Genomic DNA, 56,891 nt, shown 5'->3' on the forward strand with positions numbered 1-56,891 from the left:
TCCGAACGACCTGACGTTTCACCTTTCGCACTCACGGGACTACACTGCGCCGACATGCGAGTATTGGCGGCCATGAGCGGGGGAGTCGACTCCTCTGTCGCTGCTGCGCGCCTGGTGGAGGCGGGCCACGACGTCGTGGGCGTGCACCTTGCGCTGAGCAAGGACGCGCAGCAGACGCGCGAGTCCGCCCGCGGGTGCTGCTCCCTGGAGGACTCCGCCGACGCGCGCCGAGTGTGCGACCACCTGGGCATCCCGTTTTACGTGTGGGACTTCTCTGACCGCTTCAAAGAAGAGGTCATCGACAACTTCGTGTGGTCCTACGAACACGGCGAGACCCCCAACCCGTGCCTGCGCTGCAACGAGAAGATCAAGTTCGCAGCGTTGCTGGACCGCGCGGTGACCTTGGGCTTCGACGCTATCGCCACCGGGCATTACGCAATTATCGACGACCAAGGCAACCTCCGCCGGTCCACCGACCCCAAGAAAGACCAGTCCTACGTCCTCGGCGTGCTTACTCGCGACGAGCTGGACCGCTGCATCTTCCCGGTCGGCGACACCGAGAAACCGCAGATTCGGGAGGAGGCGGCCCGCCACGGCTTCGCCACCGCGTCCAAGCCGGATTCCTACGACATCTGCTTCATCCCGGACGGCAACACGCAGGCGTTTCTGGGCCGCTCCATCGGCATGCGCCCCGGCATGATCAAGGACACCGACGGCCACGAGCTGAAGGAGCACGACGGCGCGTTCCAGTACACCATCGGTCAGCGTAAGGGCTTGAACATCCGTGTGCCGGCAGCCGACGGCAAGCCGCGTTACGTCACGGACGTGGACACCGCCACCGGCACGGTCACCGTCGGCCCGCGGGAGGCACTGAAGGTCCACGCGATCACCGCCGACCGCCTGAAAGTGCTGCACCCGGCGATGGAAGGCGAGTTCGAGGCCAACGTGCAGATCCGCGCCCACGGCGGGGTCGTGCCCTGCACCGCACGCGTTGAGGGCGATCAGATGACGCTTGCCCTCCACGAGCCGCTCGAGGGCGTGGCCCGCGGCCAGGCGGCGGTGCTCTACCTGCCGGATCCGGACGGTTTGGGTGACATCGTGCTCGGCTCCGGCACAATCTGCGCCACTGGGTAACATCAGCGCCGTGACAACACTGCCCCCAACGGCGTTCGGGCTTGGCCCGCTGCCCGGCACCGACCTCGCGCAAGCCGCGGACGTGGTGCTCTCCGAGTCGCCACTGCCGCACATCCCGCAGCTGCCGGACCGCGGCGTCGGCTCGGACCTGATCGGCCGCACCGCCGCCGTGCTGGAAATCCCCGTCGCGCGCGGGCCCCGCGGCTGGCGCGTGGCGGCCCGGAAGCGCGCGGATGCCGACCGCATGGAGCGCGATCTAGACCACCTCGAGGAGCTCTGGCACGGCAAGGTGGACACCGTGAAGGTGCAGCTGGCGGGCCCGTTCACGCTCGCCGCCGAGATCGAGATGGCCAACGGCCACCGCATGATCACCGACACCGGCGCGCTTCGTGACCTCACGGACGCGCTGTTGGAGGTGTGCGTGGGGCACCGGAGGGACGTCGAGAAGCGTTTTGGCAAAAGTGTGCTGCAGCTGGACGAGCCGCGCCTGCCCGAGGTCGTCGCCGGCACGCTGCAAGGTGCCACCGACTTCGAGACCATCCGCGCGATCCCCGAGCCGGAGGAAACGCTCGCGCGTTTTGGCGAGCACCTGTTGCATACGCCCAAGCTTCTTGACGTCCCGTGGTTGACCACCGACCCTCGCCGCGCCGACAAGGACGCGCTGGCCCGGCTGTTGGACGCTGGCTCACGCATCGCGATCCCGGTGATGGCCCCGCGCGAGCTGTACGACCTGTTCGATGAGCTGCAGATCGATCCCGCCGAAACGACCGTGGACGTCTACGCCGAGTCGGCCGCCACGCTGGTGGGAACCGCGGCGAACTACCGGGCGGCCCGGGAGATGGCCGGGGCACTTACAGTGGAGGTATGACTACGCCGCTGCATTGGGACAAAAAGAAGGCTGACTTCTCGATGGGAATCGTCTTTGGCGTGATGTTCTTTGTCGTGTTCGGCCTAATGATGGATGACATGCTGTTAGGCGCCGGGATCGGCATTGCGTTCTTCGTCGCGTTTGGGCTTTTGTCGGGTAAACGCGAGGCCGATTTTGACGGGCAGACGCTGCGCCTGGTGGACAAGAAGGAAACCACAGAGCTCGACGCCGCGAGCATCGCCGATGTGGTCATCAGCGAGTCGGGCGCGATGGTGGTGAAGACCAAGTCGGGGGAGAGGTACTCGGTCGAATCCGAAGGCGACAACCGGGGGTTGCGCAACTTTGCGGAGAAGCTGCGCGCGGAGCTGGCGCTCAACTAGCCGATCACTAGCCCAGCATGGGCCAGCCGGGCAGCACGTTCGAGGCGTCGCGGCCCTGGGACTCGAAGTAACGCTTCCGGTCCTCCTGCAGCGTGAAGTACTGCACCGCCTGGTACTCCATGAGCTCGCCGGTGTCCATCTGGGCAAGATCCGGGTAGAGCTTGCGCACCTGCATCCACGCCACACGGGCTGCGGCGAACGCGTCGGCGGTGGCCTCGTGCGCGTTGTCCAACCGCACGCCGTAGTGCTCGCACATGGAGGTGAGGTTGCGCGGGCCTTTGCGGTAGCGGTCCTTCGCGCGGTCGATCAGCAAGGGGTCAAACACCGGGCCGGTGACCGTGAAGTCTCCGGTGAGCTGGCGCAGCACCGTCAGGTCGTAGGGGGCGTTGAACACCACCAAAGTCAGGCCGTCCTCCCAGCCCTTCTTGATCGCCTCGACGGTCTCGCGCACCACCTCGTCATGGTCGCGCCCCTCCGCGCGGGCCTTCTCCGTGGTGATGCCGTGCACCTTCGCGGCCTCTTCCGGGATCTCAACCCCGGGGTCGGCGAGGGTTTCGTTGGCGTCGACCTCGGAGCCGTCGATACGCACGAGCGCAGAGGTGACCACACGGGCCTCGCGCGGGTTGGCGGAGGTGGTCTCCAGGTCGAAGGAGAGCATGCGGGAGGCGTCGAAAGTGGCCATGAGCGACATTGTAATGAGCGCGCCGACACGGGCAGCGCGGACGCTAGACTCGGGTGCCGTGAGTGAAATTTCCGCTGATCTGCACCGTGAATGGGACGAGCTGGCCGCGAAGGTGCGTAAGCACCGGGACCTGTACTACAACGGCCAGCCGGTGATCACCGACGGCGAATTCGACGAGCTGTTCCGCCGCCTTCAGAAGCTGGAGGAGGAGCACCCAGAGCTGGCCGTGCCGGACTCGCCCACCAAGGAGGTCGGCGCACCCGCCGCCGACACCGCGTTCGCGGACGTCACCCACCCAGAGCGCATGATGAGCCTGGACAACGTCTTCAACGAAGACGAGATGCGAGAGTGGCTCGCCAAAGCCCCTGGCCCGTACCTCACGGAGCTGAAGATCGACGGGCTGTCCATCGACCTCGTCTACGACAACGGCGAGTTGACCCGCGCCGCCACCCGCGGCGACGGCACCACCGGCGAGGACATCACCGCCAATGCGCGAGTGATCGAGGACATCCCGCAGAAACTCACTGGCGACGCCCCGGCGTTCCTCGAGGTCCGCGGCGAGGTGTTCATCCGCCCCGAGGACTTCCCTGAGCTCAACGAGCTGCGCCAGAAGGAAGGTGGCAAGCCGTTTGCCAACCCGCGCAACACGGCGGCCGGGGGGCTGCGACAGAAGAACCCGGAGGACGTGAAGAAGCGAAAGCTCCGCATGATCTGCCACGGCATCGGCGCGCGCGAGGGCTTCACCCCCGAAACGCAGTGGGAGGCCTACGAGAAGCTCGCCGAGTGGGGCCTGCCGGTCAGCGAGTACACGCGCCGGGCGGAGACGGCCGACGAGGTTATCGAGGCCGTCAGTTACTGGGGCGAGCACCGCAACGACGCCATCCACGAGATGGATGGCCTGGTGGTCAAGGTGGATTCTGTAGCCGAGCAGCGCGCCCTGGGGGCGACCTCCCGCGCGCCGCGCTGGGCCATCGCGTACAAGTACCCGCCGCAGGAGGTGACCACGAAGCTCAACGACATCGAGGTCTCCGTGGGCCGCACCGGCCGCGCCACCCCGTTCGCGGTGCTCGAGCCGGTGTTCGTCTCCGGCTCGACGGTGTCCATGGCCACGCTGCATAACCAGCACGAGGTCAAACGCAAGGGTGTGATGATCGGCGACACCGTCGTGGTGCGCAAGGCCGGCGAGATCATCCCGGAGGTGTTGGGCCCTGTCGCAGATCTTCGCGACGGCACCGAGCGCGAGTTCGTTTACCCCGAAAACTGCCCCGTCTGCGGCACGAAGCTCGCGCCCGCCAAGGAGGGCGACGCGGACTGGCGCTGCCCGAACACCCGCTCCTGCCCGGCGCAGCTTGCCACCCGCCTGGAGTACATCGCCTCGCGCGGCGCGTTCGACATTGAGGCACTCGGGGAGAAAGGCGCGCAGGACCTCATCGCCTCCGGTGTGCTGGAGGACGAGGCGAAACTCTTCGACCTCACCGAAGACGACCTGAAAAAGTCCAGCGTGTACACCCGAAAGGACGGCGAGGTCAACGCCTCCGGCAAGAAGCTTCTGGCCAACCTGGAAACCGCGCGGCACGCAGACCTGTGGCGCGTAATCGTCGCACTATCCATCCGCCACGTCGGCCCCACCGCGGCCCGCGCGCTCGCGTCGCGCTTCCACTCGGTACGTTCGCTTATCGACGCCCCCGTGGCCGACCTCGCCGAAACCGACGGCGTGGGCGACGTGATCGCCGAGAGCTTCAAAGAGTGGTTCACCGTGGACTGGCACCAAAACATCGTGGACACCTGGGCCGCGGCCGGGGTGACCATGGAGTCCGACGAGGAAGACCGCGCCCCGCAGACGCTGGAGGGCCTGACCATCGTCGCCACCGGCACGTTGGAGGGCTTCACCCGCGACGAGATCAAAGAGGCCATCCTGTCGCGCGGCGGCAAGGCGGCCGGCTCGGTGTCGAAGAAGACCGATTACGTGGTCGTCGGTGAAAACGCCGGCTCCAAGGCCGCGAAGGCGGAGGAGCTGGGCCGGCCGATCCTTAACGAGGAGCAGTTTGTGCAGCTGCTCGAGGGCGGCCCAGACGCGCTCGCATAAGCCGAGCGGCGCTCAGCCCTACTAGGGCCGCCGCCCACACGGCGATGGCCCACCACAGCCAGATAGGGAACTGGCCGTTCCAGTTCACGCCAAATGAGAGCATCCACACCACAGCTGCGGAGATCACCGCGTTGACGAGGGCGTAAATTGGGCCTTTGGTCTTCCGCGCGGCGCTGAAGGTCGGAGACACGAGCAACAGCAGAATCATGGTGAGGGCAATCATCGGGTCTCCTTCAGCAGATCGATGCCGAGCGCGTCCACCCAAGCTTCGGTATCGCCCGCGACGAACGCTGCGCGGTGGTTATTGTCGGGGTCCCAGACCAGCATGGTCCGGAATCCGCCCGTGCCGCCGTTGTGGAACGTGAACTCCTCGCCGCTATCTTCGAGGCTGGCCCAGCCGTATCCGGGCACACCGTGCGAGGACACCCACTCCACGTACTTCGCCATGTCAGCCGCCGTGGAGCGGATTGCGCCCGCTGGCGCCCAGCCGTTCATGTCCCACGGCCCGGCGTGGTGCCCGTTGGCCGACAACCCGGTAGGGGCACCGTCGATGGTGCCCGGCAGCGCCACATACGTCGAGGTCATGCCAGCGGGCTCGAAGATGCGGGTGCGCAGTAGTTCGTCGTACGGAACGCCAGCGTGTGTGGACAGTAGTTGGCCGAGCAGCGCGTGACCGTAGTTCGAGTACTGCTTCTCGCCGCGGTCCTTCAGTTGGGCGGCGCCGGCGGCGTCAACAATGTCCTGAGGTGTATCGCGGCGGTACGGGTTGCCGCCGTCACGGAGATTGGCCATGAACAATTCTTTAAAGCTGAGGCTTTCGGTGGTGGCCAGACCGGAAGTGTGGTTGAGCAGCTCTTCCAAGGTCACGTCGGAGATGGGGGCGGAGGGGACGTCGATAAGCTCCTGCACCTGGGTGTCCAGGCTGAGCTCTCCTTCTTCAATGAACTGCCGGACAAGCTCCGCGTTGAAGGTTTTGGTGATCGAGCCGATTTCGAACTCGGTGTGCTCGTCCGCGCCGAGGCCGCCGAAGTGTGCCTCGCCGCCGTCGTAGGAGAACGCGGCGAGGTTGTGGTGGCCGTTCTCCGCGAGATGTTCAAGGGCGGAGGAAATTTCAGGATCGCCGGTGCGCTCGGTGGCTACGGAAATGTCGCGGGGGCCGGTTGAGAGTAATGCCGCGGCGGTGACAGCGGCGGCGATGACCCCAACAGCCATGTCTCTGGCGCGCATTAGTGATCCTCCCCGGCAATGACCATAGCCATGAGGGGGATAACGCGGGCGGGGGGAATCTTGAAAACCCCGTCCTGTTTGTGCACCCAGCCGGCGGCTTGCAGCTCCTTCAGGTGGTGGTAGGCCGTGCCAGTGGAAGAAACCAAGTCCGACTCCACAAGCTCCGTCACCGACGCGGGCGCCGCCAGCAGGTGCCGCAAGATCGCGCCGCGTACCGGGTGCGCGAGCGCGGCGATGCGGGCAAGCGCGTCATCCCACGGCTGATCCGTAATCCAGGCTGCCGGGCGAGCCCATGCGTATGTGTACGTGCCAGTCGACAGCGTGATGTCGCCGGTGAAGGACACCGTCCCATCGTGGTTACTGTCGGCGTGAAACTCGGGTGATTGCGGAAGTGATGCTTGTTCGAGCGCGTCAATGCGCGCTTCTATGGCGGTTAAGCGTGCTTCAAGCGGTTGCATAGTTTCTAGTATTTCAAAATTCTAGAAACTATGCAGTGGCGTTCGTGCGCTAGCGCAGCATCGCGCCGGTGATGCAGCCGAGGTCGCCGATCTCGCGCACCTCGGACGCCAGGAACTCCGGACCGCCCACACGGCCGACCACTAGCACCATGTCGGTGCCGTGCAGGGGAGTAATCGTCAGCGAGGTGCCGAGCTGGAACCAAGACTCCGGCACCCACTCGTCGAAGTCGGGCTGCAGGATGCGCGCGGCCTCGATCGGCGGCATCTGCGGGGTCGATCCGTCGTCCTCGGGTGCGGCGGGGGAGGCGGCGGCGCGGGTGAGTCCGTCTTTAGAGGAATGCAGTACCACGGCCCAGGAGGAGGTCACGGCGCTCGGCATGACGCCCACCAGCTCGCTGAGCCGGTCTTCGACGCTGCCGGACTGCGCCGCAATCTGCGCGAGCATCTGGATCTGCCCGCGGCGGTCCACACGGCCGGTGAACGGGCGGATCGAATCCACTTCGGCGCCGTCGACGGATGCCACGGCGGTGATCAGGGTGTCCACCATCACGCCGGTGGGCAGGGTGACCACAATGTCGTCGGTCACCGTGCCGTCGGTGGAGGATTCCACGATGTCCACGGAGTTGATGTCGGCATCCACCATGCCGAAGACCTCGGCAAGCTGGCCGAGGCTGCCCGGGACGTCGGGGAGAGATACGCGGATGAGGTACGACATGGCCTTATTTATAGCAATTCGGCACATCGCGAGCGGGTGTACATTCGAAAACCCAACAATTTCCGAACGAAGGAGAACCAGAATGGATCGCACCGAAATTCTGCAGACCACGCTCGCCGGGGCCGAACCGCGTGCTGTCGGGGACGCATTGCTTCGCGACGGCGCGAGGTTGGCTCGTGACGGCGAGGAGGTCGTCGTCACGGGCAACGCTCTCGCCCGCGAAGTGGCGGAAAACCCGGAACAGTTCTCGTCGGGCGTGTCGCGATTTTTGCAGTTGCCGAATGGCCTCGACGGCGAAAAGCACACTGAGATGCGTGCGTTGATCGACCGCTACCTCACTGCAGAGGAGGTCGGGCAGCTCGATCCGATGTTTCGCAAGATAGCGCGGGAACTGGCTGAAAAGGCGGTGTCGGCCGGTGAGGTCGACGCAGTCGGCGACTTGGGCGCCCAGTACGCGGTTCGGGCGATGACCGCGTGGCTCGGTTGGCCAAGCGAGCTCAACGACACCCTTGTGGAATGGGTGGCGGACAACAACGCGGCCACCCGGTCCGGCGAGCTCGAGCGCACCGCAGCCGTCGCGGAGCGTTTCGACGACATCATCCGCTCTGTGGTCGAACCGCTGCAAGACAACCCGGACGATTCGGTCACCTCGCGGCTCGTCCACGACGACAGCCTCGGACGCCGTCTGGAGTTCGAAGAAATTGTGTCCGTGCTGCGCAACTGGACCGCGGGCGATCTGAGCTCAATGGCGTACTGCATCGGCGTGGTGCTTGACGCTCTCATCCGTCACCCGGAGCTGCAAGACCGCCTCGCTGGCGGCGTGTCGCAGAAGGAGTTCACCGCGATTGCCGACGAGATTCTCCGCGCCGATTCGCCGTTTGTGAGCAACCGGCGCGTGACCACGTGCCCCGTCTCGCTCGGCGGGCACGATCTGCCGGAGGGGCAGCGTGTGCGCATTCACTGGACCGCAGCGAACCGGGATCCGGATGTGTTCGCAGACGCGGATGGATTTGAGCCGGATGCTCACGCGGACGACAACCTGGTCTGGGGCGCAGGCCCTCACGCGTGCCCCGGCAAGGCGCTGTCGATCGTCGAGTTGCAGGCGTTCTTCGAGGAGTTGCTTGCGGCCGCGGAGGTCACCAGCGCTGGCGAGGGGGAGCGTGAGGTTCACCCGGTTGGTGGCTGGGCGTCGTTGCCGGTGCGCCTTACCGCCCGCGGGTAAGCGAATTGCCGTGACGTAAGATAAGGCGCGTTAATCGCAACCCACGTGATGGACGAAGGGATGGGACTGTGGCTGAGATTTCACGCGACGAGGTGTCGCGCATCGCACGCCTGGCGCGAATCGCGCTGAAAGACGAGGAACTGGACGACATCGCCCAGCAGCTGGACACGATCGTGGACGCGGTCTCGAAGGTGCAGAGTGTGGACACTGAGGGTGTCACGCCGATGAGCCACCCGCACTCCATCGACGCGGGTATGCGCGCCGACGTGGAGAAGAAGACGCTGACGCAGGCAGAGGCGCTGGACCAGGCTCCGGCCGTGGAGGACGACCGCTTCGTGGTGCCGCAGATTCTCGGAGAGGGAGACTAGAGACTTATGACGCAGTACACGATTCCGGCCGAAGGTTTCGTCGCAAAGCCAGCGCACGAGCTCGCAGCAATGATCCAGTCCGGCGAGGTCACCTCCCGCGAGGTCACGCAGGCGTTTTTGGACCGCATCGCTGAGGTCGACGGCGAGCTCGGCGCCTTCCTGCACGTCGGCGCCGAGGTAGCGCTTGCGGCGGCGGACAAGGTGGACGAGCAGGTTAAAAACGGCGATGAGCCGGCCTCCGCGCTCGCGGGCGTGCCGCTGGCGCTCAAAGACCTCCTGGTGACCACCGACGCGCCGACCACCGCCGCGTCCAAGATGCTCGAGGGCTACATGAGCCCGTACGACGCCACCGTGGTGGCGAAGCTGCGTGCGGCTGGCATCCCGATTCTGGGCAAGACCAACCTGGACGAGTTCGCCATGGGCTCGTCCACGGAGAACTCCGCCTACAAGCAGACGAAGAACCCGCACGACCTCGAGCGCGTCCCGGGCGGCTCCGGCGGCGGCACCGCGGCGGCGCTCGCGTCCGGTGAGGCCCCGCTGGGCATCGGCACCGACACCGGCGGCTCCATCCGCCAGCCGGCATCCCTGACCGGCACCGTCGGCGTGAAGCCGACCTACGGTGGCGTGTCGCGCTACGGCGTGATCGCCTGTGCGTCGTCGCTCGACCAGGTGGGCCCGTGCGCGAACAACGTGCTGGATACCGCGCTTTTGCATGAGATCATCGGCGGCCACGACGAGTTCGACGCCACCTCCGTGGACCGCGAGGTGCCGGCGTGCGCCGACGCCGCACGCGAGGGTGCGAAGGGCGACCTCAAGGGTGTGAAGATCGGCCGCGTGAAGCAGTTCGAGCGCCCCGGCACGCAGGACGGTGTGAAGGAGTCCATCGATAAGGCCTACGCTCAGCTGGAGGCACAGGGCGCGGAGATCGTCGAGGTGGACTGCCCGAGCTTCGAAGACGTCATGGGCGCGTACTACCTGATCCAGACCTCCGAGGTCAGCTCGAACCTCGCGCGTTTCGACGGCATGCGCTACGGCCAGCGCGTCGGTGACGACGGCACCCGTTCCGCCGAGGAAGTCATGGCCGCCACCCGCGGCGAGGGCTTCGGTGCCGAGGTCAAGCGCCGAATCATTCTGGGAACCTACGCGCTGTCCGTGGGCTACTACGACGCGTACTACCTGCAGGCGCAGCGCGTGCGCACCCTGGTGGCGCAGGACTTTGCGAAAGCATTCGAGCGTTGCGACGTCATCGCCGCCCCGGCCGCTCCCACTACCGCGTTCAAGCTCGGCGACAAGGTGGACGACCCGCTGGCGATGTACAACTTCGACCTGTTCACCTTGCCGCTGAACCTGGCCGGCCTGCCCGGCATGTCGGTGCCGGCGGGCCAGGCCTCTGACACCAACCTGCCGGTGGGCCTGCAGCTGATCGCCCCGGCCTTCGAGGACGCGCGCTTGTACCGCGTGGGTGCCGCTTTTGAAGCCGGCCGTTAACCCCTGGAATACCCTCGCAGCCCTGGCTGCGGGGTATTTTCTTGTCCTGATCGATCAGGGCTTCATGCCCGTGATCACGCCGCTTTTGCCTTTCGACGTCGGCTCCGCCGTGTGGCTGACCAGCATCTACCTGCTGTGTACAGTGGCCCCGATGCCGGCCACGGGCAAACTCGGCGATGCTTTCGGGCAACGCCGCGTCTTCCTCATCGGTCTGGCCATCTATGTGGCCGCCCTGGTGTTTGCGGGCGTGTCCTGGTCGTTCGGTGCCCTGGTTGTGGCCCGTGGTCTGCAGGGCGTGGGTGCCGCGGTGTTCTTACCGCAGGCGTTTGGGCTGATCCCGCGCGTGTTTGCAGAAGACAAGCAGGGACGCGCGTTTGCCGCGTGGGGCGTGATCGGCTCGGTGGCGTCGCTGATCGGCCCGGTGGTCGGTGGGGCGGTGGCAGACGGCTTCGGCTGGCGTGCCGCGTTTTTCGCGCAAGCCGCGCTTGGTGCGGTGGCGCTGCTCGCCGGGTTGATCGCGTTGCCGCGGCTGCCGCGCAGCAGCGAGCGGGTGACGGTGTTGCCTGTTGTGCTTTCCTTCGGCGGGTTGGGGCTGCTTGTCTACGGCATCCAGTTCGGGCAGTGGCCCTCGATCCTCTTTGGTGCGCTGCTGATCGGCGTGCTGGTGCTCTCGGCCCGCAACGGCACCGACGACGGGTTCTTGCCCGTGGAGCTCATGCTGAACCGCTCGTTTGCGCTCGGGACGCTGGGGGTGGCCGCGATGGGCTTTACTGTGGCGTCGATGTTCATCCCGCTGATGTACTGGCTGCAAACCGTCGCTGGCGCCTCGCCGATGGCATCCGGCGCCGTCACCGCGCCCATGTCCGTATTCGCGCTCGTGCTCACCCCGGTTGCCGGGTACCTGACGGACCGGCGCGACTCAGGCAAGCTGTGCGCGGCGGGCTTTGCCGTCTCCGCGGCGGGGCTGGCGCTCGCCATCGCGCTCATTCACACCGGGGCCAGCGTGTGGTGGTTTACCGCCGCGACCTCGCTGTTGGGCATTGGCGGGGCTTTCGTGTGGGCGCCCAACGCGGCGGTGACCATGCGCGGCGTCTCCGAGCACGAAACCGGCGCGGCTTCCGGGCTGTACAACACCGCCCGCCAGGTCGGATCCGTCCTTGGCGTGGCGCTGGTGGGCATGGTCCTGGCTTCCGGCTCCGTCGAATCCACCGCCGGTTGGGCGCTTGCGCTGCCGTGCGTTGCGATGCTGATCGGTGCGGTGTCGTCGCTTCGGCTTCGCGGGTAGCCTGGCAGGTATGCGACTTGCCACTTTGACCTCCGGCGGCGATTGCCCTGGCCTCAACGCCGTCATCCGCGGCATCGTCCGCACCGCCAACACGGAGTACGGCTCTACCGTCGTGGGGTACCGCGACGGCTGGGTGGGGCTGATAGAGGATCGCCGCGTCGACCTTTACAACGACGCCTACATGGACTCCCTCCTGCTTCGCGGCGGCACCGTGCTGGGCACCGGCCGCCTGCACCCGGACAAGTTCAAGGCGGGACTGGACCAGATCAAGGCCAACATCGACGACGCTGGGGTGGACGCCTTGATCGCCATCGGCGGCGAGGGCACGCTCAAGGGCGCAAAGTGGCTCTCCGACAACGGCATCCCGGTCGTCGGCGTGCCCAAGACCATCGACAACGACGTCGCCGCCACCGATTACACCTTCGGCTTCGACACCGCGGTGTCCGTGGCCACCGACGCGATCGACCGGCTGCACACCACCGCCGAGTCCCACAACCGCATCCTCATCGTGGAGGTCATGGGCCGCCACGTCGGCTGGATCGCCCTGCACGCCGGCATGGCCGGCGGCGCGCACTACACCGTGGTCCCGGAGGAGCCGTTCGACATCGCCGATATCTGCAAGGCGATGGAGCGTCGGTTCCAGATGGGGGAGAAGTACGGCATCATCGTCGTCGCCGAGGGCGCGACTCCTAAAGAAGACACCATGGACGCAGGTCTCGGTGAGGAAGACGAGTTCGGCCACAAAACCTTCAACGGCATGGGCCAGATCATCGGCGACGAAGTGAAAAAGCGCCTGGGCTACGACGTGCGCACCACGGTGCTCGGGCACACCCAGCGCGGCGGCACGCCGACCGCCTACGACCGCGTGCTGGCCACCCGCTACGGCGTCCACGCCGCCCGCGCAGCCCACGACGGCAACTTCGGCCAGTGCGTGGCCCTGCACGGCGAGGACATCGAGCTGGTCGCGCTCGAAGACGCCGTGGCACAGCTCAAGACCGTGCCCGAGCGTCGCTACGCCACCGCGAAGGCGATGTTCACATAGCGCCCGCGCGCACGCTATGAGAAACCGCATCCCTGACCCCTGTCGCCTGCTCATCGTCGGCATTAACCCCGGCCGCCTCACCGAGGAGGTGGACGCGCCCTTTGCCTACCCGGGCAACCGCTTCTGGCCGGCGCTGGAGGCCGCGGGCATCACCCCGTACCGCGTCCACGCCAATGAGGGGTTATCGGAAGAAGACGCGGCCATGCTCGCCGAGCGCGGCATCGGCTTTACTAACTTGGTGGGGCGCATGACGCCGAAAGCGTCGGACCTCTCCAAGGCGGAACTCGTTGAGGGAGCAGAGGTGGTGCGGGGCGTCGTCGAAAAGCATCGGCCCGCAGCCGTGATGTTCGCAGGTATTGGGGCGTACCGCGATGCCTATCGACGACCAAAGGCCACCCGCGGCCTCCAGCCCGAGACCCTCGCCGGCGTGCCGGTGTGGGTGGTGGGCAACCCCAGCGGGCTCAACGCGCACGAGACCGTGGCCACGCTCGCCGAGAGCTACCGGGAGGTCTGGGAGGCGACAGCGCGGGAGCGGCGGTAGAGCCAGATCAACAGCACCCACAGCAAGATCGTGACCGCGATCGAGCCGAAGAGACCCGCGACGCCGGGGAGCTCTTTGGAGGCGTTGAACGCCCCGTGGATCGCGGCGGCGAGGAGTAACCAACCGGCAAGCCGGGAGAGGCGCCAGCCGAGAGGCTGGTCGGTGCGGCACAGGAACTGCCCGAGGCCCCACGCCGCCAGCCCGGTGTACACGGCGTGCGAGAACGGGCCCATGACAACCATCGTGATCATGGCCGCGACACCATTGAAGTATTCCGAGTGCAGATCCAGCGCCGCTGCGATCGCTGAATTGTTCACGGTCTCGGCGACCGTGTAGCCGACGCCGACTGCCATGCCGACCACGGCCGACTCGACGGGTCGACGCACCGGCGCGAATGCGGCGATGACCAGTAACGCAGCCAGCAGTTTGGCAGTCTCCTCCGGAATCGAGGAAAACAGGTACGTAACAGCGTCGGGAAGCTGCTGCGCCGCGGCGAGGTACGCGGAGTTGACCGGCGGGACGACGCCGCACAAGCCCGCCCCGGCAATCACGCCGGCGGGCAGCCACCACGGATTCCCAGGCCGCCCGGGGTGGCGGCGCAAAAGTAGCCACGCCGCCGCGACAGAAATGAGGACGAATGCCGCCGCTGCAGCGCCGAACGCGGGCGTCCACGGCACCTGGGTGAGTGCGTAGACGAACCGTCCCACGCCCGCGAGGATTGCCAGGCCGCCGATGCCTTGGAGAATGAAGCTCTTTTGCACTAGCGGGCCTCCTCTGCGACGAAGCGGTCGACGATCTCTTCGCCGGCGGCATAAGTCGCCGCGACGTACACCGTGAGGCCGCCGCGCTCTACGGCGGCGACGGACACGTCATCGCGGTGCACTGCGTACACGCCGGGTGCGGGCTGATCGAGTTCGCCGGTGTTGACCCGGTCGCCTCCGCTTACGAGCCAGTACGTGCGCGCGACTGCTTTCGCCCCCGCGTCCTCGTCGGTTGCGTCGGTCGTGTCGGTCGCGTCGGTGCGCATTTGAATCTTGGTGTCGCCGCAGTCCCACTTCCAGGTGCCGGTGCCGTCTTCGGAACCATCCGAGGCGGTCGTTTGGGTGCACTTCAGGGGAGCCCCGTTGGCGTCGAGAAGCGTGGCGCCCGCGGCGGAGACCTCTGTGACCTCGGGCTCGCCGTCCGACGTTGCCGCCTGGGCGACAAACGGGGCGGCGAGGATCAGTGCTCCGACGGCGACGATGCCGAGCGTGCCCGTGCGGGTATTTCTGTCAGAAAAATCGGGATAATCCACCCTCGACAGCATAGGGAAACCCTCTCTCGGTTGCAGCGGGGGCCTATATGTGCCGGGATGCAGTAGCGTTTCCCGCATGACGCTGCTTGAACAGATGGCGCGCGCGTACGAGGCGTGGATGCCTATTCAGCTTCGCGAGTGGTACACCGCAGACCAGCGGCGTGAGCTCGCGGTGCAGGAGATGCGCCCGCACGCCGAGCACACTGCAAACGCGGAGTTCGGCGCGGGCTTTCGCGACCATCTGCAACCTCTCGGCGGCCCGGACGTGCCCGACCCGCTGGCGTGGGCGATCCGCCGCGTGGAGTTTGCGGACGGTAACTGGTGCATCGCCGGGATCCGCTTCCTGGGGCTGGACAGGCGCAAGCCGTTCGTGCACGTTGTCGCGACCTCCGCGCCGCCGCAGCACGACCGCCTAGGCACGTACGCCAAACAACTGCACAGCGAGTTCGCGGACTTCGGCCCGCGGCAACGTCGCAAGGCAACGGCCCGAAGTGCGCACCTGGACGGAGGCCGCGACCCCGGAGCAGCTGCAAAGCTGCGCGGAAACCGGTGCGCTGTGCACGATCGAGGTAGACGGGCAGCGCGCGGTCATCATCGCGGCAGCCCGCGACGACGCAAACGGCATGCGCGGCTTTCAGGTCTACGAGTTTCTCCTCGACGACAATGCCCGCGGTCGCGGCCTCGCACCCGTGGCGATGCAGCTGCTTTGCGACGTCCTGCCTGCTCAAACCGGCGACACCCTGTGGGGGACGGTGCACGTGGGCAATGGGCCGTCGATAGGCAATGCGCTCGCTGTCGGCTGCGAGAAGACGGCCGCATTTGTGTGGGTGCAGAGACGGGGTGAGCTGTAGCGCGGGGGCGCGGGGCGGGGCAGTAGACTGATGCGCATGACTGCGTACGACCTGATGGATTACGACGAAGTACTCGAAAAGTACGACCCCGTGATGGGCCTTGAGGTGCACGTCGAGCTCGCCACCGAGACGAAGATGTTCTCCACCTCATCCGCCCACTTCGGCGCCGAGCCGAATACGAACATCGACCCGGTCTCGCTCGGGCTTCCCGGTGCGCTGCCGGTGGTCAACGCCAAGGGCGTGGAGTGGGCCATCAAGATCGGCCTGGCGCTGAACTGCAAGATCGCCGAGTCCTCGCGGTTCGCGCGCAAAAACTACTTCTACCCGGATCAGCCGAAGAACTACCAGATCTCCCAGTACGACGAGCCGATCGCCTACGACGGCTACCTGGACGTCGTGCTCGAGGACGGCACCGAGTGGCGCGTGGAAATCGAACGCGCGCACATGGAGGAAGACACCGGCAAGCTCACCCACCTAGGCTCCGCCTCCGGCCGCATCACCGGCGCCACCGCGTCGCTGGTGGACTGCAACCGCGCGGGCATCCCGCTGATCGAGATCGTGACCAAGCCGATCATCGGCGCCGGCGAGCGCGCCCCAGAGGTGGCCAAGGCCTACGTCGGCGCACTGCGCGAGCTGGTCAAGGCCCTCGGCGTCTCCGACGCGCGCATGGACCAGGGCAGCATGCGTTGCGACGCCAACGTGTCCCTGCGCCCGGTTGGCCAGGAAGAATTCGGCACCCGCACCGAGACCAAGAACATCAACTCCCTGAAGTCCGTCGAGCAGGCCGTGCGCTATGAGATGCAGCGCCAGGCCGCCGTACTGCAGGACGGCGGGGAAGTGGTCCAGGAGACCCGCCACTACCAGGAGAAGGACGGCTCCACCTCCAAGGGCCGCCCGAAGGAAGAGGCGAGCGACTACCGCTACTTCAACGACCCCGACCTGCCGCCGGTGATTGCCAAGCCGGAGTGGGTCGAAGAAATCCGCGCCACCCTGCCGGAGCTGCCGTGGGTGCGCCGTGCGCGCATCCAGGAGGAGTGGCAGCTGCCGGAGAAGGAGTTCCGCGACCTGGTCAACGCCGGCGCGCTGGACCTGATCGTGGACACCGTCGAGGCCGGCGCCACGCCCGATGAGGCCCGCGCATGGTGGGTCTCCTACATCAACGGCAAGGCCAACGAGGCCGGCAAGGATCTCGACGCCCTCGGCGTCACCCCGGCCGACGTCGCCCGCGTGGTGGAGCTGGTCAAGGAAGGCAAGCTGACCACCAAGCTAGGCCGCCAGGCCATCGACGGCGTCATCGCCGGTGAAGGCTCTGTCGACGAGGTCGTCGCCGCCCGTGGCCTGGAGGTCGTGCGCGATGACGGCGCGATTGAGAAGGCTGTCGACGAGGCGCTGGCCGCCAACCCGGACATCGTGGAGAAGTACCGCGCCGGCAACAAGAAGGTCACCGGCGCCATCGTCGGTGCTGTGATGAAGGCAACCCAGGGCAAGGCTGACCCGGGGCAGGTCAACCAGCTCATCGCGAAGAAGCTCGCGGAGTAGAGTTACTCGGCTGCATCGGCCGCTCCGGCCGCAAATGGTGAAAGGCAAGTGGTGAAAGTCCTTGGATAGGCGGGGATTCACCACTTGCCTTTCACCATTTGTAACGCAAGGGGTTGTCCCCATTGCCGCCCACCCCTACCGTGTAGGTACGTACCTAAATGGAGGTTCGCATGGCAGCTACTTCAGCAAGAGAATCTAACCGGGACGTCAGTGCAGTCGTGAACACTGATCGTGGCGAGCCTTCGTACGTGCAGCTCTCCTCTGAAGCTGGCTCCGAATGGGTGGCGTCGTTTCAGATGCAGGGTGATGACAACGATTTAGATCCGCCGCGAGTTGAGTTCACGCCTCGGAACGTGGATCTGTGAAGTAACTGGCCCTGCGCCCCTCGTACCGACAGACCCCTAGTAAGCGATCCAGATTATGGCCCAAAACAGGGCTTTCTCTGGCTCCCTTACTAGGGGTCTGCGGTGGGGTAGTCCAAGGAAAACCCAGTAGCGCAAAACCCCGGCCAACACACGTTGGCCGGGGCGGAGCGGGACGTCGAAAAGCGAGTGCTTACTTGCCCTGGGGCTTGTCCTCGGGCTTGACGGCGGGGAACTCGCCGGTCTTGTACATCTCCTCGTACGCCTCCCACTGGATCTTCTCGTCCTGGGAATCCGGGGCACCAGCGTAGGAGTCGGACTCGGGGTCGAGCGCCGGCACGGTCTTGATGTCGAAGTCGCTGGAGGAATCGGCGTGCATGTCCGCCGCAACCTCTTCCTGCACCGACTGCCACAGTTCCTTGCCGCCAACATTGGAGTCGGAGGTCAGCGAGTCGACCTCGTTGCGCTCCGCGCCGGTGAGGTCCGAGCGCTCGGGATCAAGCTGGGTGCCTGCGAGCTCTGCGAGGCGCTCGCGGCGTCCGGTCTCGTCCTGGATGTTCTTGCGGTCGCGGAACCAGGCCACACCCATGACGACGCCCAGCACCAGGCCGAGGTAGCCCAGAAGCGGGTAGACCCAGCCGACCAGGTCGGCGAAGCCAATGAAGGACAGGGCGAAGCCGACCAGGACCGCGGCGGTGTAGTACGCGCGGAACTTCCCGGGCTTGTCGTGGCTCAGGCGGCGACCGTTGGCATAGAACATGCCGACGGCGGTGTTGTAGATCATCAGGTAGATGACAATGGACACGAACACGCCTACGGCGGGGTGCATGGAGTCGAAGACCATCAGCAGCGGCATATCGGCATCCATGACGTTTTCCATGTTGCAGAACAGGATGAAGGTCAGGATCAGCAGCAGCACGGCGAATATGATGCCGCCGAGCAGGCCACCCTTGCCCGCCTGTGCCGGGTTCATGTGGGAGCCGGCGAAGACGAGCATCATGGAGACATCCATGATCATCACCAATGTGGCGTAGTTCAGCGCGGTGATCAACCAGTTGCCGAACGTGCCCGACGCGCTCTGGTTGGTCTGTGCCAGTTCGTTGATGTGCCCGAAGTCGGACGGCATGTTCATCAGCGTGATCACGAAGGCGACGAGCAAGCACGCGATCAGCAGCGGGGTGATGTAGGAGAAAACGCTGGTGAGTTTGTCAATGTCCAGCAGGCCGGAGAGAAGCAGAAGCACGGTCATGATTGTGGAGCCAACCCAGGTGGGGAAACCGAATTGCTGCTCCAGGTTGGCGCCTGCGCCGGCGACCATGACGAAGCCGATGCAAAACAAGGTGAACATCGTAGTGATGTCCATGTACTTCGAAAGCCACGGACGCGAGACACTCTTGAACACGGCGCTGTGGTCGTCGGCCATGTAGTAGGAGCCGAGCTGGTAGACCCAGCCGCTGAAGATGGCGATTGCGGCGCCAGCGACAGCCGCACCGAGGATGCCCCAGTATCCGAACGCGAGGAAGTACTGGATCACCTCCTGGCCGGAAGCGAAGCCCGCGCCGACGGTGAGGCCCACCAGCGCGAGGGCTACTTTGAAGGTTTTACCCATGATGATCCTTAATGAAAGTTAATTAAGAAAGAGCGGAGCCGAGGGTAACACCATTGGGGGTGCCGTTGCTAACCGGCGTCCAAAGGCTTCCACTGTCAACAGTGCAGCGCACAGGGGCGGTTTTGGTGTTTTTAACGGCGCGTTGCCAAGGATCAGGCAGTGGTTTCGCATACATTTGTTGGCATGGCTAACAACCCACGCGATCTCACCCCGAATGAGCAAAACGATCTGACAAACCTGGATTCCCCTGATGTGCCGGATTACACCGGCGACGGGCTTTACACCCGCACGGGCAAGGCTGCCCCGACGGAAATTTTCCCGCGCGGCGAGCAGAACAACGGCCCGTTGATTCCGCAGACACCGGAGACCACAGGGGTTGAACGCACTACTGAGACGGTGGACATGGACCGCGAGCCAGCGTATGTCGCCACTGAGCCGGCCTACGCCGAGACCGCCGAGACCACCGAGCCGGCCGTGGTGGAGGAGGAGACCCGCCGCGGCACCACGGACTTCGGTCTGTTCTTGATGCGCCTGTTCCTCGGTGCGTTTTTGATCATCGACTCCGTCGCGATCTTCTTCCGCCTCGGCGGCAACGAAGGTATCTCCGGTCTGGAGAGCGCGTTTGCAGATTACCCTTACGGTTCCGGTCTGGCCGTTGTGGTGCCCACCCTCGAGCTGGCCGCCGGTGTGTTCCTGCTGCTAGGCCTGCTCACTCCGATCGCGGCGCTGGTCGCGATCGCTGTGACCGGCTTTATGGCGCTGCACGCGTTTGTTTCCCAGTCTGACGGCTTCAACGTCTTCGCCTGGACGCCGGAGACCTGGGTGCCGGTGATGCTGCTGGCCGCATCCCTGGTCGTGCAGTTCACCGGCCCGGGCCGCTACGGCATCGACGCCTCGCGCGGCTGGGCCAAGCGCCCGCTGGTCTCCAGCTGGATCGGCGTGCTGCTCGGCCTGGCGGCTGCCGGACTGATCTGGTGGTTCGGCACCGGGGTCAATCCGGTCGCTTAGTCCACCTGGCGCACGGCGCCCTTGTCGGCGCTGGTGGCCATCTTCGCGTACGCTCGCAAAGCCTTCGACACCTCCCGGACGCGGTTCGGCGTCCACGGGGTGTCGGAGGCTTCTATCGTTTTCCGGCGTTTGTCCAGCTCCGCCTGGTCCACGTCGAGCTTCAGCTCGCGGTTGGATACGGAAATGGAGATGGTGTCGCCGTTTTCGATCAGGCCGATCAGGCCGCCAGCGGCGGCTTCGGGGGAGATGTGGCCGATGGACAGCCCGGAGGTGCCACCGGAGAAACGCCCGTCCGTGATCAGCGCGCACTTTTTGCCTAGGCCGGCGCCCTTGAGGAACGACGTCGGGTGCAGCATCTCCTGCATGCCCGGCCCGCCGGCGGGGCCTTCGTAGCGGATCACCACGACCTCACCTTCGAGCACCTCGCGGTTGAGGATCATGGAAACGGCTTGCTCCTGCGAGTCCACCACGCGCGCGGGCCCCGTGAACTCCCACAGGCCCTCTTCCACGCCGGCGGTCTTCAAAATCGCGCCGTCGGGTGCGAGGTTGCCGCGCAGCACCACCAGGCCGCCGTCGGACGTAAACGGGTGCTCGGCGTCGTGGATCACGCCGTTTGCCGCGTCGGTATCGAGCTCCGCCCACCGCGCACTCTGGGAAAACGCCTTCGTGGTGCGCTCTCCGCCGGGGGCGGCGTGGTACAGCTCCAGCGCCTCATTGGTCGCGGACCCGCCGCGGATGTCCCAGTCTGCGAGCCATTTGCTTAGCGACGGATACGCGATCGAGTGCACATCCGCATGCAGCAGTCCCGCGCGGTTGAGCTCGCCCAAAATCGCCGGGATGCCGCCTGCGCGGTGGACGTCCTCGACGTGGGCTTCGCCGTTCGGCGCCACCTTGGACAGGCAGGGGATCTGGTGGGACAGCTCGTCGATGTCGTGGAGGTCGAAGTCGATTCCGCCCTCCTGCGCGGCGGCGAGGATGTGCAGGATGGTGTTGGTGGATCCGCCCATGGCCATGTCCAGCGCCATGGCGTTGCGGAAGGCGTTCACGCCTGCCACGTTGCGTGGCAGGACGGATTCGTCGCCCTGGCCGTAGTAGCGCTCGCACAGCTCCATGACGGTCCGGCCGGCCTTTTCAAACAGTTCGCGGCGAGTGGTGTGGGTGGCGAGCGTGGTGCCGTTTCCCGGCAGGGACAGGCCGAGCGCCTCGGTGAGGCAGTTCATGGAGTTGGCGGTGAACATGCCGGAGCAGGAGCCGCAGGTGGGGCAGGCGTTGTTGGCGATGTTGTCGAGCTCCGAGTCGGAGACGTCGTCGTTGGCGGACAGTGCGATCGCGTCGATGAGGTCGGACTTCGGTTTGGTCACCCCTCCGACCGAGAATGCCTTGCCGGCCTCCATGGGGCCGCCGGAGACGAACACGGCCGGGATATTCAGGCGCATCGCGGCGTTGAGCATGCCCGGCGTGATCTTGTCGCAGTTGGAGATGCAGACCATGGCGTCCACCGTGTGGGCGTTGACCATGTACTCCACCGAGTCGGTGATGATTTCGCGCGACGGCAGGGAGTACAGCATGCCGGAGTGTCCCATGGCGATGCCGTCGTCGACGGCGATGGTGTTGAACTCCTTGGGCACTCCGCCGGCGGCACGCACGGCGTCCGCGACGATGTCGCCGACCTCCTTCAGGTGCACGTGCCCCGGAACGAACTGGGTGTAGGAGTTCACAATAGCCACGATCGGCTTGCCAAACTCGTTCTCACCGGTGCCGGTGGCGCGCCACAGTGCGCGGGCGCCTGCGGCCTGGCGGCCGATGGTGGTGACGCGTGAGCGAAGTGGGATCACGGTGGTTACTCCTTAAGTTTCAGAGGAAGTATTCGGCGAGGACGGGCGCGGGCCCGGCAGGTCCGGGTGCTCGGCAACGTAGGCGTCGTACTCTTCGCGGGAGAGCAAAACCTTGTGGCCGCCCTTGTCGATGATTTCGTACTTGCCGTCGGTGGCCTCCTGGGCTGCGGTGATCACGTCGGTGATGCGGCCGTTGGATGCCTCGGCAAGTTCGGGAAGCGAGTTAAAGGTCACGCCGGGTAGCGGGTGCTCCGCGCCGTCGACAGTAACGGCATGAACAGCAGAGCCCTTGAACGCGAGGCCCTTGAGGTCGCGCCACGGCAGGGTGACGTTCTTGCGCACCAGATACTTGGCGGTGATGCCGCGCTCGTCCACTGTGGTGGAAGAGGCAAGCACCCAAGCCAGCCAGACCGCGGGGAAGATCAGCAGCCAGGCCAGGTACTTCGGCGCCCAGAGGATGCCCATCAGGGCGATGCCGGTGGCGAGCACGATGGCGAGGATGTGCTCGCGCGTGGGCTTGAATACGTGCTGGGTGTGTTCCGGCGTGTCAGTCATAGTTGGGGATGGTAGTCACCTTTGGAACGTCGATAGGCAATAGCCCGCAATTTAAATACTTGAATAAAAACCCTCGAGATGTTGCCTGGGACACTACAGTTCTAAATCGTGATCAACGAGCGACTTGTAATTATTCTCTCCCGACGGCGCTTGCCGTAGCGGGTGCGTTTTACACGCCGCTCACACACCAAGCGCCCTCGAGAGCACATCGCTCGTCGGGGGCTTTTGTTGTATGGGATCGCGATACCAAGCAGAGTCGAGCAAGCAAGGAGCCTTCACGTGGCAGCTGCAGAGAAAAGAAAGCCCGAACGCATGACGGGTGCGGACGCAGTCGTGCGCAGCCTCGAGGAACTGGGCACCGAGATCGTATTCGGTCTGCCCGGTGGTGCAGTGCTCCCGCTTTACGACGCACTGTTTCGTGCCGAGAAACTGCGCCACGTCCTCGTGCGCCATGAGCAAGGAGCAGGCCACGCCGCGGAAGGCTACGCGGTGGCCTCCGGAAACGTGGGCGTGTGCATCGCCACCTCCGGCCCGGGCGCGACCAACCTGGTCACCCCGATCGCCGACGCTTATCTGGACTCGGTGCCGCTGGTGGCGATCACCGGCCAGGTTGGCTCGCCGCTGCTGGGCACCGACGCGTTCCAGGAGGCGGACATCCGCGGTGTGACCATGCCGATTACCAAGCACAACCTCATGGTGTCCAAGGCGGAGGATATTCCCAGCGCGATCGCCGCGGCCTTCCACATCGCCTCCACCGGCCGCCCCGGCCCGGTGCTGGTGGACATCCCGAAGGACGTGCAAAACGCCGAGATCGAATTCGTGTGGCCGCCGAAGGTGGATCTGCCGGGCTACAAGCCGAACACGAAGCCGCACAACCGCCAGATCGCGCAGGCCGCGAAGATGATTGCCAAGGCGAAGCGCCCGGTGCTCTACATCGGCGGCGGCGTGGTTAAAGCGAACGCGCACAAGCAGCTGGCCAAGTTTGTGAAGGCCACCGGCATCCCGGTGGTGACCACACTGATGGCGCTCGGAACGTTCCCGCACGACCACCCGCTTTACCTGGGCATGCCTGGCATGCACGGCACCGTGCCGGCGGTGGGCGCGTTCCAGGAGTCCGACCTGCTCATCGCAATCGGCGCGCGTTTCGACGACCGCGTCACCGGCGACACCGAGACCTTCGCCCCGCACGCGAAGGTCATCCACGCCGACATCGATCCGGCCGAGGTGGGCAAGATCCGCCCGGTGGACGTGCCGATTGTCGGCGACGCCAAGAGGGTACTGTCCGAGCTCACTGACTACTTCGATGAAAAAGACAAGGTCAAGGCTCCCAGCATCCAGCCGTGGGTCGACCGCTTGATGGGCCTCAAAGAGCGCTTCCCGCGCGGCTACGAGGAGCACTCCGACGGCACGCTGGCCCCCCAGTATGTGCTGGAGACGCTGTCCAAGACCGCAGGCTCCGACGCAATCTATGTCTCGGGCGTGGGCCAGCACCAGATGTGGGCCGCCCAGTTCATCGACTACGACAAGCCGCGCCACTGGATCAACTCCGGCGGCGCAGGAACGATGGGCTTTTCCATCCCGGCCGCGATGGGTGCTAAAGCGGCGATGCCGGAGAAAGAGGTCTGGGCGATCGACGGCGACGGTTGTTTCCAGATGACCAACCAGGAGATCACCACCGCCGCCCTCGAGGGCTTCCCCATCAAGGTGGCCTTGATCAACAACGGCAACCTGGGCATGGTGCGCCAGTGGCAGACCCTGTTCTACGACGGGCACTACTCGCACACCAAGCTCGGCGGCGAGGTCTACGTACCGGACTTTGTGAAGCTGTCCGAGGCGCTCGGCGCGGTGTCGTTCCGCGTCACTTCCGCCGACGAGGTGGAAGAGGCGATCCAGCGCGCCCGCGAGATCAACGACCGCCCGGTGGTGGTCGAGTTTGTCGTGGGCGAGGACGCGCAGGTGTGGCCGATGATTGCGGCCGGCACCTCTAACTCCGACATCGAGTACGCGCGCGGAATGCGTCCGTTCTTCGGCGAGGAGGAGTCTGCGGCGGAGACGCCGGAGGCCATCAACGACACCATCGAAGCGCTCGAGCAGGAGGGAAACTAACCATGGCGCAGCCCGATCAAATCACCCGCCACACGCTGTCGGTACTCGTCGATGACGTCGACGGCATCATCACCCGCGTCACCGCGCTGTTTACCCGCCGCGGCTACAACCTGGTCTCCCTCGTCTCCGCGAAGACAGCGAAGGAGGGCATCAACCGACTCACGGTCGTCGTGGACGCCACGCCCCACGCGGTCGAGCAGATCACCAAACAGCTGTACAAGCTCATCCAGGTGCACAAGGTGCTCGAGCTTGACGACGCCACGTCGGTCGGCCGCCAACTGCTCCTGGTGAAGGTCAACGCGGACAACCTGACCCGTCCGCAGGTGGTGGACGCAGCCAACCTGTTCCGCGCCCGCGTGATCGACGTGGCGGTGGACTCCGTGATCATCGAGGCCACGGGCAACTCCGCCAAGCTCAAGGCGTTTCTTGAGGTGATGGACTCCTTCGGGATCCGCGAGTTGGCGCGCTCCGGTTCGGTGGCGCTGTCGCGTGGTTCGAAGACAATGGCAAAGTCCGAGTAAATCTTAAAATCCCGAGACGGTTGTGTCATAATGTGAAATGACCGTCTCACAGAATGAAGGAAGTGACGTACACATGGCAATCGACGTGCTCTACGACAACGATGCAGACCTGTCCCTGATCCAGGGCAAGAAGGTCGCCATCATCGGCTACGGCTCCCAAGGCCACGCACACGCGCAGAACCTGCGCGAATCCGGCGTGGAGGTGGTCGTCGGCCTGCGCGAGGGCTCCAAGTCCGCAGACAAGGCTCGCGAGGCTGGCTTCGAGGTCAAGACTAACGCGGAAGCCGCCGAGTGGGCCGACGTGATCATGCTGCTGGCCCCGGACACCTCCCAGGCGCAGATCTTCACCGAGGAGATCGAGCCGAACCTCAAAGACGGCGACGCACTGTTCTTCGGCCACGGCCTGAACATCCACTTCGACCTGATCAAGCCGGCGGACAACATCACCGTCGCCATGGTCGCCCCGAAGGGCCCGGGCCACCTGGTCCGCCGCACCTTCGCCGACGGAAAGGGTGTGCCGGCGCTGATCGCTGTGGAGCAGGACCCGCAGGGCAACGGCAAGGAGCTCGCCCTGTCCTATGCCGCGGCCATCGGCGGCGCACGCGCAGGCGTCATCCCGACCACCTTCGAGGCGGAAACCGTCACCGACCTGTTCGGCGAGCAGGCCGTGCTCTGCGGCGGCCTGGAAGACCTGATCATGTCCGGATTCGAGGTGCTCACCGAGGCCGGCTACGAGCCGGAAATGGCCTATTTCGAGTGCCTGCACGAAATGAAGCTGATCGTGGACCTGATCTACGAAGGCGGCCTGGCCAACATGAACTACTCCATCTCCGACACCGCGGAGTTTGGCGGCTACCTTTCCGGCCCCCGCGTCATCGATGCCAGCGCGAAGGACCGTATGCGTGAGATCCTGAAGGACATCCAGGACGGCACGTTCACCAAGCGCCTCGTCGACAACGTCGAAGGCGGCAATAAGGAGCTGGAGGACCTGCGGGCGAAGGTCTCCGAGCACCCGATTGAGAAGACGGGTGCAGAGCTGCGCGAAATGATGAGCTGGGTGCAAAATCCGCTCACCGACACCGCCCGATAGCCTGCAGGCAGCAAAAACCCCGCGCTCCCGATTGGGAGACGCGGGGTAAAGCTTTTTGTGGCGACTAGTTGGTAGCCGCAGCACCCTCCGGAGCTTCCTCCGGTGCCAGGGTCTCGGTGATCTCGTCAACGATGTTGGTCTCGGTGACCGTCTCGTCTGCCGGCTCAGCGGCGGACTCCTCGGCACCCTCAGCAGCGCCGTCCTCAACGGTGGTGGTCTCGGAGACAACCTCGGTTGCGGCGGTGGTGGTGGAGGTAACGGTCTCGCCCTCGCCGTTGTCGCCGGAGAACAGGGACCACAGCAGCCACAGCAGCAGCAGGGCGACCAGCAGGCCGAGCAGCCACTTCCACCAGCCGCCGCCGTTGCCCTCCTCGGTCACCGCGGTGGAACCAGCGGTGGAACGAGCCGGGGTAGTAGCGGTGCGCTCGGTGGTGGTGCGCTCAACGCGAACATCCTTGTTCGGCTCAACGTTGGTGCGGTCGACGTTGACGTCCTTAACGCGGTCGACGCCCTCACCGCCGCGGGTGCGCAGATCGTCCAGCTTGTCCTGGCCGAGATCCTTCGCGTCGCCGAGCTTGTCCTGGCCGAAGTCCTTAGCGTCCTTAGCAAAGTCCTTCGGGTTGCGCTTCGGGTCGATGGGGTTGTTCATTGTAAATTCCTTTCGTGCTAACACAAGTGCTGGTGTAGCGTCTGCGTCGGACGCATGGCTATGCCAGCATCCTTCGCGAACGAGCGCCCACTGTAACAAAACTTCCGCAAGCGGTGCCGCGGGATCCGTGCTACACGCCCCATAGTATTCGGTGTTTTCCCTGCGCTCGTAGGGTGGTCGCTGCCAAACGGAACGGTTTTCAATTAGTTGTCATTAAGGCGTGTGGCGAATACCGTAGGTCGTCGATAGGCAATGTGAAAGATGCGAAGGGGACCCGCAGATGCACGATCACGCCCACCACGACCACGCCCACGGCGCACCGCGGCGCGCGCTCGCGGTCGCGCTTGCCATCACCGGCACTGTGTTTGTCGCGGAGGTCGTAGGCGGTTGGCTCTCCGGGTCGATGGCGTTGATCGCAGATGCGATGCACATGCTTTCCGACGCCGCGGGGCTGATCATCTCCCTTATCGCCAGCATCGTCGGACAAAGGGCGGCTTCGGCGACCGCGACGTACGGTTACCGGCGCGTGGAGGTGCTCGCCGCGCTGATTAACGCGGTGGCGGTGCTGAGCATCTCCGTCTGGATCGTGGTTACGGCGGTGCGCAGGCTGGGCGACCCGCAACCGGTGGAGACCACCTCAATGATGGTGATCGCGGTTGTTGGCTTAGTCGCAAACGCAGCTTCAGCGTGGGTGCTTTCGCGCCATAGGGAGAGCTCCATCAACGTCCAGGGAGCGTACCTGCACGTGCTGGTGGATATGCTCGGCTCCGTCGCAGTGCTCGTGGCCGGCGCGGTGATCGCGCTCACCGGGTTTACCGGAGCGGACGTGGTCGCCTCTCTGCTCATCGCGGCGCTAGTACTGCCGCAGGCATGGCGGTTGATGGTGGGCTCCGCCCGCGTGATGCTCGAGCACGTGCCGGCCGGGTTTGACGCGGACGAGGTAGTGCACGCCTTGAGGCTGGTTGAGGGGGTGGGCGACACGCATGACCTGCACCTGTGGTCGCTGGACGGGGTGAGCGTGCTGGCTACGGTGCACGTGGTGGCGGGGCCCGGGGTGGACCGGGACAAGCTGCTGGACCGCGTGCAGGAGGCCCTGGCGCAGCTCGGGGTGGAGCATGCGACGGTGCAGATTGAGCCGCCGGAGCACATCGGTCACGAGAAGGTGTGCTGAAACTGCACTACGCTGTGGTGCCATGGGTTTCACCACGCCGAGCTACTCACTTAAGGACTTGTTTTCCCGCGCGGGGCGGGGAGAGCTGCAGTTGCCCGATTTTCAGCGCGAATATCTGTGGGGCGTCGATAGAGTCCGCACGCTGGTGACTTCGGTGCTGCGTGGCTACCCGGTGGGCTCGTTCCTCGCCCTGGACACGCGCAACATGGAGCAGCGCTTCAAGCCGCGCCCGCTCGAGGGCGTGGAGGTCGACGGCGTGGCCCCCGGGCTGTTGCTTTTAGACGGCCAGCAGCGCCTGACCTCGCTCTACCAGGCATTCACGAACAACGGCGAGGTCCAGACCGTGGATTATTTAAACCGGCCGATCTGCCGCCGCTTCATGGTGGACGTGCGCGCCGCGGCGTCCGCGGACCCGATGCCGGTGGAGGCGCTTTTCGCGGTGGACGAGCAAGGGCAGGTGCGCTCCCACTTTGGGCCGGACGTCGACGGTGCCCTGAATTCGCGTGAGGCATACATACATAACGGTGTCATCCCGGTGAGCATGCTGCTGTGGCCGGAGGGCAACGACGTGCTCGTGGACATGGCGGCGCACACTGAGGACGAGCAGCTGCGCGACGCGGTCAAGCGCTTTGTCAACCAGGTCATGCGGGCACTTCCGGCTTACGACGTGCCGGTGATCCGCGTGGACCGCGAAACCACGCAGGCCGGTGTCGGCCAGATCTTCGCCTTTGCCAACTCCGCCGGCGTGCAGATGGACGTTTTTGAACTCCTCACGGCGGTTTTCGCCTCCGAGGATCCGTCATTCGTGCTGGCGGAAAGTTGGTTGGATACGGAGCGCAAGCTGCGCGAGCACCCCGTGCTGGACAGCGTTGGGCGCGTGGAGTTTTTGCGTGCGCTGTCGCTGCTGCTGTCCAGCAGGCGCGGCCAGGCGCGGGGTCACCGCGGCGACATCTTGGACATAACGCTCGAGCAGTACCGGAATCACGCAGGCGAGATGCTGGACGGTTTCCTTGCCGCGGCGGCGTTTTTGGAGGAGCGACGGGTTGTTTCCGCGGACCAGGTGCCGTACCCGGCCCAACTGATCCCGTTGGCGGTGATCTTGGCACGCCTGGCTGAGGATCCGGGCGCGCTTGAGCGCGAAGGGGCAGCGGACCGGCTTAACCGCTGGTTCTGGTGCGGTGTCTTCGGCGAGCTGTACGGCTCCCACGCGCCCACCATCCGCATCGGACTGGATGTCACCGAGGTGACCCCCTGGGTGCGCGAGGACACCGACGAGCCGCCCCGCACGGTGTCGGACGCGCAGTTTTTCGAGTCCCGCCTGCGCACCGCCGGCCCGGACAGCGGCGTCTACCGCGGCCTGTACTCGCTACTCATGGCCAGGGGCGCACGCGATTGGCGGACTGCCGAGCCGTTTAACGCAGAAACGGTGGGGCAGCTGCAGCCCCGATTCCGGCAGGTGTTCCCGGCGGAGTACCTGGCGGTGACCGGTGCGCTGGAAAAAGACCCGGAGTTGGCCGATTCAGTGCTCAACCGCACCCCGATGGGACGGCGCACGGACGTGGTCATCGAGGGCAACGAACCGAAGCGTTACCTGTCCCGGCTGCAGTCAAAGTCCCTGCTGGAAGACGACGAGTTCGACGCAATGCTTGAAGGCCACGAGATGGATCCGGAGCTGGTGCTGGCCTCGAACTGGGAAGGTTTTGTGGCCGACAGGCGCGAGCGCTTCGTGGGCATGATCGAGTACGCCATGGACCGTGCCGCCGAGCGGGACTGGGAACCGGGCGAGAACTAGTGGCGAAAGCGGGAAGCCTCGCCCGGGCGGCCGCTGTGATTGCTGCCGCCGCGATGCTGATGTCGTGTGCGCCGGAGGCGCAGTTGAGCCAGCTTGAGCGCGCCCGCGGCGTGAACCAGTCCAAGCACGTGGGGAAGCTGTTCGCGGGCGAGCCGGAGGTCGTCGACGACGTTCTGGGTATCAAGACCACGAAGTTGTTCTTCCCCACGTCGGAGACGCTCGTGCTCAGCGACACCTCGGTTGAGGCACAGCTGCGGGCGGCATCCATCGCGGTGACCACGAACGCGCCGATGATGGTCTACGACCCGGCCCGCCACGCCGAGTACGTGCAGATGATCGCGGATATGCGCACAGTGAACGTGCTCACGGTCGGGGACGTGGCCATTGCGCCGTCGAAAGGCGCGGTGAGCGTGCGGCGCGACCCCGGCGGACTGCGGGCGTTGGAGCAGATGACGGCGTTGCGCTACCGGGAGCGCACCGTCGCCACGCCGCAGGAGGCGGTGCGGGAAGTGGCCGAATTGCGCCAGCTCGAACCGATGTGGCTGCGTGCGCAGTGGGCGGATCCGGCGGTCTTGCCCGCGTCGACCCCGGAACCTTTCCCCATTCAGTCCCGCCGCGACGCCAATATGGCACCAAGGGTGGTTGCAACCTGGGAATCCTCGATCCCGTCCGTGGCAAACGCGCGCAGCTACGGCGCGGATGTGACTGTGGTGCCGTTGGCGGATCCGCGCCGGAGCGAGCAGACCCTGTTTGCCATGGCGGGGCTGGCCGAGCGTCCATTGGTGGCGCTGGGCGGCCACTTTGGCACTTCCGAGGAGCTGGCCGCGCGGATTCGGAAGGCGGAAGCGGCCTACTAGCGCGGCGCGAGGTGATAGCCTGAGGCTGGTTTCTACTATGTGAGAAGAAGGTTTCAGGATATGAAAATTGCAGTGCTCGCAGGCGACGGCATCGGACCAGAAGTCATGGCGGAGGGCCTCAAAGTTCTCCACACCGTGCGCGACGACGTGGAGACCACCGATTTCGACCTCGGCGCCCGCCGCTACCTGCGAAACGGCGAGCTGCTCACGGACGCGGACCTGGACGCGCTGAAAGCGCACGACGCGATCCTGCTCGGCGCCATCGGCGACCCGGAGCGCGTGCCGGCCGGCGTGCTCGAGCGCGGCCTGCTGTTGCCGCTGCGCTTTAAGCTGGACCACTACGTCAACCTTCGCCCGTCGCGGCTGTACCCGTCGTCGGTGAGCCCGCTGGCAAATCCGGGCGACATCGACTTTGTGGTGGTGCGCGAGGGTACCGAGGGGCTCTACGCCGGAAACGGCGGCACCCTGCGCCAGGGCACCGACCACGAGGTGGCGTCAGAGGTCTCCCAGAACACCTACCACGGTGTTTCCCGCGTGGTGCGCTACGCGTTCGAGCTGGCAATGACCCGCCGCAAGAAGCTCACCTTGGTGCACAAGACGAACGTGTTGGTTAACGCCGGTGGGTTGTGGCAGCGCGTCGTCGACGAGGTGGCGGCCGAGTTCCCTGAGGTGGAGGTGGACTACAACCACATCGACGCCGCGACCATCTACATGGTGCAGGACCCGCAGCGTTACGACGTCATCGTCACCGACAACCTCTTCGGCGACATCCTCACCGACCTTGCAGGCGCCGTCGCCGGGGGCGTGGGGCTCGCCAGCTCCGGCAACATCAACGCCGCCAAGGAGTATCCCTCCATGTTTGAGCCGGTGCACGGCTCCGCCCCGGACATCGCTGGCCAGGGCATTGCGGATCCGACCGCGATGATCCTGTCGGTGGCAATGATGCTGCGCTTCCTCGGCGACGAGGACAACGCCGCGCGCATCGAGGAAGCCGTGGAGGGCGATGTGGCTTCCCGCGAGGACGCGAAGCTGCGCACCGCCGAAGTGGGTGACAGGATCGCCGCCGCCCTGAAGTAGGGTTGTGCGCATGCATGTGACCCGCACGATTCCTGCCGTCCTGACCGCAACCGCACTGGTGCTCACCAGCTGCAGCAGCACAGAAGGCGGGATCGGACAGCCGGGAGCCCTTGAAACAAATGGTGACGAGGTCATCCAGGACACAGACGGCACCGGTCTGGAGGTCTCACAGCGCCTCTTTGATTCCTCGGAGACCGTGGTGGTCTCCGCGAAAGAGCGCGACCAGCAGCTCAAGGCAGCGGCGATCGCCGTCAAGCTTGGGGCGCCGATGCTTGTGCGTCTCGACGGCACCGATTCCGCCGTCGACGCCGAGGTTGAGCGCCTGGGCGCCACGCGCGTGATCAACGTGCCGGGCGATGAAGAAGAAGCCGAGGCGGTCGCCTCCGCCGAGCCGGCCGAGGACGCCGCTGCCATCGCGGCGTTGGATGCGCAGAACCCGAGCAAGCTGACCATGCCGCCGGTGTTCGCCACCGCACTGTCCTCGCGCGCCTCCGTCGCCACCGCGCGTGCGGCTGGCGCTGAGGTGCAGGTGCTGGCAGTGCCGGATCCGCGCGCCACGGCGGACAGCATGCGCACCGTCACCGACCAGGACACCCTTGCGCTGGGCCGCCAGTGGGGCGACACCGAAAACTTCCAGGCGCGTGCGGCACTCGCGGACAACGGCGAACTGCCGGGCGGCGGCGGTCTGGCGTTCCCGGGCCGCCGCATGGTGGCGCTGTACGGACACCCCTACGGCCCGGACCTGGGCGTGATGGGGGAGCAGGACCCGGCGGCGGCGGTGGAGCTGGCCAAGAAGTACGCCGAGGACTACCAGCCGTTTAGCGAGGTCCCTGTCATCCCCGCGTTCGAGGTCATCGCCACCGTTGCCTCCGGCGGCCCGGGCGACGACGGTAACTTCTCCAACGAGACGCCGATGGAAGACCTCGTGCCCTACGTCGACGCGATCGTGAACGCCGGCGGCTACGCCGTGATCGACCTGCAGCCCGGCCAGGGCAGCTTCCTCGAGCAGGCCAAGCTGTATGAAGAGCTGCTCAAGCGCCCGAACGTCGGCCTGGCACTGGACGCCGAGTGGAAGCTCAACCCGGGCGAGCAGCCCCTGTCTCGCATCGGCAGCGCCACCTCGGGCGAGATCAACGAGGTGGCTGACTGGCTCGCCCAGCTCGTCCGCGACAACAACCTGCCGCAGAAGGCAATGATTTTGCACCAGTTCAACGTGTCCATGTACCCGGACCGCGAGAACATTGTCACCGGCCAGCCAGAGCTCGCCTGGGTCCTGCACGCCGACGGCCACGGCGGCCCGGAGCAGAAGTTCGATACCTGGAACGTGCTGCGCGAAGGCTTGGACCCGAACTACTTCATGGCGTGGAAGAACTTCTTCGACGAGGATTTCCCGACGTTTACCCCGGAGCAGACCTACCGCGACGTCAACCCGCGTCCGTGGTTTGTCAGCTACCAGTAAAAACCGCCGGTATCGGGCGCAGCTGCACGATACTCTTGCTCCATGAGTGTGGAGCTTGATGAGGTCTACGGTTGCCTCGCCCAGCACGAGCCCTTCTCGACGCTGCCCGAGGACATCCTTCGCGCACTTCCCGTGCAGATGGGCATCACCTATGTCCGTCGCGGCCAGGCCGTGGTGGAGGTGGGCCAGCCCAACGACACGCTCTATGTCATCCGCTCCGGCGCGGTGGACATCGTCAGCGCGGACAACCTGCTGCTGGACCGGCGTGAGGCCGGCCTGAACTTCGGCTACTCTACGCTGGTGGGTGAGCGTGAGTCCGCCTACCTCATGCAGGCGGTGGAAGACAGCATCTTGCTCATGCTCCCGCGCGAGGCGTTCCTCGAGCTGCTTGAGCAATTCCCCGACATGGGCCGTTTCTTCCAAACCGCCTCGCGCCGCGTGCGTGCCGCCGCTGAGGAGGTGCGCGATGTTGGCGCCACCGACGTGCTGCGCACCCCGCTGCGCGAGATCTTCGCCGGCCGCGGGCCGGTCACCCGGGACAAGCACGTGAGCATCGCCGAGGCCGCCCGCACGATGGGCGAGGAGGGCATCAGCAGCCTGATCATCACCGACGGGCAGGACATCGCCGGCATCATCACCGACGCCGACATGCGTTCGCGCGTGGTCGCAGCGGGGGTGGACACGTCCAGGCCCGTGGCAGATGTGATGACCAGCCCGGTGCGTACCATCGCCCCCAACGCGCTCGTGTTCGAGGCGATGCTGACCATGAGCGAGCTGGGCATTCACCACCTGCCGGTCGCCGGCCAAGGTCAGATAGTGGGCGTGGTCACCGCCACGGACATCATGCGCCAGCTGCAGGCGGACCCAATCTACCTCGCGGCGGACGTCGCCCGGGCGTCGCAGGATGAGCTGGAGGGCGCCTACCGGGACGCGGCGCGCGTCGCTGTGCGGTTTTTCGAGCGCGGAGCCTCGGCGGCGGAGACGCAGCGGCTGCTCACATCGATTGCGGACGCGCTGGCGAAAAGGTTGGGCACTTTAGCCGTCGAGAAGCTTGGGCCCGCTGGTGTCCGTGGGGTGGGTGCCGGTCAACGGCCGGGTGATCGACCTCGCCGGCGCCGAATACTTTGTTCTGCGCGGGGCGGACGTGGGGGAGTCCGCCACGTTGCACGGGGTGACCGACGACGAGGTGACGTCGCTGGGCCGCGAGCCTGCAGAGGTGCTGGAGGCGTTTCTGGCTGCGCTCGACGGGCGGAAGCTGCTCGCGCATTTCGCGCAGATGGAAACCGGGTTTCTGGGCAAACTGCACCAAGATGTGCGCGGGTCCAAGTGGCGGCTGCACGACAGTGAGGTGGTTGACACCTTCGCCATGGAGCGGCGCCACATGGAACGCATGGGCACCTACCCGCGCGGCGAAGACCTGCGTTTGCCCAGGGTGCGGCAGCGTTATAACCTGCCGACGTACGCGAACCACAACGCGTTGACCGACGCGGTGGCGTGCGCCGAGCTCTATCTCGCGTTGACCGCATCCGGGTAACGCCACTTTTGTAATTGGTTGTATGCTCTGTCACATGCGTTTTGGACGAATTGCAACACCTGAAGGGATGACGTTCGCCGTCATCGACGACGAGGGCACAACTGCGAAGGCAATCGCTGGCACCCCGTTCACTGACCCCGAATACACCGGCAAAGAGTACGCGCTTGAGGACGTCCGCCTGCTTGCCCCGACCCTGCCGTCGAAGGTGGTGGCGGTGGGCCGCAATTACGCCGACCACGTGGCGGAGGTGTTCAAGCAGTCCTCAGAGCACCTGCCGCCGACGATCTTTATCAAGCCGTCCACCGCTGTGGTGGGCCCCGGCGCCGCCATCAAGATCCCGGAGTACGCCACCGGAGTGGAGTTTGAGGGCGAGCTCGCACTCGTCGTCGGCGTGCCGTGCAAGAATGTCAAGGCTGCAGACTGGAAGTCTGTCATCCGCGGCGTGACCATCATCAACGACGTGTCGTCCCGCGACCTGCAGTTCGCAGACGGCCAGTGGGCCCGCGCGAAAGGCATCGACACCTTCGGCCCCATCGGCCCATGGATTGAAACGGACCTGGAGAAGTTCGACTTTGCCAACCTGCCCATCAAGGCGCACCATACCCACAACGGCGTCACCGAGACCAAGCAGGACTCCAACTCCAACCAGATGATCAAATCCGTCGGCGAGATGGTGGAGTGGGTCTCCGAATCCTTCACGCTGCTGCCTGGCGACGTCATCGCCACCGGCTCGCCCGCCGGCACCGCAGAGATGGTGCCGGGCGACCATATCGAGGTGGAGATCCCCGGAATCGGCAAGCTGGGCAACCCGGTCGAGCGGGCGTAGGACACCTACAGGCCGAGCGCGCGCATGATGGTGCGCAGCTTGGCCGAGGTCTCGTCGAGCTCCGCCTGCGGGTCCGAGTAGGCGGTCAGGCCCCCGCCTGCCCAGGCGCGTGCCCGGGTTCCGTCGCCGTTGACCTCGGCGCAGCGGATAGCCACCATGTATTCGCCGTCGCCGGCAGCATCCGTGTATCCCACCGCGCCGGCGTAGAACCCGCGGTCCGACTCGGCGGTGGTGATCAACGCCTCCGCCGCCGCCTGCGGGGTGCCGCAGACAGCCGGGGTGGGGTACAGGCTCAAGGCTAGGTCGAGCGCGCTCGGCGCGGGGTCTTTCAGTACGCCCTCGATCGGTGTGGCCAGGTGCCACATCTCGCTGGTCTTTTCCAGCCTTGGCAGATCGGGGACGGTGAGTTCGCTGCACAGCGGCGCCAGGATGCGCCGGATGTGGTCGACCACGAAGCGGTGCTCGTCTAGGTCTTTCGCAGAATCGCGCAGTGAGTTGGCCGCCGCCTGATCTGCATCCTGGTCGCCGGGGACACGGGCGGCAGAACCTGCCAGGGGAAACGACCAGACGCGCCTGCCGCGCCGGCGCACCAGCACCTCTGGCGAGGACCCCACGAGGAAATGCCCCGTGCGCCCCGAGGGGGTGAGCTCTGCGATGAACCCGTCGTGCGTGTACGACAGGTCGATCAGCCGCGCCGCGACCAAGCGGGGGTCCACCGGCGGGTCAAACGCGATGTCTACAGCACGCGCCAGCACAACTTTGTCCAGGGCGGAGCTTTGGATTGTCGAGATGGCGGCTTCGACTCGGCGCAGGTGTTCGGCCGGGGACGGGTCAACGTCGATAAGCATTGCGTTGAGCTTGGAACCCTCGCCGACGCGGTAGTACGGGTGCGGCTCGAGCGCACCCGGCTCGCGGATGATGTGCTCGGGGACCGTGAGTGCCGCTGGGCAGTCATGGTCGAAGGGGAGGGCGCCGACGACCATTTCTTCCTTGCCGCGCGCCATCGCGTCCGCGGCCTCCCATGCGTCGTCGAAGGTGCGGAGTGCACCCTGGGTGCGCACGGAGCCGTCGCCACGCGAGAGCAGAAAGTCTGGGGCGCTATCGGGTCTGGAAGTCGGCATGTGTCGATACTTTAACGAACCTCAGTTTGTGCACGCACGTCTGTATTGCTTGCCGCTACATAAAAGTGGGTTTAATGTGACCAGTGTGAAAATTGTGAAACGCCTTGCAGGTGGTCTCGCCGCCTTGCTAATCGCAGGTAGTGCGATCGCTCCGGTGCAGGCCGGGGCCCAAGATATGTCGTCCCAAATCAACGGACAGGTCAACCGCGCGATCAGCGACGCTAACCGCGCCGCCACCGACGCTGTGAACCAGGCCAACGCCGAGTGGAACAAGTTCGTCAAAATGGCCAACGACACCGTCCCCGGCAGCTCGGCTCTTCCGCGCAATCCGTTGCCCGCGCCTGCGCCGGTGCCTGCGCCGGTGCCTGCGCCCTGGGCGCCACAAGCACCCGCACCAGTGGCTAACGGCACCAACGGCGAAATCCACGCCGCCGGACGCAGCTACCTCATCTGGGTGCCGCGAGGCTACAACCCGGCGAACCCGACGCCGGTGATGGTCGGCTACTCCGCCTACCAAGATTCCACCGAAAACTTCCGCAACTACTCCCGACTGCGCGAGTCCTCCGTCGGGCGCGACGCCATCATCGTCTACCCGCGCGCCATTGGTACATCCTGGGAAGGCTCGCCGACCGCGGTCACCCGGCCCGGGCAGGACATCGCCTACGTGCGCGCCATGATCGACGATGTGCAGCGCTACTACAACATTGACCGCCGACGCATCTACGCTACCGGCATGTCCACCGGCGGCGGCATGGCAGCAGTCTCCGCCTGCCACATGGCGGACCTTTTCGCCGGTGTCGCAGGCGTATCCGGCGCGTACTACGCGCCAGTGAACCGGGGTTGCCAGAACCTGCCCATCGCATTCATGGCACTGCACGGCATGAACGACACGCTCACCCCGTACTATGGCACCACCCGCCGTGGCCAGCGCGTACTGCCGGTTCCGGAACTATTCGGTTCCTACGCCCTCCGCAATGGCTGCGGCCCCGGCCTCAACCGCGCCCCGCTGCATAACGCCACCCGCGTCTCCGCACGCGGCTGCCGTAAAGGCGTGGAGGTGATAAAGGTGCACGGCTCCAACCACTACTGGTGGTACTCGCCGTCCGCCGCCGACGAAATGTGGGCGTTCCTCTCCCGCCACTCCAAGTAGCGCACCACCTAAGCGCCTCCCGGGGCGCGACCCGGGGCGCCTGTCAAGGCGCGGTTTCGTAAAACTCGGCCACAGTGGGGTGAGGGGGAGCTGGGGTATTGGGCTTTAGGTTTTGTTTAGGCCGAGTTTTACAAAACCATGTTGTGCCGGTTCTGCGGCCGCATAATGGGGGACAGCGGCGGGGACCGGAGGACGTCGATAAGCGAGGGGCTCTGCGCGCTACGATTGCGCACATGACTGACTCTTCAATGCGCGTACGTTTTTGCCCGTCACCAACTGGAACCCCGCACGTGGGCATGGTGCGCACGGCACTGTTCAACTGGGCGCAGGCGCGCCACTCCGGCGGCACGTTGGTGTTCCGCATCGAGGACACGGATGCCGCGCGTGACTCGGAGGAGAGCTACCAGGCGATCATCGAATCGCTGGAATGGCTGGGCCTGACCTGGGATGAAGGCATCAATGTGGGCGGCCCACACGAGCCGTACCGCCAGTCCCAGCGCTCCGAGATCTACACGGACGTTTTGAACAAGCTCATCGAGGCTGACGAGGTGTACCCGGCGTACTCCACGAACGAAGAGGTTCAGGAGCGCCACAAGGCCGCCGGCCGCGACCCGCAGCTGGGCTACGACAACTTCGACCGCGACCTGACGCAAGAGCAGATCGACGCGTTCGAGGCGGAAGGCCGCAAGCCGGTGTGGCGTCTGCGCATGCCGGACCAGGACTGGACCTGGAACGACCTGGTACGTGGCGAGGTGACGTTCAAATCCGAGACGCAGCCGGACTTCGTGGTCGCCCGCTCCAACGGCGCGCCGCTGTACACCCTGGTCAACCCTGTCGACGACGCGCTGATGGGCATCACTCACGTCCTGCGCGGCGAGGACCTGCTGTCGTCCACCCCGCGCCAGATGGCGCTGTACGAGGCGCTCAAACGCGTCGGCGTCGCAGAGTTCACCCCCGAGTTCGGCCACCTGCCGTTCGTGATGGGCCAGGGCAACAAGAAGCTGTCCAAGCGTGACCCGGAATCCAACCTGTTCAACCACCGCGACAACGGCATCATCCCGGAAGGCATGATCAACTACCTGGCGCTTCTGGGTTGGTCGCTGTCCGCGGACCAGGACATCTTCAGCGTCGACGAGTTTGTCAAGGCCTTCGACGTCAACGACGTGCTGGGCAACCCGGCTCGCTTCGACCAGAAGAAGCTGGAGGCGATTAACGCCGACCACATCCGACTGCTGGCCCCGGAGGACTTCCGTGACCGCCTCCGCGCGTACCTGACTGAGCACACGGATTTCCCGGAGGATTACCCGGCGGATAAGTTCGCCGTCGCAGCGGACCTGGTGCAGACCCGCATCAAGGTGCTGTCCGAGGGCTACAGCCTGCTGAAGTTCCTCGTCACCGCCGACGAGGACCTGGAGCTGGACGAGAAGAGCGCGAAGAAGAACCTCAAGGAGACCGCCATCGAGCCGCTGGACGCGGGCATCGCCGCGTTGGAACCGGTAGAGGAGTGGACCACGCCGAACATCGAGGCGGCGTTGAACAAGGCGCTTATCGACGACCTCGGGTTGAAGCCCCGTGTCGCATTCGGTGCCCTGCGTGTTGGCGCGACCGGCGCTGCAGTGTCTCCGCCGCTGTTCGAGTCCATGGAGCTGCTGGGCCGCGAGTCCACGCTGAAGCGTCTCCGTGCCGCTCGAGAGGTGACTCCCTACCAGGCGGCGGAGTAGTTACAACGCTGTTGTTATAGCGCAATAACGGCCACCGCGATTTGGGCGGTGGCCTGCGGATTTGGTTGCTGTAGCGATTCATGGTTATAGTAATCCACGTTGTTCAGCAAGACAGGCGCGAAACCGCAAGGGAAAGCGCAGGTCAGCTAGAAAAACGATGGCCTATGGTGTAATTGGCAACACAACGGTTTCTGGTACCGTCATTCTAGGTTCGAGTCCTGGTAGGCCAGCTGCAGAGCTTTTAAGTTCTGTGTCCTATGCCCCGTTCGTCTAGCGGCCTAGGACGCCGCCCTCTCACGGCGGTAACACGGGTTCAAATCCCGTACGGGGTACAACGCGAAACCTCCGGTCCAGCTTTTGGGCCGGAGGTTTTTCGCTTCCGGTACTGTGAGCGCATGGTGTGGAAGTTGTCGTCGCTGTTCAGCGGTGAAATTCGTCAAAGCGGCTCCAGTCTCATCGACGCGTTCAGTGTGCCAGCAGCTGCGTTGAGCTTGTCGTCGTCGATTCCACTGCTCGCAGTTCCGGCGCTGTTTCTCGCAACGCTGGGTGGGGGTGTCTTCGGTGCGCCGCTTTACGAGGGTTCGGCGGCAAGCGGGTCGTCGATAGGCAATGGCTCCAGCAACGTCGCCGAGACGTTCCCGGAACCGGACGCGAAGCCCGCGACCCTGAAATCGGTGACGCACATTGAAAACGACGTCTACGAGGTCGTCGTGTACTCGCCATCGATGGATAGGGAGGTCAAAAACGAGGTGATCCTGCCCGGCGGGCCGGAGAACGACACTCCGCGGCCCACGTTTTACCTGCTGATGGGGGCGGACGGTGCCGCCAACGGCTGGTCCTGGCGCAACTCGTCCGATTATCAGGAGTTCTTCCAGGACAAACTGGTCAATGTGGTCACTCCGATCGGCTCAGTCTCTTCAATGCAGGCTGATTGGTACAGCGAGGACGATGCGACAGGGCGCAACAAGTGGCTCACGTACTTCACCAAAGAGCTGCCTCCGCTTATGGACGAGCAGTTCCACGGCACCGGCACCGATGCCATCGCAGGCATTTCCATGTCCGGCGGGCCAGCACTCAATATTGCGTCGTTGGAACCGGAGCGGTTTGCCGCCGCGGCGTCGTACTCCGGGTGCCCGGCTACCTCCGGTGTCCTCGGCGACACATACGTGCGCCAGGCATTGCAGCTCAACGGGGCGGATCCCCACAAGATGTGGGGCATGTCCTCCAACCCGGCGTGGATGGCGCATTCGCCCGTGCTGCACTTGGACGCGCTGGAAAACACGAAGCTGTTCATCTCCGCCGCGCAGGGAGTGCCCGGCGCTATCGACGACACGAAGACGTCCTCCGAGCGCGTTGGCCCGCCCGTGGCGATCGAGGCGGCGTCGTATGCGTGCTCTGAGTACTTCGTGGATAGGGCGCAGCGCGCAGGCCTCGACGTGCAGTGGTACCCGCAGGTGGAGGGCACGCACAGTTGGGGTCTGTTTGAGAAGTCCATGCGCAAAAGCTGGTCGGTGATCGGGCCGGCGCTCGACGTGCAACCCTTCGAGCGGGAGAACCCGGTGACGAAGACGCCTCTTTCAGAGGAGACACCGCAGCCTGTCGGCGGTTCTACAGGGTCGAGTGGGTAGCAACTGGCGCTGCTGTTCGGCGAGCGTGCGGTGGGATGCGGTGTTAAGGTAAGCGCTGTTTTTACCGTGCGCAAAGGAGTTCTTAATGAAATTCACACGAAAGTCCCTGTCTGCAATTGCCGCCCTCAGCGCCGCGATGCTCGCTCTCGCTGGCTGCTCTGAGCCTACAGAGGACACAGCATCTAGCGACGGAACCTCCGGCGGGAATGCTGCTGAAGACGCGGCCAAGGACTCTGCCACCGGTTCGCTCACGCTTTACACTTCCGAGCCGGAGGAGAAGGTCGACGAAATTATCGCAGCGTTTAATGAGGAGCACCCGGATGTAGACGTGCAGGTTTATCGCGCAGGCACCGGTGACCTCAAAGCGCGTATCGAGGCAGAAAAGGCATCTGGCTCCGTGGAGGCCGACCTGATCTGGGCGGCGGACGCACCAACTTTTGAGGCCTTCAAGGCTGAAGACCTGCTCGCACAGTTGAATGATGTGGAAACTGGTGAGGTTATCGACGGCGCCGCGGACCCGGAAGGGTACTACGTTGGCACCCGCATCATCTCTACCGTTCTTGCGTACAACACCTCAGTGATCGATGAAGCTGATGCACCACAGTCTTGGACTGATTTGACCGACGCACGGTTCCGCGACAAGATCGTCATGCCGGACCCGGCAGTTTCCGGCGCAGCCGCATACAACGCCACGGTGTGGATGAACAACGACGAGCTCGGTGAGGACTGGCTCACCGAGCTGGGCGAGAACGCACCGATGATTGCTGCATCCAACGGCCCGACCTCGCAGGAGATTGCGGGTGGTGGCCACCCGGTCGGCGTAGTGGTGGACTACCTCGTGCGCGATCTGGCGGCACAGGGATCCCCGGTTAAGGAGGTCTACGCCACCGAAGGCTCGCCGTACATCACCGAGCCGATCGCAGTATTCGCGGATTCGAAGAGCCAGTCTGCGGCGGAGTTGTTTATTAATTTTGTGCTGTCGAAGAAGGGCCAAGAACTAGCAGTCGAGCAGAACTACTTGCCGATCATTGACGGCGTCGGTACGCCGGGTGATGCCCCGGAGCTTGATGATATTGCGTTGATGGATGCTGATCTGCAGACGCTGACGGACGATCGCGCACGTTCCGTAGAGTTCTTCCAGAGCGCGATGAACTAGGTGGCAATGCAACGCGTTTCTTCGCCGGGGCTCAACCTCGCTCGCCTAGGGGTGTGGTTGGTTGCCGCGGCGATTTTTACTGTCCCGCTCGCGCTGGTGGTCTCACTCGCGCTCGGGGGAAATCAGTTTCCGGTACTTGTGGAACAAGGCCTGGCGCGTGCCACTTGGAATTCCGTGATTACCACCGTGCTGTCTTCTATGGGCGCGGTACTCATCGGTGGCACGATTGCGATTGTTTTGGAGCGCACCGATGTTGGTGGAGCAACGGGATTACGTTTATTTCTGCTCTCGCCGCTGTTAGTCCCACCGTTCGTCGGTGCCATTTCCTGGCTGCAGCTGTTTGGCCGAAACCAGGGGCTCAATGCGCTGTTCGACCGGCCGCTGTGGGACCTGTACGGAGCCGACGGCATCGTCTTTCTGATGACGTTGCACTCGTACCCGGTTGTGTACGTCATTGTGGCCGCAGCGTTGCGCCAGATCCCGTCTGATCTCGAACTGGCTGCGCGCGTTAGTGGCGCGGGCAGTGGCACGGTGCTGCGCACTGTGACCATCCCGCTGTTGGGGCCAGCATTCTTGAGCGCCTTCACCCTGACGGCAGTGTCGAACCTCGCCGACTTCGGTATTCCATCGATTCTGGGGTCGCCGGTGCAGTTCGAGACATTAGCGACAATGTGTTACCGGTTTATGGAATCAGGCACGGTAAGCAACCCGCTGCAGGTCGTGTCCACAGTTGGAGCAGTGTTGATGCTGCTGGGCATTATCGCCGTGGTGGCAGATTACGCGGTGTCGCGCCGAGCCTCCTCGCAAGTCAGTGGTGCCAGCACGATGAAACTTTCACTCGGTGTGGCGAGAGTTCCTGTCACCGTGGTGTCCTGGGTCCTTGCACTCGCGGTTACCCTCGGTCCGATCTTGGGGCTCGCTCACCGTGCGCTGCTTCCGGCCCCGGGTGTACCGTTTACGTTGGAGACCATCTCGCTGTCGAATTTTCAGCGCACCCTGAGCAACCCGCGGGTGGTTGATGGTTTCACTAACTCGGTCGCTCTCGCAGGCGGTGCCGCGCTACTGTGCGGTCTGCTGGGTTGGGCGATCGGCATCTTGGTCACCCGCACCCGCGCGCGTACTAACACGCCGCTATCTCTGGCTACATTGCTTCCGGCTGCACTCCCTGGGCTGATCATTGGCGTCGGATGGCTCATTGTGGGCAGGTACACGGGGCTCTACAACACCCGCTGGGTGATCCTGTTGGCATACGTCTGCGCCTTCACAGCCTTGGTGCTGCAGGCAGTGCGCGCACCGATGAGCAAGATTCCGGTTGCAGTGGAAGAAGCGGCACGAATCTCTGGCGCGGGTAGGGTGCGCTCAATCGTGGATACCTCGGGGCGAATGGCTGTACCAGCGGCGTTCTCCGGGGCAGTTCTCGTTGCAGTCACCGCGGTGCGCGAGCTCACCGTGTCAATTCTGCTCGTCGCTCCGGGCACCACAACAATTGGTGTGCAACTATTCAACCTCCAACAGTCCGGAAACTACAACCAAGCTTCAGCGCTTGCATTGATGTTTGCAGTAATCGGTATTGCCGCCCTGGCACTGACCGTGCGCAACCCTGACAAGGAGTCATGATGAGTGACATTGCGATTGACGGCCTCAGCGTCGTATTCCCAGACGGTGCCGTTGGGTTGGACGACATCAACCTACGCGTTGGTAGCGGCGAGTTCGTAGCGCTAGTCGGCCCGTCCGGCTCGGGCAAAACCACGCTGCTGCGCACTCTCGCCGGGTTTGTGCAGCCCTCCACAGGCACGGTCTCCCTCGACGGCACAAACGTGACTCGCATACCGCCAGAAAAGCGGCGGATGGGCATGGTGTTTCAGCAGCACGCAGTCTGGCCGCACATGAGTGTTGCGGATAATGTCGCCTACCCGCTCAAACGCGCAGGTACGAGCAAGAAGCAACAACAACAGCTCGTCGAATCGACGTTGCGCACCGTTGGGTTGGAGAGCTACGGAGACCGGAAACCTTCAACGTTGTCTGGCGGTCAGCGGCAGCGAGTCGCACTCGCGCGCGCGATTGTGGCCAAGCCTCAAGTGCTGCTTCTCGACGAAGCTTTGTCGGCTCTCGACGAACCACTGCGAGACAGTCTTCGCCGAGAGCTTGTTGCACTGACTAAGCGGTCTTCCCTAACTACAGTGCACGTGACCCACGACCGCAAGGAAGCGATTGCCATCGCCGATCGCATCGCATTGCTGCGAGACGGAAAGCTCGAGCAGTTTGCCTCGCCGAGGGATATCGTCGCTCAACCAGCTTCGCCGTGGGTGGCCTCCTTTATCGCTGACGCGACGCTGTTAGAGGGACAAATTCTCGACGGCCGCGTGGTCGTCACAGCGCCTGCCATGGAATGGCCGACTGCGCATGTGGAGATGGTTGGCGCATCAGGCCATAGAGGTGCTGTCACCGTTGCGGTGTTGCCTGAGGCGGTAGAAGTGGCAGCGCCAGGGGAGCGGGACGTACTAAACGGCCGGGTCACCTCCTCGCTTTTTGAGGTGTCCGGCTACTCGCTCACCATCGATGTGGACGGTGTGGAGTTTCGCGCACGCACTTCGGCCCGCACCACCCCAGAAGTTGGCGAAACGGTCGGCGTCAACGTCCACGCCCCGTTGGTCTACACCACATAAAAACGACCCTAACCTGCCGATTTGTTGGTGGACAATAGCGTCCTTTATTGTTAACAAGTCGCAAACAAGCGAGCGCGCCCCGTTCGTCTAGCGGCCTAGGACGTCGCCCTCTCACGGCGGTAACACGGGTTCAAATCCCGTACGGGGTACAACGCAAAACTCCCGATCCGGACTCCGGGTCGGGAGTTTTCGCATTGGTAGCCTTGGCCGGGTGACTTCCCTGGACTTCTTTGAAATCGATGTCTTCGCTACCGGCGCGTTCACGGGCAACCCGCTCGCCGTCATCTGCGGCGCGGATGATTTGAGCGACGAGCAGATGCAACGGATTGCGTCGTGGACCAACTTCTCCGAGACGACATTCCTGCTCGAGCCGACCGATCCTGGGGCGGATTATCGCGTGCGCATCTTCACGCCGATGGAGGAATATGCCTTCGCCGGCCACCCCACGCTCGGCACGGCGCGTGCGTGGCTGGAGCTCGGTAACACGCCGCGCAACCAGGGTCGCGTCATTCAGGAGTGCGGCGTGGGCAACGTCGAGGTCCGCATCGAGGGCGACTCCCTCGCATTCGCCACCCCGCCGCTCAAGCGCGACGACCAGCTCTCGGATGAGGAAAAGGACGAGGTGTGCGACACCTTTGGCGTCGAGAAGCAATTGCTTGTCAGCGCCGCCTTCGGTGACAACGGCCCCGGCTGGAAGCTGGCGTTGCTGGATGACCTGGACGCGTTGCGGGCACTGGAGAAGCCGGCGGTAAGTGACCTGAAGGTGGCGTTTGCGGCGCTGACGGGGAGTGCGGATCCGGCCTATGAGCTGCGAGCTTTCACGCCGACGTTCGAGGACCCGGTGACTGGCAGCGCTAACGGTGCGATGGCGCAGTGGCTGCGAGGGAGGGGAGATGTGCCGGCGGAGTACACGGTCTCGCAGGGCACGGCGCTGGGGCGCGACGGACGGGCGGAGATCACCGACGACGGGAAGGACATCTGGGTTGGTGGTCGCGCGCGAGTGCGGGTGCGGGGGACGCTGGAGGCGGGATAGAACGGGTGTGCGAATAGCGGGGTGGTGATGTCGGCGGCGCTCGTATCGTGTGAAGCGTTCCCGACAGAAAGGGGTCTGGCATGACCAATGCTCCCGTCGCGTCCCCGCGACTTATCCAGGCAATCAACACCGCAGCGTGGGCGCACCGCGACCACGTCCGCAAAGGAACCGACATCCCGTACGTCTCCCACGTGTTCGGTGTGATGCAGCTGGTTTCCCAGGTCACCGACGACGAGGACGTGCTCGTCGCAGCGCTCTTCCACGACATTTTGGAGGATGTGCCCGAGGAGTACAGTCCGCAACGCATGGCCGAGGAGTTTGGCGACCGGGTGGTGGAGCTAGTGCGCGGAGTGACCAAGGACAGCACGCTTTCCAGCTGGCAGGACCGCTCGGACGCGTACTTGGCGCATTTGCGTGAGGCGGACGACGGCAGCGTGCTCATCTCCGCCGCCGACAAACTGCACAACCTGCTGTCCATCCACGCAGACCTCGATGAACTCGGCGACGAGCTGTGGGGCCGCTTCAACTCCGGCAAAGAGCGCCAGCTGTGGTGGTACCGCTCCGTGGCGGACCTGGTGCAGGAACGGCTGCCCGGCAACCCGCTGGGAGTGGAGCTAGCCCACCAGGTGGAGCGGCTGGAGAACCGCGGCGCATAAGCTGGGGCGCATGCAAAAATCGGTGATGAAGGTAGCGATTATCGGCGCCGGCCCGCGCGGTCTGTGGGCGTCAGAAGAGCTCATGGAGCGGGCACGGGAGCGTGGCGCTGCTATCGACGTGACGGTGTTCGACGCCAAGCCGCTGGAGGAGTCCTCCGCGCCCGGGGCGTTTCGGGATTCGGTGCCGGAGGAGTTCATCCTCAACGCACCGAAGTCCATTGTGGAGACGAAACTCGGGCCGCTTGACCCGAACGATGAGCTTCCGGGGGACTTTCCCAGCCGCAGGCACGTCGGGGAGCACCTCGATAAGTCGTGGCGTGCGCTCGAGCAGAACCTGCCGCCGCGCTGCAGCCTCACCCACCGGGTGGAAGATATCGAGATGGTCGAGCCCACCGACAGCGGGGTAGACGTGCTCGGCGAGCACTTCGACGAGGTTCTCATGGTCACCGGGCACGCGCATGATTGGCCCGGTTCGCTTGCGCACGCGGACCTGGGCGACTTCAAGGTGGTCGCCCCTGCCTACCCGGCATCGAACCTGGACGCGGTGGGCCCCGACGATGTCGCGCTGGTGCGCGGCGCTGCGCTGACCTTCATTGACGTGGTGAAGTACGCCGACGCGAAAGTCTTCTACCCCGTGACCCGGTCGGGCCGTTTCATGGAGGTCAAGGCGTACTTCGAGGGCGAGGCGAAGGAGGAGGCGCAGCCGCACATCGAGGAGGCCTCGCAGAAGATCCTCGAGTGCGAAGGCCTCGATGAGCTGGAAGGCATCCTCGCGGACTGCGCCACGGAGCTACTCCGCATCGCCGGCGGCGAAGGCGGGAAAGACGACATCCGGAACGTGCTGCGCGGTGAAGACTTCACCGGGGACCCAGTGGCGGAGCTTCGCGCATCCGTTGCCGCGGCCCGAGGGGAGCGCCCGTGGACGCCGGCTCTTGCGGTGGCGCTTGCGTTCCGCGACACCTACGACGCTGTGATCGACCGCGCCTCCTACGGCGGTCGCCACACCCTGGGTGGGAAGGACTTCGACGCATTCGTTTCCACTCTGGAGCGCGTCGGCTTCGGCCCACCGGTGGAGTCTGCGCAGATCATGCTCGAGCTTATCGACGAAGGCCGGATCCGCATCGAGCTCGTCGCCCGCGGTGAGGAGGACCTCCGCGACTTGGCTGAGGAGGTCGGTGCGACCGTCGTCATCGACGCAGTCCAGGCGCCGCCCGGAATTGTCGAAGGCACCCTGGTGGGCAATCTGGTGGAGGCCGGAATCGGACTGCGCTACGCCGACACGAATGCGCTGCACGTGAAGCCGGACGCCACGCTCGTGGGGCAGGAACACCTCGCCGCTGCGGGCCGCATGAACGAAGGCTTGGTGCTCGGCCACGACACGCTGAAGCGCACCAAGCAGCATGGCATTGAACGCTGGGCAGACCGCGTGAGCGCCGCTGCGGCAGAGCACTAGAAGCGGCTGCTGAAAAGCGCAGAACCCGCGACGGCGATCCGGGTGATCGCGGTGGCGGGTTGAGCGTTTCGCGCTAGATGTTGAACTGCTTGCGGATGTCCTGAATCCACTGCGGGTGGACGTAGGACAGCGCCGCGAAGATCGCACCCAGGACGGCGATCAGTATTGCCAGCACGGTGAGGATGATGCCGCCGGTGCTGCTGCCGGACACGCTGCCCGCGGTGTCCTTGCCGGTGCTATCCGCGTCCGAATCCTCAGCCGGTTCCTGCGGCTCGGCGTTCTTGGTGATGGTCTCGGTGACCGTGGTGGGTACAGTCTTGGTCTTCTCCACGACCTTGGTCTCCGGGGCGGTCTGCGTGGACGTCTCGGTCACGGTGGCAGTACCGACGGAGGTGACGGTGGTGACCTCCGGCTCAGTGTTCTTGGTGACGGTCTCCTTGACCGTGGTGGGCACAGCCTTGGTCGGCTCCGCGTTCTTGGTGATGGTGGTCGGCACCTCAACCGTGGAGGTCCCGGTGGCGGTTTCCTTCACGGTGGTCGGCACCGTCTTGGTCTTCTCCACCGTCTTGGTGGCCGGCGTAGTCTGCACGGACGTCTCCGTCACCGTTGCGGTGCCGACAGAGGTACTCGTGGTGGGGACCAGCTTCCCCGAGGTCTGCGTCGTGGTTACGACCTCCGGAGACGGCTTCCGCTCGGTGGTCGGCTTCCGCTCGGTGGTCGGCTTCCGCTCGGTGGTCGGCTTCTGCTCGGTGGTCGGCTTGGTGGTCTCTTCCGGCTTCTCCTCCGGCTTCTCCGCGTCCTTCTTCTGCAGCGTGACCTGGTCCACCACGTACGGGGTGTTGATGTTGTAGGTGGTCAGCTTCAGCTCAGTCGGGGAGACGCTGATGTTGGTGTAGTCCGGGTTGTAGTCCTGGCGCCAACGGGCGGTCGAATCGTGGGCCAGGTCGCGGGCACGCTCCTCGCGGATGTTCGGGTGGGTCTCACCGGACTCGTCCTGGAAGTCGTAGTACTTGCCGCCGGTGGCGGTGGTGGAGGTGAGGTAGAGCACCTCGCCGTCCTCCGGGATGAGCACATCGCCGGACTTTGCAGCGCCCTCCGGGATCACCGGATCAAAGCCGTTCATCAGGTGGGTGCGGGTGTAGATGTGATCGTGGCCGCTCAAGACCAGGTCCACTCCGGCTTCGGACAGCTTCGGCGTGAGCTGCTCGCGCAGACGCACCACATCGCTGTCGGTGTAGTGGGTGCCCTGGGAGAACGGTGCCTGGTGGATGCCCACCATCACCCAGTCCGCGTCCGCACCGTGGTCCGCGATTGCGTCGTTGACAAACTTCGCGTGGGCCTCGATGTCTGCTGCGCTCGAGCGGTTGCCGTCGAGGCCGATGAACAGGATGTTGTTGTAGTTGAAGAAGTAGTTTGCGGATGCACCGTCTTCGTTGGGCAGGAAGTAGGTGTCCTGGAAGTGGCGGTCCGACGTGTACGTTTCGTGGTTGCCCTTCAGTACAGCCAGACGGTAGTTCTGCAGCGCTTCCGGGGCGGTGAACTCCTCGAGCTGCTTGACCGCTGCGCCCCAGCCCTCAACCTGGTCGCCGAGGTGCATGAGGAACGCGGAATCCGGGTGCTCGCCGGTGGCGACATTGACTGCTTTGTTCCAGGCGGCGGACTGCTCGTCGATCTTCGCGTCCACGCCGATCTGTGCGTCGGCCATGGCCAGGAAGCTCCAGGAGTCGGAATCCTCGCCCGTAGTGAAGGTGCGCTCCTCGCTCCAGCCGCGGTCGTCGTTGCCCACGCGGTAGACGTACTCCGTGTCCGGCTCAAGGCCGGTCATCTTCGCCTCGTGCGGGTAGAAGACCGCCCCGTTGTACTTGCCGCGCGGGGACTCGACGCTGGTCTTATCGGCCGCGTTGTCCGCCGGCCAGTACTCCAGGTACTGCAGCTCGTTGGACTTGGACTGCCAGGAAACGTTGGCCTCCGTGGCGTCGGAGCCGATACCGAGCACGATGCGGCTGAGCTTGGTGTTTACAGCGTCCGCAGCCACAGCGGTGGTCATCGGCGCGAACAGGGAGACAACGACGGCGGTGGCGATGGTGCCACGGCGCAGGGAACGGTGGGTACGCAGGAGAGTCATGGTTGCCCACTTAAATCACCCGCTTTTAACAGGCGGTTACAAGTAGTAAGACACCTTGGTGAATTGGAAATGAATATCCGGTGACATCGGTCTGCTGTTATTGCACCGTGCTTACGGCTAGTTGAAAGTATGCTCCATGAGCTCAAAGTTCCATGTCAATCGTCGTGTGTTCCTGCAAACTGTCGCAGCGGCCGCTGCCGCAACCGCTATCGGCACCGGTGGCGCTTACGCCGCCCGGCGTGGCACAGTGTCCACCCCTGAAGAACCGACCCCGGCGGGCGAGTGGGACCTGCCGTTCCTCCACGGCGTCGCATCCGGCGACCCGCTGCCGGACCGCGTGGTGCTGTGGACCCGCGTGACCCCGTCGCGCGAGGCGCTGCCGGGCTCTGGCCTGGGTGAGGACGTGGAGCTGGAGTGGCAGGTCGATACCTCGGAGGACTTTGGTAACCCGCAGACGGGCACCGTGACCACCTCGGCGGACTCGGATCACACCGTCCACGTCGACCCGGACGGCCTGGAACCGGCGACGGAGTACTTCTACCGTTTCATCGTGAAGAGCGGGGAGTTCGAGGGCGCAACCTCCCCGGTCGGCCGAGCGCTTACGGCGCCGGAGGCTGACGCGAGTGTGGACAACCTCAACCTGGCCATCGCCTCGTGTGCGAACTGGGAATCCGGCTTCTTCGCGGCGTACGGCGACATGGCGCAGCGCGCCCGCGGCGGCGAGATCGACCACGTGGTCTTCCTCGGCGACTATATCTACGAGTACCCGACCGGCGAGTACGCAGGTAAAAGCGGTGTCGCGCGCATGCACCACCCGGAGTGGGAGATCACCACGCTGGAGGACTACCGCCAGCGCCACGGTCGCTACCGCACGGATCTCAACCTGCAGGCCGCGCATGCGGCGTGCCCGTGGATTGTCATCTGGGACGACCACGAAACAGCGAACAACAGCTGGTTCGAGGGCGCTGAGAACCACACCGACGGCCGTGTGGAGGGCGAATGGCCGGAACGCTTGAGCGCCGCGAAGCAGGCATACTTTGAGTGGTTGCCGGTGCGCGCGCAGTCCGCGGGCGAGGAGCAGCTGCTGTACCGCAGCTTCACGTTCGGTGACTTGGCGCAGCTGACCATGATGGATCTGCGCACCTACCGCGACGAGGAAACCACCGGTGCGAACTTCGCTAACGACGACCGCACGATGCTGGGGAAGAAGCAGTTTGATTGGGTGGCGCAGCAGTTGCAGGAGTCCACTGCCCGCTGGGATGTGCTGGGCAACTCGGTAATGGTTTCGCCGATGCGCTTTGCCACCATCCCGGACAACGAGAAGGCCAACATCGCTGCTGGTTACATGAAGGAGCGCGCGACGGGCATCGCGGTGAACTCGGATCAGTGGGACGGCTACGCCGCGGAGCGCGACCGCCTGCTCACCATGTTGGACGAGCAGGAGTCGAACGCGCTGTTCCTCACCGGCGATATTCACTCGGAGTGGGCGAACTCGATCGCCTCGCCGTCTGGCTTCGGCGAGATCGGCTGCGAGATGGTCACCACCTCTATCTCTGCCCCCAACGTGGACGAGATCCTCACCAGCGCGTTCGGCACGTACCACAAGGAGGACAACTCCACGTCGTTGCTGGTGGAGCAGACGATCCGGGATGCCAACCCGTGGGTCAGCCACATCGATTTCGACGCGCACGGCTACGGCGTGGCGAGCATCCACCGCGACTTTGTCGACATGCTCTACTACCGCGTCTCGGACGTGGAGGACCCGGACGCTTCCGTCAGCTTGGGCGTGAAGCGTCAGTGGCGCATCGGCGAGGGGTTCGTCGAAGCATAAGCTGCTTGTCGACGTCTACAGTTCCCCCTCAAGCTGCTTCCTCGCCGCAAGCAGCTCCTTGCCCCACTTGTCCGCCGGCGAGGGCTTGAGCCGCTCGGCCGGCCCGGAGATAGACAGTACGGCCACCAGCGCGCCGTCCGGTTGGAACACCGGCGTGGACACCGACGCGAGGCCGATTTCGCGCTCTGCGACGGATTCGGCGAAGCCGTCGTCACGCACCTGCTTGAGTTCCGCGTCTTTAAAAGGCGCGTCGACGGGGGCGTAGGCGGCGAACACGCGGGCGGCGGAGCCCGCGGTCAGGGTCAGGTGAGAGCCGACAGGGACTACGTTGTGCAGGCCGCTTTCGGGTTCCTCGGCGGCGATGCAGGTGCGTGTGGTGCCGGTGAGCTGGTAGAGCTGGGCCGATTCGCCGGTGGCCTCGACGAGGCTGCGAAGCACCGGGGCCGCGGCTGCGAGCAGTCTCGGCGACGGCCCGCCGGTGTAGCTGGGCAGCGCGGGCCCAAGCGACCATTCGCCGCGTTCGTTGCGGGCGAGCACATGGTGCACTTCGAGTGCCGTGGCGATGCGGTGTGCGGTGGCCCGGGGCAGCTCGGCGGCGTCGCTGAGCTCTGCGAGCGATTTGTCGCCGTTGGCTACCGCGGCCACGATTGTCACTGCGCGGTCGAGCACTTTAATGCCGGATCCTTCGTTATACTGTCTCACAGTTCGAATCCTATCATCTCATTATGTGGGAAGGTGGGGAGGAAACGCGAAGGAGTTTGCTATGGCGGAGACACCGTTGACGTTGGCGGAGAAGGTGTGGCGCGACCACGTGGTCAAGCAGGGCGAGAACGGCGAGCCCGACCTCATCTTCATCGATTTCCAGCTCCTGCACGAAGTCACCTCACCGCAGGCGTTTGAGGGGCTGCGCTTGGCAGGCCGCAAGATGCGGCATCCGGAGCTGCACCTGGCCACCGAAGACCACAACGTGCCCACCGAAGGGATCGTCTCCGGCGAGCTGCTCGAAATTTTGGAGCCGACCTCTCGCACCCAGGTGGCCACGCTGCGCAAGAACTGCGAGGAATTCGGTGTCACCCTGCACCCGATGGGTGACGTCAAGCAAGGCATCGTGCACACCGTCGGCCCGCAGCTGGGCATCACCCAGCCGGGCATGACCATCGTGTGCGGCGACTCGCACACCTCCACCCACGGCGCGTTCGGCTCCATTGCCATGGGCATCGGCACCTCCGAGGTGGAGCACGTCATGGCCACCCAGACCCTGCCGCTGAAGCCGTTTAAGACCATGGCCGTCGAGGTCACCGGTGAACTGCAGGAAGGCGTCACCGCGAAAGACTTGATCCTGGCGATCATCGCCAAGATCGGCACAGGCGGCGGCCAAGGCCACATTATCGAGTACCGCGGCGAGGCCATCGAGAAGATGTCCATGGAAGCACGCATGACCATCTGCAACATGTCCATCGAGGCGGGTGCGCGAGCCGGCATGGTCGCGCCCGACCAGAAGACCTTCGATTACGTCGAAGGCCGCGAGTACGCACCAAAGGGCGCCGACTGGGGCGCCGCGGTGGAGTACTGGAAGACGCTGCCCACCGACGAGGGCGCCAAGTTCGACACCGTGGTGGAGATCGACGGCGCAGCGCTCACCCCGTTTGTCACCTGGGGCACCAACCCCGGCCAGGGCCTGCCGCTGGGGGAGCGAGTGCCGGATCCGGAGGACTTCACCGACGAGACCTCGAAGCAGGCCGCCGCCAAGGCGCTCAACTACATGGACCTGACCCCGGGCACGCCGCTGCGCGACATCGCCATTGACACCGTGTTCTTAGGCTCGTGCACCAACGCCCGCATCGAGGACCTGCGCGCCGCCGCCGAGGTGGTCAAGGGCCGCTCCATCGCGGAAAACACCCGCATGCTGGTGGTGCCCAGCTCCACGCTGGTCAAACAGCAAGCGGAGCAGGAAGGCATGGACAAGGTCTTCACGGACTTCGGCGCCGAGTGGCGCACTGCCGGGTGCTCGATGTGCCTGGGCATGAACCCGGATCAGCTGAAACCGGGGGAGCGGAGTGCGTCGACAAGCAACCGCAACTTCGAAGGACGCCAAGGACCCGGCGGGCGCACCCACCTTGTCTCCCCGCTGGTCGCCGCGGCGACCGCTGTCACCGGCCACCTCGCTAGTCCCGCCGACCTGTAAAGGAGCACTCAGATGGAGAAGTTCACCACCCACACCGGTGTCGCCGTGCCGCTGACGCGCTCGAACGTGGACACCGACCAGATTATTCCGGCGCGCTACCTCAAGCGCGTGACCCGCACCGGCTTCGAGGACGGCCTGTTCTCCAACTGGCGCGAAAACGAACCCGGATTTGTGCTTAACCAGGACGCGTACAAAAACGGATCCGTGCTCTTCGCCGGGCCCGACTTCGGCACCGGCTCTTCGCGCGAGCACGCCGTGTGGGCGCTGATGGACTACGGCTTCCGCGCCGTGTTTAGCCCCCGCTTCGCCGACATCTTCCGCGGCAACTCCGGCAAGGCAGGACTGCTCGCCGCGAACCTGCCCGAAAACGACATCGAACTGATCTGGAAGCACTTAGAGCAGCACCCGGGAGAGGCCGCCACCGTGTCGCTGGAAGACCGCACGGTCACCGTCGGCGACAACACCTTCGTCTTCGAGGTGGACGACTACACCCGCTGGCGCCTGATGGAAGGCCTCGACGATATTGGCCTGACGCTTCGCGGCGAAGACGATATCGAGGCCTTCGAAGCACAACGGCCGGCGTTCAAGCCGGCCGTGCGATAAAAGGGAGAAGCGCTAGTCCTGCGGCGCTTCCTCGTCGAGGCGCTGGGTGACCTCCGGCGCGAACTCCGCGAGGAAGTCACGCGAAGCGGTCACCACGCCCTGGATGCCGGTGAGGATGTGGGACTCGAACTGGGCGTCGGTGTACTCCCAGTGGCCGGGCAGGCTGTAGGCCACGCCCAAGGCGGTGACGCCGCGCTCCTCGTCCTTCAAAGCGGTGACGGTGGGGTATGCCTTGGTGTAGTTGTACTGCTCGGCCCAGTTGCGAATGTCCTCGTAGCGGTCCGCGCCGATGGAATCCACCGCGACCGAGGAAATCACGTTGATGTTCGGGGCGATGTGCGCGATTTCCAAGCCGATGCGGGAAAAGCCGGTGCGGATGGCAAACTCGCTTGCCTCGTCAAACTGCCAGCCCTGCTTGGCAAAGACGTCCTTGACGCGCTGGATGGACAGGGGCTTTAAGGTGTCGTTGCTCATGGGTGTTACGCCTCCTTAGCGCCGTCGTTGAAGGATTCTTCGAGGCCCGGGAAGGTCTCGCGCAGCTGGCCGGCCACGTGGTGGATGGCGGAGAAGAAGTACTCGCACATCTCGCGCAGCTGCGTGTCAGCGAAGCCGTCGCCGGAGAAGAACGGCGCCTCCATGATCGCGATGGCGGTGCCATCTTGGCGCAGCACCGGGTGCACGCGCACCAGCGGCAGGGTGCGGTTCATCAGGTTCGCGAACTCGCGAAGCTTCTCGACGTCCTCCGGTTGATCCACAACCGCCATCCACCTGGACGTGGCCTTGAAACCCTCGCGTTCGACCTCGAAGAAGACCACCAGGCCGGGAAAGGCGGTGCGGCACTCGCCGCCGTCTTCGCGGAAGTACTTCAGATCCATCGCTTCCAAGGTGGACGCGATGCGTTCCTGCGTCACCGGCGGGAAGGCGGTGGGGGTGGGGGAAGTCATAAGAAAAATCCGTTCCTTTCTTTTCGCTACAGCACCGGCAGTGCGGACGGGACGTAATCGGCGCCGGTGAGCTGGCCCTCGTTAAAGCTCAGCACCCACACGGAGCCCTTCTTCGCGCGGATCTCGGTGTCGATGGGCAGGGTGCCCTGCGCGGACAGCCAGGCGATCATGCCCGGGATGACATCGCCCTGGGCACAGACCACGGAGGTGCCGCCCTGCTCAATCACCTCGGTGAAGGCGCGCTGCGCGCCGACCATGTCGGACAGCCATGCCTCGTCGCCGAAGCGCGCATCTACGGCCACGTCGATGCCCAGCTCGTCCGCAAGCGGGGCGACGGTGGTCTGGCAACGCTCCGGTGCCGCGGAGTAGATCCGCCCCGGGGAGAATGCGCTGAGTAGCGGGACCAGCATCTCGGATTGGCGGCGGCCCTTCTTGTCCAACGGGCGCAGGTTGTCGTCGCCGGACCACTTCTCACGCTCGTGCGCGCGGGCGTGGCGCACGTACAGCACGCGCGCGGTGGCCGGGGTGGCGAAGCGCTTCTTTGCCTTTTGCAGCACCTGTCGGTCCAGGTCGTAGGTCATCAGCTCGCAGGCGTCGTCGAGAGGCAGCCAGCGGATCTCGTCCACCTCGTCGTTGGGCTCGAACTCGCCGCCGGTGACCTCGCCGGTCCAGTAGTAGACCACCTTCGTGGTCTTCTTCACCGGGTAGACCGTCTTGCCCAAAAGCTTGCCCAGGCGCACGTCGAAGCCGGTTTCTTCCTTGATCTCGCGCACCGCGGTCTGCACCAGGGACTCGTCCGGGTCCAGCTTGCCCTTGGCTAAAGACCAGTCGTCGTAGTGCGGGCGGTGGATGCACGCCACCTCCAGCGAGTCAGGTTGAGCCAGGTCACCGCGCCACAGCACCGCGCCGGCGGCAAGCGTGGTGCGCTTGAACTCGCTTTGCGGGTGGTTGGGGATTTCCTGCAGGCGCCCGGTGAGAAACATCTCGC

At 64.9% G+C, this 56,891-nt stretch carries 50 protein-coding genes, 3 tRNA genes and 2 pseudogenes (1 of these 55 only partly in view); 39 read left to right on the forward strand and 16 right to left on the reverse strand.

The genetic code is table 11. From position 1 onward, the window contains the following. The first annotated feature begins 54 nt into the window (after positions 1–54). From mnmA to CAFEA_RS04855, 3 genes are read left to right on the forward strand one after another with little or no spacing between them, the layout of a single operon-like run. On the forward strand, positions 55–1,134 hold the full coding sequence (gene mnmA, locus CAFEA_RS04845) for a tRNA 2-thiouridine(34) synthase MnmA (protein ID WP_063937369.1): 1,080 nt from the start codon (positions 55–57) through the stop codon (positions 1,132–1,134). Positions 1,135–1,144: 10 nt separating this feature from the next. Further along, entirely contained in the window at positions 1,145–2,002 is an 858-nt protein-coding gene (locus CAFEA_RS04850) for a uroporphyrinogen decarboxylase/cobalamine-independent methonine synthase family protein (protein ID WP_253704937.1), read from the forward strand. Then, positions 1,999–2,382 carry a hypothetical protein gene (locus tag CAFEA_RS04855; RefSeq protein ID WP_063937368.1) on the forward strand — a complete coding sequence of 128 codons (384 nt, stop codon included), beginning with the start codon at positions 1,999–2,001 and terminating at the stop codon, positions 2,380–2,382. The genes CAFEA_RS04850 and CAFEA_RS04855 overlap by 4 nt, the downstream gene beginning before the upstream one ends. A 7-nt stretch (positions 2,383–2,389) precedes the next feature. Here CAFEA_RS04855 and CAFEA_RS04860 read toward each other — a convergent pair whose 3' ends face one another. After that, the gene (locus CAFEA_RS04860; protein ID WP_063937367.1) at positions 2,390–3,064 is read right to left on the reverse strand and encodes a 3'-5' exonuclease; all 675 of its coding nucleotides are present in this window, start codon (positions 3,062–3,064) and stop codon (positions 2,390–2,392) included. A gap of 13 nt (positions 3,065–3,077) precedes the next feature. Here CAFEA_RS04860 and ligA point away from each other — a divergent pair, with 13 nt between their 5' ends. After that, positions 3,078–5,150, forward strand: coding sequence for an NAD-dependent DNA ligase LigA (ligA, locus tag CAFEA_RS04865; RefSeq protein WP_394326888.1), 2,073 nt, complete (start codon positions 3,078–3,080; stop codon positions 5,148–5,150). 219 nt (positions 5,151–5,369) lie between these two features. Here the strand turns inward: ligA and CAFEA_RS04870 are convergent, their stop codons facing one another. The 3 genes from CAFEA_RS04870 to CAFEA_RS04880 are packed head-to-tail and all read right to left on the reverse strand — an operon-like array spanning position 5,370 to position 7,550. Continuing rightward, complete coding sequence (locus tag CAFEA_RS04870) at positions 5,370–6,377, reverse strand: serine hydrolase domain-containing protein (RefSeq protein WP_063937365.1); 1,008 nt, start codon at positions 6,375–6,377, stop codon at positions 5,370–5,372. Beyond that, complete coding sequence (locus CAFEA_RS04875; RefSeq protein WP_063937364.1) at positions 6,377–6,835, reverse strand: winged helix-turn-helix domain-containing protein; 459 nt, start codon at positions 6,833–6,835, stop codon at positions 6,377–6,379. Before CAFEA_RS04875 ends, CAFEA_RS04870 begins: the two co-directional genes overlap by 1 nt. A gap of 49 nt (positions 6,836–6,884) precedes the next feature. Further along, the gene (locus CAFEA_RS04880) at positions 6,885–7,550 is read right to left on the reverse strand and encodes an ACT domain-containing protein (RefSeq protein ID WP_063937363.1); all 666 of its coding nucleotides are present in this window, start codon (positions 7,548–7,550) and stop codon (positions 6,885–6,887) included. An 82-nt stretch (positions 7,551–7,632) separates the two neighbouring features. Here CAFEA_RS04880 and CAFEA_RS04885 point away from each other — a divergent pair, with 82 nt between their 5' ends. The 6 genes from CAFEA_RS04885 (at position 7,633) to CAFEA_RS04910 (ending at position 13,496) form a co-directional block, all read left to right on the forward strand. After that, positions 7,633–8,772, forward strand: coding sequence for a cytochrome P450 (locus CAFEA_RS04885; protein ID WP_063937362.1), 1,140 nt, complete (start codon positions 7,633–7,635; stop codon positions 8,770–8,772). Positions 8,773–8,840: 68 nt separating this feature from the next. Next, positions 8,841–9,140 carry an Asp-tRNA(Asn)/Glu-tRNA(Gln) amidotransferase subunit GatC gene (gene gatC / locus CAFEA_RS04890; RefSeq protein ID WP_034999856.1) on the forward strand — a complete coding sequence of 100 codons (300 nt, stop codon included), beginning with the start codon at positions 8,841–8,843 and terminating at the stop codon, positions 9,138–9,140. 6 nt (positions 9,141–9,146) lie between these two features. Further along, a complete protein-coding gene (gene gatA, locus CAFEA_RS04895; protein ID WP_063937361.1) occupies positions 9,147–10,628 on the forward strand; it encodes an Asp-tRNA(Asn)/Glu-tRNA(Gln) amidotransferase subunit GatA in 1,482 nt (493 codons plus the stop codon). After that, entirely contained in the window at positions 10,612–11,913 is a 1,302-nt protein-coding gene (locus CAFEA_RS04900) for an MFS transporter (RefSeq protein ID WP_063937514.1), read from the forward strand. Before gatA ends, CAFEA_RS04900 begins: the two co-directional genes overlap by 17 nt. 10 nt (positions 11,914–11,923) lie before the next feature. After that, complete coding sequence (locus CAFEA_RS04905; protein ID WP_063937360.1) at positions 11,924–12,955, forward strand: ATP-dependent 6-phosphofructokinase; 1,032 nt, start codon at positions 11,924–11,926, stop codon at positions 12,953–12,955. Positions 12,956–12,971: 16 nt separating this feature from the next. Beyond that, positions 12,972–13,496, forward strand: a complete 525-nt coding sequence (locus tag CAFEA_RS04910) for a mismatch-specific DNA-glycosylase (protein ID WP_063937359.1) — start codon at positions 12,972–12,974, stop codon at positions 13,494–13,496. Here the strand turns inward: CAFEA_RS04910 and CAFEA_RS04915 are convergent. Together CAFEA_RS04915 and CAFEA_RS04920 are read right to left on the reverse strand one after the other, a co-directional pair. Further along, complete coding sequence (locus CAFEA_RS04915; protein WP_063937358.1) at positions 13,454–14,257, reverse strand: PrsW family glutamic-type intramembrane protease; 804 nt, start codon at positions 14,255–14,257, stop codon at positions 13,454–13,456. The two genes, CAFEA_RS04910 and CAFEA_RS04915, sit on opposite strands and share 43 nt — an antisense overlap. Further along, positions 14,257–14,790: a hypothetical protein gene (locus CAFEA_RS04920; RefSeq protein WP_143313235.1), complete on the reverse strand. Its 534-nt coding sequence runs from the start codon at positions 14,788–14,790 to the stop codon at positions 14,257–14,259. Before CAFEA_RS04920 ends, CAFEA_RS04915 begins: the two co-directional genes overlap by 1 nt. Before the next feature lie 491 nt (positions 14,791–15,281). On the opposite strand from CAFEA_RS04920, the gene CAFEA_RS04925 reads away from it, so the two are divergent. Together CAFEA_RS04925 and gatB are read left to right on the forward strand one after the other, a co-directional pair. Next, positions 15,282–15,641, forward strand: a complete 360-nt coding sequence (locus CAFEA_RS04925) for a GNAT family N-acetyltransferase (RefSeq protein ID WP_063937356.1) — start codon at positions 15,282–15,284, stop codon at positions 15,639–15,641. 36 nt (positions 15,642–15,677) lie between these two features. Then, positions 15,678–17,180 (forward strand): Asp-tRNA(Asn)/Glu-tRNA(Gln) amidotransferase subunit GatB, encoded by a 1,503-nt coding sequence (gene gatB, locus CAFEA_RS04930; protein WP_063937513.1) that lies wholly within the window; start codon positions 15,678–15,680, stop codon positions 17,178–17,180. 555 nt (positions 17,181–17,735) lie between these two features. On the opposite strand, the gene CAFEA_RS04935 is transcribed toward gatB, so the two are convergent. Then, positions 17,736–19,151, reverse strand: coding sequence for a YkvI family membrane protein (locus CAFEA_RS04935; RefSeq protein ID WP_063937355.1), 1,416 nt, complete (start codon positions 19,149–19,151; stop codon positions 17,736–17,738). A 183-nt stretch (positions 19,152–19,334) separates the two neighbouring features. On the opposite strand from CAFEA_RS04935, the gene CAFEA_RS04940 reads away from it, so the two are divergent. Continuing rightward, a complete protein-coding gene (locus CAFEA_RS04940) occupies positions 19,335–20,159 on the forward strand; it encodes a DoxX family protein (protein ID WP_063937354.1) in 825 nt (274 codons plus the stop codon). On the opposite strand, the gene ilvD is transcribed toward CAFEA_RS04940, so the two are convergent. Both ilvD and CAFEA_RS04950 read right to left on the reverse strand, forming a co-directional pair. Further along, entirely contained in the window at positions 20,156–21,994 is a 1,839-nt protein-coding gene (gene ilvD / locus CAFEA_RS04945; protein ID WP_063937353.1) for a dihydroxy-acid dehydratase, read from the reverse strand. The two genes, CAFEA_RS04940 and ilvD, sit on opposite strands and share 4 nt — an antisense overlap. 12 nt (positions 21,995–22,006) lie before the next feature. Further along, positions 22,007–22,549: a PH domain-containing protein gene (locus tag CAFEA_RS04950; RefSeq protein WP_063937352.1), complete on the reverse strand. Its 543-nt coding sequence runs from the start codon at positions 22,547–22,549 to the stop codon at positions 22,007–22,009. 312 nt (positions 22,550–22,861) lie between these two features. On the opposite strand from CAFEA_RS04950, the gene CAFEA_RS04955 reads away from it, so the two are divergent. From CAFEA_RS04955 to ilvC, 3 genes are all read left to right on the forward strand, one after another. After that, positions 22,862–24,655 (forward strand): acetolactate synthase large subunit, encoded by a 1,794-nt coding sequence (locus CAFEA_RS04955; protein WP_253704960.1) that lies wholly within the window; start codon positions 22,862–22,864, stop codon positions 24,653–24,655. Positions 24,656–24,657: 2 nt separating this feature from the next. Then, entirely contained in the window at positions 24,658–25,176 is a 519-nt protein-coding gene (ilvN, locus tag CAFEA_RS04960; RefSeq protein WP_063937351.1) for an acetolactate synthase small subunit, read from the forward strand. Between the two features lie 73 nt (positions 25,177–25,249). Beyond that, positions 25,250–26,266 carry a ketol-acid reductoisomerase gene (gene ilvC, locus CAFEA_RS04965; RefSeq protein ID WP_063937350.1) on the forward strand — a complete coding sequence of 339 codons (1,017 nt, stop codon included), beginning with the start codon at positions 25,250–25,252 and terminating at the stop codon, positions 26,264–26,266. A gap of 64 nt (positions 26,267–26,330) precedes the next feature. Here the strand turns inward: ilvC and CAFEA_RS04970 are convergent, their stop codons facing one another. After that, on the reverse strand, positions 26,331–26,915 hold the full coding sequence (locus tag CAFEA_RS04970; protein WP_063937349.1) for a hypothetical protein: 585 nt from the start codon (positions 26,913–26,915) through the stop codon (positions 26,331–26,333). Between the two features lie 280 nt (positions 26,916–27,195). Here CAFEA_RS04970 and CAFEA_RS04975 point away from each other — a divergent pair, with 280 nt between their 5' ends. From CAFEA_RS04975 to CAFEA_RS05010, 8 genes and pseudogenes are all read left to right on the forward strand, one after another. After that, positions 27,196–28,086 carry a cation diffusion facilitator family transporter gene (locus tag CAFEA_RS04975; protein WP_063937348.1) on the forward strand — a complete coding sequence of 297 codons (891 nt, stop codon included), beginning with the start codon at positions 27,196–27,198 and terminating at the stop codon, positions 28,084–28,086. A gap of 22 nt (positions 28,087–28,108) precedes the next feature. Beyond that, positions 28,109–29,878 carry a DUF262 domain-containing protein gene (locus tag CAFEA_RS04980; protein WP_063937347.1) on the forward strand — a complete coding sequence of 590 codons (1,770 nt, stop codon included), beginning with the start codon at positions 28,109–28,111 and terminating at the stop codon, positions 29,876–29,878. Next, entirely contained in the window at positions 29,878–30,735 is an 858-nt protein-coding gene (locus CAFEA_RS04985; protein ID WP_253704936.1) for a hypothetical protein, read from the forward strand. The genes CAFEA_RS04980 and CAFEA_RS04985 overlap by 1 nt, the downstream gene beginning before the upstream one ends. A 60-nt stretch (positions 30,736–30,795) precedes the next feature. Next, entirely contained in the window at positions 30,796–31,812 is a 1,017-nt protein-coding gene (locus tag CAFEA_RS04990) for a 3-isopropylmalate dehydrogenase (RefSeq protein WP_063937346.1), read from the forward strand. A 10-nt stretch (positions 31,813–31,822) separates the two neighbouring features. Next, the gene (locus CAFEA_RS04995) at positions 31,823–33,271 is read left to right on the forward strand and encodes a hypothetical protein (protein WP_063937345.1); all 1,449 of its coding nucleotides are present in this window, start codon (positions 31,823–31,825) and stop codon (positions 33,269–33,271) included. Between the two features lie 138 nt (positions 33,272–33,409). Then, positions 33,410–34,114 (forward strand): annotated as a pseudogene (locus CAFEA_RS05000) (CBS domain-containing protein); the annotation flags it as partial. 217 nt (positions 34,115–34,331) lie between these two features. Beyond that, a pseudogene (locus tag CAFEA_RS05005) lies at positions 34,332–34,805 on the forward strand (exonuclease domain-containing protein); the annotation flags it as partial. Between the two features lie 34 nt (positions 34,806–34,839). After that, entirely contained in the window at positions 34,840–35,631 is a 792-nt protein-coding gene (locus tag CAFEA_RS05010; protein WP_074432049.1) for a fumarylacetoacetate hydrolase family protein, read from the forward strand. A gap of 5 nt (positions 35,632–35,636) precedes the next feature. Here CAFEA_RS05010 and CAFEA_RS05015 read toward each other — a convergent pair whose 3' ends face one another. Further along, positions 35,637–36,752, reverse strand: a complete 1,116-nt coding sequence (locus CAFEA_RS05015; protein ID WP_063937343.1) for an isochorismate synthase — start codon at positions 36,750–36,752, stop codon at positions 35,637–35,639. 85 nt (positions 36,753–36,837) lie between these two features. On the opposite strand from CAFEA_RS05015, the gene CAFEA_RS05020 reads away from it, so the two are divergent. From CAFEA_RS05020 to CAFEA_RS05075, 12 genes are all read left to right on the forward strand, one after another. Continuing rightward, entirely contained in the window at positions 36,838–37,902 is a 1,065-nt protein-coding gene (locus tag CAFEA_RS05020; protein WP_063937342.1) for a CE1 family esterase, read from the forward strand. 233 nt (positions 37,903–38,135) lie between these two features. Further along, positions 38,136–39,623, forward strand: a complete 1,488-nt coding sequence (gene gltX, locus CAFEA_RS05025) for a glutamate--tRNA ligase (RefSeq protein ID WP_076589937.1) — start codon at positions 38,136–38,138, stop codon at positions 39,621–39,623. 158 nt (positions 39,624–39,781) lie between these two features. After that, positions 39,782–39,853: transfer RNA gene (locus CAFEA_RS05030), tRNA-Gln, on the forward strand. 29 nt (positions 39,854–39,882) lie between these two features. Continuing rightward, a tRNA-Glu gene (locus tag CAFEA_RS05035) sits at positions 39,883–39,955 on the forward strand. Positions 39,956–40,018: 63 nt separating this feature from the next. After that, positions 40,019–41,251 carry an alpha/beta hydrolase gene (locus CAFEA_RS05040; protein WP_063937341.1) on the forward strand — a complete coding sequence of 411 codons (1,233 nt, stop codon included), beginning with the start codon at positions 40,019–40,021 and terminating at the stop codon, positions 41,249–41,251. A gap of 85 nt (positions 41,252–41,336) precedes the next feature. Beyond that, positions 41,337–42,407, forward strand: a complete 1,071-nt coding sequence (locus CAFEA_RS05045) for an ABC transporter substrate-binding protein (protein ID WP_063937340.1) — start codon at positions 41,337–41,339, stop codon at positions 42,405–42,407. 6 nt (positions 42,408–42,413) lie between these two features. Further along, positions 42,414–44,024 (forward strand): ABC transporter permease, encoded by a 1,611-nt coding sequence (locus CAFEA_RS05050; protein ID WP_063937339.1) that lies wholly within the window; start codon positions 42,414–42,416, stop codon positions 44,022–44,024. After that, positions 44,024–45,073 (forward strand): ABC transporter ATP-binding protein, encoded by a 1,050-nt coding sequence (locus CAFEA_RS05055; protein ID WP_063937338.1) that lies wholly within the window; start codon positions 44,024–44,026, stop codon positions 45,071–45,073. The genes CAFEA_RS05050 and CAFEA_RS05055 overlap by 1 nt, the downstream gene beginning before the upstream one ends. 76 nt (positions 45,074–45,149) lie before the next feature. Beyond that, positions 45,150–45,222: transfer RNA gene (locus tag CAFEA_RS05060), tRNA-Glu, on the forward strand. 62 nt (positions 45,223–45,284) lie between these two features. Then, a complete protein-coding gene (locus CAFEA_RS05065) occupies positions 45,285–46,106 on the forward strand; it encodes a PhzF family phenazine biosynthesis protein (RefSeq protein ID WP_172796712.1) in 822 nt (273 codons plus the stop codon). An 80-nt stretch (positions 46,107–46,186) separates the two neighbouring features. Then, a complete protein-coding gene (locus CAFEA_RS05070) occupies positions 46,187–46,762 on the forward strand; it encodes an HD domain-containing protein (RefSeq protein WP_063937337.1) in 576 nt (191 codons plus the stop codon). A gap of 10 nt (positions 46,763–46,772) precedes the next feature. After that, on the forward strand, positions 46,773–48,215 hold the full coding sequence (locus CAFEA_RS05075) for an FAD/NAD(P)-binding protein (protein WP_063937336.1): 1,443 nt from the start codon (positions 46,773–46,775) through the stop codon (positions 48,213–48,215). A gap of 73 nt (positions 48,216–48,288) precedes the next feature. On the opposite strand, the gene CAFEA_RS05080 is transcribed toward CAFEA_RS05075, so the two are convergent. Further along, complete coding sequence (locus CAFEA_RS05080) at positions 48,289–50,340, reverse strand: fibronectin type III domain-containing protein (protein WP_063937335.1); 2,052 nt, start codon at positions 50,338–50,340, stop codon at positions 48,289–48,291. Between the two features lie 136 nt (positions 50,341–50,476). On the opposite strand from CAFEA_RS05080, the gene CAFEA_RS05085 reads away from it, so the two are divergent. After that, positions 50,477–52,171 carry an alkaline phosphatase D family protein gene (locus tag CAFEA_RS05085; RefSeq protein WP_063937334.1) on the forward strand — a complete coding sequence of 565 codons (1,695 nt, stop codon included), beginning with the start codon at positions 50,477–50,479 and terminating at the stop codon, positions 52,169–52,171. A 15-nt stretch (positions 52,172–52,186) separates the two neighbouring features. Here CAFEA_RS05085 and CAFEA_RS05090 read toward each other — a convergent pair whose 3' ends face one another. Next, positions 52,187–52,873 carry an IclR family transcriptional regulator gene (locus CAFEA_RS05090; protein WP_082855653.1) on the reverse strand — a complete coding sequence of 229 codons (687 nt, stop codon included), beginning with the start codon at positions 52,871–52,873 and terminating at the stop codon, positions 52,187–52,189. Positions 52,874–52,934: 61 nt separating this feature from the next. Here CAFEA_RS05090 and leuC point away from each other — a divergent pair, with 61 nt between their 5' ends. Both leuC and leuD read left to right on the forward strand, forming a co-directional pair. Further along, entirely contained in the window at positions 52,935–54,356 is a 1,422-nt protein-coding gene (leuC, locus tag CAFEA_RS05095; RefSeq protein WP_063937332.1) for a 3-isopropylmalate dehydratase large subunit, read from the forward strand. 12 nt (positions 54,357–54,368) lie between these two features. Then, positions 54,369–54,959 carry a 3-isopropylmalate dehydratase small subunit gene (gene leuD, locus CAFEA_RS05100; RefSeq protein WP_063937331.1) on the forward strand — a complete coding sequence of 197 codons (591 nt, stop codon included), beginning with the start codon at positions 54,369–54,371 and terminating at the stop codon, positions 54,957–54,959. A 12-nt stretch (positions 54,960–54,971) separates the two neighbouring features. On the opposite strand, the gene CAFEA_RS05105 is transcribed toward leuD, so the two are convergent. The 3 genes in view from CAFEA_RS05105 to CAFEA_RS05115 are tightly spaced (at most 26 nt apart) and all read right to left on the reverse strand, a layout consistent with a single transcriptional unit that may run on beyond the window. After that, positions 54,972–55,433, reverse strand: coding sequence for a hypothetical protein (locus CAFEA_RS05105; protein ID WP_034999884.1), 462 nt, complete (start codon positions 55,431–55,433; stop codon positions 54,972–54,974). A 5-nt stretch (positions 55,434–55,438) separates the two neighbouring features. Further along, complete coding sequence (locus tag CAFEA_RS05110; protein ID WP_063937330.1) at positions 55,439–55,903, reverse strand: YbjN domain-containing protein; 465 nt, start codon at positions 55,901–55,903, stop codon at positions 55,439–55,441. 26 nt (positions 55,904–55,929) lie between these two features. Further along, on the reverse strand, positions 55,930–56,891 hold the 3' portion of the coding sequence (locus tag CAFEA_RS05115; RefSeq protein ID WP_063937329.1) for an NUDIX hydrolase. The gene runs 49 nt beyond the window's last position; the window shows 962 of its 1,011 coding nt (coding positions 50–1,011); its start codon lies beyond the right edge, outside the window — the gene reads right to left on this strand; it ends in the stop codon at positions 55,930–55,932.

The organism is Corynebacterium afermentans subsp. afermentans, from assembly GCF_030408355.1.
Lineage (GTDB): Bacteria > Actinomycetota > Actinomycetes > Mycobacteriales > Mycobacteriaceae > Corynebacterium > Corynebacterium afermentans.

What these genes read in the sequence shown, in the direction of transcription:
- mnmA (WP_063937369.1), top strand. Translation starts at nt 55, where the DNA reads ATGCGAGTATTGGCGGCCATGAGCGGGGGAGTCGACTCCTCTGTCGCT.
- CAFEA_RS04855 (WP_063937368.1), top strand. Translation starts at nt 1,999, where the DNA reads ATGACTACGCCGCTGCATTGGGACAAAAAGAAGGCTGACTTCTCGATG.
- CAFEA_RS04860 (WP_063937367.1), bottom strand. Translation starts at nt 3,064, where the DNA reads ATGGCCACTTTCGACGCCTCCCGCATGCTCTCCTTCGACCTGGAGACC.
- ligA (WP_394326888.1), top strand. Translation starts at nt 3,078, where the DNA reads ATGAGCGCGCCGACACGGGCAGCGCGGACGCTAGACTCGGGTGCCGTG.
- CAFEA_RS04870 (WP_063937365.1), bottom strand. Translation starts at nt 6,377, where the DNA reads ATGCGCGCCAGAGACATGGCTGTTGGGGTCATCGCCGCCGCTGTCACC.
- CAFEA_RS04875 (WP_063937364.1), bottom strand. Translation starts at nt 6,835, where the DNA reads ATGCAACCGCTTGAAGCACGCTTAACCGCCATAGAAGCGCGCATTGAC.
- CAFEA_RS04880 (WP_063937363.1), bottom strand. Translation starts at nt 7,550, where the DNA reads ATGTCGTACCTCATCCGCGTATCTCTCCCCGACGTCCCGGGCAGCCTC.
- CAFEA_RS04885 (WP_063937362.1), top strand. Translation starts at nt 7,633, where the DNA reads ATGGATCGCACCGAAATTCTGCAGACCACGCTCGCCGGGGCCGAACCG.
- gatA (WP_063937361.1), top strand. Translation starts at nt 9,147, where the DNA reads ATGACGCAGTACACGATTCCGGCCGAAGGTTTCGTCGCAAAGCCAGCG.
- CAFEA_RS04905 (WP_063937360.1), top strand. Translation starts at nt 11,924, where the DNA reads ATGCGACTTGCCACTTTGACCTCCGGCGGCGATTGCCCTGGCCTCAAC.
- CAFEA_RS04910 (WP_063937359.1), top strand. Translation starts at nt 12,972, where the DNA reads ATGAGAAACCGCATCCCTGACCCCTGTCGCCTGCTCATCGTCGGCATT.
- gatB (WP_063937513.1), top strand. Translation starts at nt 15,678, where the DNA reads ATGACTGCGTACGACCTGATGGATTACGACGAAGTACTCGAAAAGTAC.
- CAFEA_RS04935 (WP_063937355.1), bottom strand. Translation starts at nt 19,151, where the DNA reads ATGGGTAAAACCTTCAAAGTAGCCCTCGCGCTGGTGGGCCTCACCGTC.
- CAFEA_RS04940 (WP_063937354.1), top strand. Translation starts at nt 19,335, where the DNA reads ATGGCTAACAACCCACGCGATCTCACCCCGAATGAGCAAAACGATCTG.
- CAFEA_RS04950 (WP_063937352.1), bottom strand. Translation starts at nt 22,549, where the DNA reads ATGACTGACACGCCGGAACACACCCAGCACGTATTCAAGCCCACGCGC.
- CAFEA_RS04955 (WP_253704960.1), top strand. Translation starts at nt 22,862, where the DNA reads ATGACGGGTGCGGACGCAGTCGTGCGCAGCCTCGAGGAACTGGGCACC.
- ilvN (WP_063937351.1), top strand. Translation starts at nt 24,658, where the DNA reads ATGGCGCAGCCCGATCAAATCACCCGCCACACGCTGTCGGTACTCGTC.
- ilvC (WP_063937350.1), top strand. Translation starts at nt 25,250, where the DNA reads ATGGCAATCGACGTGCTCTACGACAACGATGCAGACCTGTCCCTGATC.
- CAFEA_RS04970 (WP_063937349.1), bottom strand. Translation starts at nt 26,915, where the DNA reads ATGAACAACCCCATCGACCCGAAGCGCAACCCGAAGGACTTTGCTAAG.
- CAFEA_RS04975 (WP_063937348.1), top strand. Translation starts at nt 27,196, where the DNA reads ATGCACGATCACGCCCACCACGACCACGCCCACGGCGCACCGCGGCGC.
- CAFEA_RS04980 (WP_063937347.1), top strand. Translation starts at nt 28,109, where the DNA reads ATGGGTTTCACCACGCCGAGCTACTCACTTAAGGACTTGTTTTCCCGC.
- CAFEA_RS04990 (WP_063937346.1), top strand. Translation starts at nt 30,796, where the DNA reads ATGAAAATTGCAGTGCTCGCAGGCGACGGCATCGGACCAGAAGTCATG.
- CAFEA_RS04995 (WP_063937345.1), top strand. Translation starts at nt 31,823, where the DNA reads ATGCATGTGACCCGCACGATTCCTGCCGTCCTGACCGCAACCGCACTG.
- CAFEA_RS05010 (WP_074432049.1), top strand. Translation starts at nt 34,840, where the DNA reads ATGCGTTTTGGACGAATTGCAACACCTGAAGGGATGACGTTCGCCGTC.
- CAFEA_RS05015 (WP_063937343.1), bottom strand. Translation starts at nt 36,752, where the DNA reads ATGCCGACTTCCAGACCCGATAGCGCCCCAGACTTTCTGCTCTCGCGT.
- gltX (WP_076589937.1), top strand. Translation starts at nt 38,136, where the DNA reads ATGACTGACTCTTCAATGCGCGTACGTTTTTGCCCGTCACCAACTGGA.
- CAFEA_RS05040 (WP_063937341.1), top strand. Translation starts at nt 40,019, where the DNA reads ATGGTGTGGAAGTTGTCGTCGCTGTTCAGCGGTGAAATTCGTCAAAGC.
- CAFEA_RS05045 (WP_063937340.1), top strand. Translation starts at nt 41,337, where the DNA reads ATGAAATTCACACGAAAGTCCCTGTCTGCAATTGCCGCCCTCAGCGCC.
- CAFEA_RS05050 (WP_063937339.1), top strand. Translation starts at nt 42,414, where the DNA reads ATGCAACGCGTTTCTTCGCCGGGGCTCAACCTCGCTCGCCTAGGGGTG.
- CAFEA_RS05055 (WP_063937338.1), top strand. Translation starts at nt 44,024, where the DNA reads ATGAGTGACATTGCGATTGACGGCCTCAGCGTCGTATTCCCAGACGGT.
- CAFEA_RS05070 (WP_063937337.1), top strand. Translation starts at nt 46,187, where the DNA reads ATGACCAATGCTCCCGTCGCGTCCCCGCGACTTATCCAGGCAATCAAC.
- CAFEA_RS05075 (WP_063937336.1), top strand. Translation starts at nt 46,773, where the DNA reads ATGCAAAAATCGGTGATGAAGGTAGCGATTATCGGCGCCGGCCCGCGC.
- CAFEA_RS05080 (WP_063937335.1), bottom strand. Translation starts at nt 50,340, where the DNA reads ATGACTCTCCTGCGTACCCACCGTTCCCTGCGCCGTGGCACCATCGCC.
- CAFEA_RS05085 (WP_063937334.1), top strand. Translation starts at nt 50,477, where the DNA reads ATGAGCTCAAAGTTCCATGTCAATCGTCGTGTGTTCCTGCAAACTGTC.
- leuC (WP_063937332.1), top strand. Translation starts at nt 52,935, where the DNA reads ATGGCGGAGACACCGTTGACGTTGGCGGAGAAGGTGTGGCGCGACCAC.
- leuD (WP_063937331.1), top strand. Translation starts at nt 54,369, where the DNA reads ATGGAGAAGTTCACCACCCACACCGGTGTCGCCGTGCCGCTGACGCGC.
- CAFEA_RS05105 (WP_034999884.1), bottom strand. Translation starts at nt 55,433, where the DNA reads ATGAGCAACGACACCTTAAAGCCCCTGTCCATCCAGCGCGTCAAGGAC.
- CAFEA_RS05110 (WP_063937330.1), bottom strand. Translation starts at nt 55,903, where the DNA reads ATGACTTCCCCCACCCCCACCGCCTTCCCGCCGGTGACGCAGGAACGC.